The sequence below is a fragment of the Pseudomonas nabeulensis genome (assembly GCF_004682045.1).
In the GTDB taxonomy this organism is placed as follows: domain Bacteria; phylum Pseudomonadota; class Gammaproteobacteria; order Pseudomonadales; family Pseudomonadaceae; genus Aquipseudomonas; species Aquipseudomonas nabeulensis.
Genome location: NZ_QUZT01000005.1, coordinates 54998 through 112668, shown reverse-complemented (window position 1 = coordinate 112668; position 57671 = coordinate 54998). Strand labels below are relative to the sequence as shown.

At 59.5% G+C, this 57671-nt stretch carries 49 protein-coding genes and 1 pseudogene; 29 read left to right on the top strand and 21 right to left on the bottom strand.

All coding sequences use genetic code 11. From position 1 onward, the window contains the following. The first annotated feature begins 109 nt into the window (after positions 1-109). Positions 110-724, top strand: a complete 615-nt coding sequence (locus DYL61_RS04720) for a DUF5666 domain-containing protein (protein WP_135307401.1) — start codon at positions 110-112, stop codon at positions 722-724. A 136-nt stretch (positions 725-860) separates the two neighbouring features. Here the strand turns inward: DYL61_RS04720 and DYL61_RS04715 are convergent, their stop codons facing one another. From DYL61_RS04715 to gcl, 8 genes are all read right to left on the bottom strand, one after another. Next, entirely contained in the window at positions 861-1865 is a 1005-nt protein-coding gene (locus tag DYL61_RS04715; protein ID WP_105699187.1) for a sulfate ABC transporter substrate-binding protein, read from the bottom strand. Positions 1866-1970: 105 nt separating this feature from the next. After that, positions 1971-2795: an ion transporter gene (locus DYL61_RS04710; protein WP_135307400.1), complete on the bottom strand. Its 825-nt coding sequence runs from the start codon at positions 2793-2795 to the stop codon at positions 1971-1973. 31 nt (positions 2796-2826) lie between these two features. Further along, positions 2827-3702 (bottom strand): urea transporter, encoded by an 876-nt coding sequence (locus tag DYL61_RS04705; protein WP_135307399.1) that lies wholly within the window; start codon positions 3700-3702, stop codon positions 2827-2829. A gap of 139 nt (positions 3703-3841) precedes the next feature. Beyond that, entirely contained in the window at positions 3842-5257 is a 1416-nt protein-coding gene (gene pyk / locus DYL61_RS04700; RefSeq protein ID WP_135307398.1) for a pyruvate kinase, read from the bottom strand. Continuing rightward, on the bottom strand, positions 5247-6527 hold the full coding sequence (locus DYL61_RS04695; RefSeq protein ID WP_135307397.1) for a glycerate kinase type-2 family protein: 1281 nt from the start codon (positions 6525-6527) through the stop codon (positions 5247-5249). Before DYL61_RS04695 ends, pyk begins: the two co-directional genes overlap by 11 nt. 181 nt (positions 6528-6708) lie before the next feature. Continuing rightward, positions 6709-7599 carry a 2-hydroxy-3-oxopropionate reductase gene (locus tag DYL61_RS04690; RefSeq protein ID WP_135307396.1) on the bottom strand — a complete coding sequence of 297 codons (891 nt, stop codon included), beginning with the start codon at positions 7597-7599 and terminating at the stop codon, positions 6709-6711. Between the two features lie 159 nt (positions 7600-7758). After that, positions 7759-8541: a hydroxypyruvate isomerase gene (hyi, locus tag DYL61_RS04685; RefSeq protein ID WP_135307395.1), complete on the bottom strand. Its 783-nt coding sequence runs from the start codon at positions 8539-8541 to the stop codon at positions 7759-7761. A 10-nt stretch (positions 8542-8551) separates the two neighbouring features. Beyond that, entirely contained in the window at positions 8552-10327 is a 1776-nt protein-coding gene (gcl, locus tag DYL61_RS04680) for a glyoxylate carboligase (protein WP_135307394.1), read from the bottom strand. Positions 10328-10583: 256 nt separating this feature from the next. On the opposite strand from gcl, the gene DYL61_RS04675 reads away from it, so the two are divergent. Beyond that, positions 10584-11024 (top strand): GlcG/HbpS family heme-binding protein, encoded by a 441-nt coding sequence (locus tag DYL61_RS04675; RefSeq protein WP_135307393.1) that lies wholly within the window; start codon positions 10584-10586, stop codon positions 11022-11024. Positions 11025-11141: 117 nt separating this feature from the next. Here the strand turns inward: DYL61_RS04675 and DYL61_RS04670 are convergent, their stop codons facing one another. After that, positions 11142-11747 carry a TetR/AcrR family transcriptional regulator gene (locus tag DYL61_RS04670; RefSeq protein ID WP_135307392.1) on the bottom strand — a complete coding sequence of 202 codons (606 nt, stop codon included), beginning with the start codon at positions 11745-11747 and terminating at the stop codon, positions 11142-11144. A gap of 544 nt (positions 11748-12291) precedes the next feature. Between DYL61_RS04670 and DYL61_RS04665 the strand changes: the two genes are divergently transcribed. The 3 genes from DYL61_RS04665 to DYL61_RS04655 all read left to right on the top strand — a co-directional run bounded on the left by DYL61_RS04665 (position 12292) and on the right by DYL61_RS04655 (position 15468). Continuing rightward, positions 12292-13014 carry a DUF6875 domain-containing protein gene (locus DYL61_RS04665; protein WP_135307391.1) on the top strand — a complete coding sequence of 241 codons (723 nt, stop codon included), beginning with the start codon at positions 12292-12294 and terminating at the stop codon, positions 13012-13014. A 3-nt stretch (positions 13015-13017) separates the two neighbouring features. Continuing rightward, positions 13018-14367, top strand: coding sequence for an ATP-binding cassette domain-containing protein (locus DYL61_RS04660; protein ID WP_135307390.1), 1350 nt, complete (start codon positions 13018-13020; stop codon positions 14365-14367). 186 nt (positions 14368-14553) lie between these two features. Continuing rightward, complete coding sequence (locus DYL61_RS04655) at positions 14554-15468, top strand: DUF808 domain-containing protein (RefSeq protein ID WP_135307389.1); 915 nt, start codon at positions 14554-14556, stop codon at positions 15466-15468. Between the two features lie 58 nt (positions 15469-15526). Here the strand turns inward: DYL61_RS04655 and DYL61_RS04650 are convergent, their stop codons facing one another. Together DYL61_RS04650 and DYL61_RS04645 are read right to left on the bottom strand one after the other, a co-directional pair. After that, positions 15527-16315: an MlaA family lipoprotein gene (locus DYL61_RS04650; protein WP_135307388.1), complete on the bottom strand. Its 789-nt coding sequence runs from the start codon at positions 16313-16315 to the stop codon at positions 15527-15529. Further along, positions 16308-17606, bottom strand: a complete 1299-nt coding sequence (locus DYL61_RS04645) for a serine/threonine protein kinase (RefSeq protein WP_135307387.1) — start codon at positions 17604-17606, stop codon at positions 16308-16310. Before DYL61_RS04645 ends, DYL61_RS04650 begins: the two co-directional genes overlap by 8 nt. Before the next feature lie 236 nt (positions 17607-17842). Between DYL61_RS04645 and DYL61_RS04640 the strand changes: the two genes are divergently transcribed. Continuing rightward, positions 17843-18211, top strand: coding sequence for a hypothetical protein (locus tag DYL61_RS04640; protein ID WP_135307386.1), 369 nt, complete (start codon positions 17843-17845; stop codon positions 18209-18211). Between the two features lie 96 nt (positions 18212-18307). Here the strand turns inward: DYL61_RS04640 and DYL61_RS04635 are convergent, their stop codons facing one another. Beyond that, the gene (locus DYL61_RS04635) at positions 18308-19861 is read right to left on the bottom strand and encodes a glycoside hydrolase family 17 protein (protein ID WP_135307385.1); all 1554 of its coding nucleotides are present in this window, start codon (positions 19859-19861) and stop codon (positions 18308-18310) included. Positions 19862-20193: 332 nt separating this feature from the next. Here DYL61_RS04635 and DYL61_RS04630 point away from each other — a divergent pair, with 332 nt between their 5' ends. From DYL61_RS04630 to DYL61_RS04620, 3 genes are all read left to right on the top strand, one after another. Then, complete coding sequence (locus DYL61_RS04630; RefSeq protein WP_135307384.1) at positions 20194-21045, top strand: glycine betaine ABC transporter substrate-binding protein; 852 nt, start codon at positions 20194-20196, stop codon at positions 21043-21045. A gap of 257 nt (positions 21046-21302) precedes the next feature. After that, positions 21303-21614, top strand: a complete 312-nt coding sequence (locus tag DYL61_RS04625; protein WP_135307383.1) for a DUF485 domain-containing protein — start codon at positions 21303-21305, stop codon at positions 21612-21614. Beyond that, positions 21611-23269: a cation acetate symporter gene (locus tag DYL61_RS04620; RefSeq protein WP_135307382.1), complete on the top strand. Its 1659-nt coding sequence runs from the start codon at positions 21611-21613 to the stop codon at positions 23267-23269. The genes DYL61_RS04625 and DYL61_RS04620 overlap by 4 nt, the downstream gene beginning before the upstream one ends. A 279-nt stretch (positions 23270-23548) precedes the next feature. Here DYL61_RS04620 and gltA read toward each other — a convergent pair whose 3' ends face one another. Next, on the bottom strand, positions 23549-24838 hold the full coding sequence (gene gltA / locus DYL61_RS04615; protein WP_078047629.1) for a citrate synthase: 1290 nt from the start codon (positions 24836-24838) through the stop codon (positions 23549-23551). 364 nt (positions 24839-25202) lie between these two features. Between gltA and sdhC the strand changes: the two genes are divergently transcribed. The 11 genes and pseudogenes from sdhC to DYL61_RS04560 all read left to right on the top strand — a co-directional run. Beyond that, positions 25203-25577 carry a succinate dehydrogenase, cytochrome b556 subunit gene (gene sdhC / locus DYL61_RS04610; protein WP_016979564.1) on the top strand — a complete coding sequence of 125 codons (375 nt, stop codon included), beginning with the start codon at positions 25203-25205 and terminating at the stop codon, positions 25575-25577. Continuing rightward, on the top strand, positions 25571-25939 hold the full coding sequence (gene sdhD / locus DYL61_RS04605) for a succinate dehydrogenase, hydrophobic membrane anchor protein (protein ID WP_016974690.1): 369 nt from the start codon (positions 25571-25573) through the stop codon (positions 25937-25939). Before sdhC ends, sdhD begins: the two co-directional genes overlap by 7 nt. Positions 25940-25942: 3 nt before the next feature. After that, on the top strand, positions 25943-27715 hold the full coding sequence (sdhA, locus tag DYL61_RS04600; protein WP_135307381.1) for a succinate dehydrogenase flavoprotein subunit: 1773 nt from the start codon (positions 25943-25945) through the stop codon (positions 27713-27715). 11 nt (positions 27716-27726) lie between these two features. Further along, positions 27727-28431: a succinate dehydrogenase iron-sulfur subunit gene (locus tag DYL61_RS04595; protein WP_105699167.1), complete on the top strand. Its 705-nt coding sequence runs from the start codon at positions 27727-27729 to the stop codon at positions 28429-28431. A 261-nt stretch (positions 28432-28692) separates the two neighbouring features. Further along, complete coding sequence (locus DYL61_RS04590; RefSeq protein WP_135307380.1) at positions 28693-31524, top strand: 2-oxoglutarate dehydrogenase E1 component; 2832 nt, start codon at positions 28693-28695, stop codon at positions 31522-31524. Positions 31525-31568: 44 nt separating this feature from the next. After that, the gene (odhB, locus tag DYL61_RS04585) at positions 31569-32813 is read left to right on the top strand and encodes a 2-oxoglutarate dehydrogenase complex dihydrolipoyllysine-residue succinyltransferase (RefSeq protein WP_135307379.1); all 1245 of its coding nucleotides are present in this window, start codon (positions 31569-31571) and stop codon (positions 32811-32813) included. A 100-nt stretch (positions 32814-32913) separates the two neighbouring features. After that, entirely contained in the window at positions 32914-34350 is a 1437-nt protein-coding gene (lpdA, locus tag DYL61_RS04580; protein ID WP_135307378.1) for a dihydrolipoyl dehydrogenase, read from the top strand. A 204-nt stretch (positions 34351-34554) separates the two neighbouring features. Beyond that, the gene (gene sucC / locus DYL61_RS04575; protein WP_003233235.1) at positions 34555-35721 is read left to right on the top strand and encodes an ADP-forming succinate--CoA ligase subunit beta; all 1167 of its coding nucleotides are present in this window, start codon (positions 34555-34557) and stop codon (positions 35719-35721) included. Further along, complete coding sequence (gene sucD / locus DYL61_RS04570) at positions 35721-36602, top strand: succinate--CoA ligase subunit alpha (RefSeq protein ID WP_084381139.1); 882 nt, start codon at positions 35721-35723, stop codon at positions 36600-36602. Before sucC ends, sucD begins: the two co-directional genes overlap by 1 nt. 369 nt (positions 36603-36971) lie before the next feature. Next, the gene (brnQ, locus tag DYL61_RS04565) at positions 36972-38285 is read left to right on the top strand and encodes a branched-chain amino acid transport system II carrier protein (protein ID WP_135307377.1); all 1314 of its coding nucleotides are present in this window, start codon (positions 36972-36974) and stop codon (positions 38283-38285) included. 232 nt (positions 38286-38517) lie between these two features. Next, positions 38518-39171 (top strand): annotated as a pseudogene (locus tag DYL61_RS04560) (DUF599 domain-containing protein); the annotation flags it as partial. A gap of 188 nt (positions 39172-39359) precedes the next feature. Here DYL61_RS04560 and DYL61_RS04555 read toward each other — a convergent pair. After that, positions 39360-39611, bottom strand: a complete 252-nt coding sequence (locus DYL61_RS04555; RefSeq protein WP_105699191.1) for a hypothetical protein — start codon at positions 39609-39611, stop codon at positions 39360-39362. A 158-nt stretch (positions 39612-39769) separates the two neighbouring features. On the opposite strand from DYL61_RS04555, the gene DYL61_RS04550 reads away from it, so the two are divergent. From DYL61_RS04550 to DYL61_RS04535, 4 genes are all read left to right on the top strand, one after another. Then, entirely contained in the window at positions 39770-40246 is a 477-nt protein-coding gene (locus tag DYL61_RS04550; RefSeq protein ID WP_135307376.1) for a PaaI family thioesterase, read from the top strand. Beyond that, a complete protein-coding gene (locus tag DYL61_RS04545; RefSeq protein WP_135307375.1) occupies positions 40243-40695 on the top strand; it encodes a PaaI family thioesterase in 453 nt (150 codons plus the stop codon). Before DYL61_RS04550 ends, DYL61_RS04545 begins: the two co-directional genes overlap by 4 nt. An 89-nt stretch (positions 40696-40784) precedes the next feature. Further along, positions 40785-42689, top strand: coding sequence for a molecular chaperone HtpG (gene htpG / locus DYL61_RS04540; RefSeq protein ID WP_135307374.1), 1905 nt, complete (start codon positions 40785-40787; stop codon positions 42687-42689). Positions 42690-42755: 66 nt separating this feature from the next. Then, positions 42756-43478 (top strand): dienelactone hydrolase family protein, encoded by a 723-nt coding sequence (locus tag DYL61_RS04535; protein ID WP_135307373.1) that lies wholly within the window; start codon positions 42756-42758, stop codon positions 43476-43478. A 108-nt stretch (positions 43479-43586) separates the two neighbouring features. Here DYL61_RS04535 and DYL61_RS04530 read toward each other — a convergent pair whose 3' ends face one another. Beyond that, on the bottom strand, positions 43587-44453 hold the full coding sequence (locus tag DYL61_RS04530) for a pirin family protein (protein WP_135307372.1): 867 nt from the start codon (positions 44451-44453) through the stop codon (positions 43587-43589). Between the two features lie 64 nt (positions 44454-44517). Then, entirely contained in the window at positions 44518-44934 is a 417-nt protein-coding gene (locus tag DYL61_RS04525) for an OsmC family protein (protein WP_135307371.1), read from the bottom strand. A 207-nt stretch (positions 44935-45141) separates the two neighbouring features. Between DYL61_RS04525 and DYL61_RS32065 the strand changes: the two genes are divergently transcribed. Then, positions 45142-46767 (top strand): methyl-accepting chemotaxis protein, encoded by a 1626-nt coding sequence (locus tag DYL61_RS32065; protein ID WP_135307370.1) that lies wholly within the window; start codon positions 45142-45144, stop codon positions 46765-46767. Between the two features lie 181 nt (positions 46768-46948). On the opposite strand, the gene fabB is transcribed toward DYL61_RS32065, so the two are convergent. From fabB to DYL61_RS04495, 5 genes are all read right to left on the bottom strand, one after another. After that, complete coding sequence (gene fabB / locus DYL61_RS04515) at positions 46949-48169, bottom strand: beta-ketoacyl-ACP synthase I (protein ID WP_135307369.1); 1221 nt, start codon at positions 48167-48169, stop codon at positions 46949-46951. Between the two features lie 11 nt (positions 48170-48180). Further along, positions 48181-48696, bottom strand: a complete 516-nt coding sequence (fabA, locus tag DYL61_RS04510) for a 3-hydroxyacyl-[acyl-carrier-protein] dehydratase FabA (RefSeq protein ID WP_010211704.1) — start codon at positions 48694-48696, stop codon at positions 48181-48183. A gap of 249 nt (positions 48697-48945) precedes the next feature. Then, entirely contained in the window at positions 48946-50847 is a 1902-nt protein-coding gene (locus DYL61_RS04505) for an ATP-binding protein (protein ID WP_135307368.1), read from the bottom strand. Further along, positions 50844-51770 (bottom strand): ABC transporter substrate-binding protein, encoded by a 927-nt coding sequence (locus DYL61_RS04500; RefSeq protein ID WP_135307367.1) that lies wholly within the window; start codon positions 51768-51770, stop codon positions 50844-50846. Before DYL61_RS04500 ends, DYL61_RS04505 begins: the two co-directional genes overlap by 4 nt. A gap of 1 nt (position 51771) precedes the next feature. Next, positions 51772-53892: a TonB-dependent receptor plug domain-containing protein gene (locus tag DYL61_RS04495; protein WP_338053103.1), complete on the bottom strand. Its 2121-nt coding sequence runs from the start codon at positions 53890-53892 to the stop codon at positions 51772-51774. Between the two features lie 195 nt (positions 53893-54087). On the opposite strand from DYL61_RS04495, the gene DYL61_RS04490 reads away from it, so the two are divergent. The 4 genes from DYL61_RS04490 to DYL61_RS04475 all read left to right on the top strand — a co-directional run bounded on the left by DYL61_RS04490 (position 54088) and on the right by DYL61_RS04475 (position 57652). Then, positions 54088-55113 (top strand): NAD(P)H-dependent glycerol-3-phosphate dehydrogenase, encoded by a 1026-nt coding sequence (locus DYL61_RS04490; protein ID WP_105699918.1) that lies wholly within the window; start codon positions 54088-54090, stop codon positions 55111-55113. Positions 55114-55123: 10 nt separating this feature from the next. After that, on the top strand, positions 55124-55471 hold the full coding sequence (locus DYL61_RS04485; protein ID WP_135307366.1) for a DUF4389 domain-containing protein: 348 nt from the start codon (positions 55124-55126) through the stop codon (positions 55469-55471). Continuing rightward, on the top strand, positions 55468-55917 hold the full coding sequence (gene sixA, locus DYL61_RS04480; RefSeq protein WP_135307365.1) for a phosphohistidine phosphatase SixA: 450 nt from the start codon (positions 55468-55470) through the stop codon (positions 55915-55917). The genes DYL61_RS04485 and sixA overlap by 4 nt, the downstream gene beginning before the upstream one ends. A gap of 85 nt (positions 55918-56002) precedes the next feature. Next, complete coding sequence (locus DYL61_RS04475) at positions 56003-57652, top strand: AMP-binding protein (protein ID WP_135307364.1); 1650 nt, start codon at positions 56003-56005, stop codon at positions 57650-57652. Positions 57653-57671: the final 19 nt, after the last annotated feature.

Here is a 57671-nt window from a genome sequence, read left to right as displayed (position 1 = left end):
CTGGCAGTGATAACACTCATGCCGCAAATTAATGACTGAATCGTTAACTTTTGGGTCGAACCGCGATGATACATTCAGACACAACTGCCGAAACAGGAAATCCACTGTCATGAAGATCACGCTGAACAAGATGCTCCTGGCCTCTACCCTTGCCGCCGCCATGGCCATGGGCCTGGCACACGCCGCCGATGCGCCGCGGGTGGGCGTGCGTGGCGCCATCACTGCCATCGAGGGGGATGCGTTGCAGATCAAGGTCAACAGCGGTGAAGACGTCACCGTACACCTGACAAAAGACACCCAGGTCCGCGCCGTCACCCTGGCCAGGATCGACGAGATCAAGCCCGGCAGCTACATCGGCTCCGCCGCCATGCCCAATGCCGACGGCACCCTCACGGCGCTGGAAGTGCACGTGTTCCCACCGGCCATGGCGGGCACCGGTGATGGGCATCGCGCATTCGACTTGAAAGAAGGCAGCAGCATGACCAACGGCACCGTCGGCGACCTGGTGGTGAGCAACGGGCGCACCCTGACCGTGAAGTACAAGGGCGGCGAGCAGAAGATCGTCGTGCCGGAGGATGTGCCGATCGTGAACCTGGAGCCGGGGGATCGCAGCTTGCTGAAACCGGGGGTGAAGGTGGTGATGTTTGCGGCGAAGGGCGCGGATGGAACGATTACGGCGCAGGCCATTTCAGCGGGCAAAGATGGCGTAACCCCGCCGATGTAACTTCAAACAAAGAACCAAATGTGGGAGGGGGCTTGCCCCCGATAGCGATGTGTCAGTCAACACATCAGTGACTGAGCCACCGCTATCGGGGGCAAGCCCCCTCCCACATTTTTACTACATGTATCCAGTTACAGCGTTATTGGCCGGAGTAAATCTGGTCGAAAACCCCACCATCATTGAAGTGGGTCTTCTGCACGGTACGCCAGTCACCAAAGGTCTTCTCCACCGACAGGAAGTCGACTTTCGGGAAGCGGTCGGTGTACTTGGCCAATACCTTCGCATCCCGCGGACGCAGGTAGTTGTTGGCGGCAATTTCCTGGCCTTCCGGCGACCACAGGTACTTCAAGTAATCTTCGGCGGCCACGCGGGTGCCTTTCTTCTCGACCACTTTGTCGACCACCGATACTGGCGGCTCGGCTTCGGCGGACACGCTTGGGTAGATCACTTCGAACTGATCACGGCCGAATTCACGGGCGATCATTTCGGCTTCGTTTTCAAACGTCACTAGCACGTCGCCGATCTGGTTGGTCATGAACGTGGTGGTGGCGGCACGGCCACCGGTGTCCAGCACTGGCGCTTGCTTGAACAGTTTGCCGACGAAGGCTTTGGCCTTGTTTTCGTCGCCGCCGTTTTTCAGCACATAGCCCCAGGCCGACAGGTAGGTGTAGCGGCCGTTACCCGAGGTTTTCGGGTTGGGCACGATCACCTGCACGCCATCCTTGAGCAAATCCGGCCAGTCTTTCAGGGCTTTCGGGTTGCCTTTGCGCACGATGAAGACGGTGGCGGAGGTGAACGGCGCGCTGTTGTTCGGCAGGCGGGTCACCCAGTTGTCCGGCACCAGTTTGCCGTTGTCCACCAGGGCGTTGATGTCGGTGGCCATGTTCATGGTGATTACGTCAGCCGGCAGGCCGTCGATGACCGAGCGCGCTTGTTTGCTGGAACCGCCGAAGGACATCTGCAGGGTCAGCTTGTCGTTCGGGTGCTCGGCTTCCCAGTGCTTCTGGAAGGCGGCGTTGTAGTCCTTGTAGAAATCGCGCATCACGTCGTAGGAGACGTTGAGCAGTGTGACGGGGGCAGCCTGGACGGCGCCCGCCAGGGCAAGGCCGGCGGCCAGGAGAGAGGCGCTAACGAGTTTTTTCACTGCTCATTCCTTGTTGTTCGAGAAGGTTATCTATTGAGTGAGGGCAATATGCCAGCGACTATAGCTGGCGGCGCATAGACGTTTAAAGATTAAAACGCACTTTGCTTATTCCAATTTACGGAAAAGATTATTGCCACAACGCGAGCAGAACGCAGCCTGGGGTTCATGGCTGTCTTTCTTGCACACCGGGCAGTCATGCTTGAGCTGTTCACCGCGCATGGCGCTGGCCAATTCGGCGGTGAAGATCCCGGTGGGTACGGCGATGATCGAGTAACCGGTGATCATCACCAGTGACGAAATCACCTGGCCCAGCGGGGTCTTCGGCACAATATCGCCAAAGCCCACGGTGGTCAGGGTGACGATGGCCCAATAGATGCCCTTGGGAATACTGGTAAAGCCGTGCTCCGGGCCTTCGATCACATACATCAAAGTGCCGAACACCGTCACCAGAGTGCACACGCTGACCAGAAACACCACGATCTTCTGCTTGCTGCCCCGCAGCGCGGCCATCAGGTAGTTGGCCTGCTTGAGATAAGGGCTGAGCTTGAGCACGCGGAAAATCCGCAACATGCGGATGATGCGGATGATCAACAGGTACTGCGCATCGCTGTAATACAGGGCCAGGATGCCCGGGACGATGGCCAGCAAATCCACCAACCCATAAAAACTGAAGGCGTAGCGCAAGGGTTTGGGCGAGCAGTACAGGCGCAGCCCGTACTCGATCAGGAAAATAAGGGTAAAGCCCCACTCGATGTAGGCCAGTACATCGGCGTAGTCGCGGTGCACCTGATCGATGCTGTCGAGCATCACGATCACGAGGCTGGCGAGGATGATCAGTAGCAGGATCCCATCAAATCGCCGCCCGGCGGTGGTGTCACTCTGGAAAATCATGACGTAGAGCCGCTGGCGCCAGTCGTTGTTGCTGTTCATAAATCTCGCCTGAATCGAATATCGAGCCAGCCTAGGGGGATTCGAAGGGGCTGTCCATGGAGGGTTTCTGAAGCATCCGAGTGGCTGCGCGCACCAGCCAGCAGGCGAGGATAAACGGCGCGGTCAGTGCAGGCAGGTGCAGCGCTGCAAAGCCCGGTGTGAGGATGATCGCCAACAGGATACCGAGCAGTGGCAACCAGGGTTGACGGCGCAACGGGCTCAGGGCCAGCGCGGCCAGGGCGGGGTTGTAGCTGTGCAGGCCGAGGAGGGCGCTGGTGGATTCGCCCAACAGCAGCGCGATCAGCACGCCAACGCTGGCGCCGGTCAGTGCCCATAGGGCGGCGCGCTTGCTGGCCAGCCAAAGCCCAAGCGCAATCAACACCCCCGCGAGGGGCTGGTCCAGCAGCATGATTTGCGCGAGCCCGGTAAAGGGCGCGATGAGCACCGAAAGAGTGTCCGGTTCAGTCAGGGCAAACGTGCCTTCCGGAACGGTGCCCAGTAACAGCCATCCAAGCCCGACAAATGGCGCGGTATAGGCCGGCAAGTCATTGGGGCGACTTGCGTGTTTCAACCATTGCCGCGTCAACATCGCCGCCAGGCCGCCGCACGCCAGGATCAACGGCGGCAACAACGCGGACCATTGGAAATGCTGGCTGATCAGCAGGCCCAGCAACACACCGTTGTAGCTGTACAGCCCGGCCTGTCGCTCAGCCTTGGGATAGCCCCGGCGCTGGGCCGTGAGCAAGCCCGCCACGCCACCCAGCAACGCCCCGCCGAACAAAGCGGGGGCGCCGATCAAAATGGCGAGCAGGCACAGCAGGCCGCACAGCGGCTGGCGCTGGAGGAAAATCTGGCTGAAACCGTTGAGCAGGGCTTCGGCCCAGTCGGGGCAGGTTGGGTTGTGCATGCTGGTTAGTCAGTGGGACCCAGGTGTCCCCAATCGGGGGCAAGCCCCCTCCCACACTGGATTGGGTTCACATATCTACCTATGTGAACACAGTCAAAATGTGGGAGGGGGCTTGCCCCCGATGAGGCCCTAACAGACGCTAAATCAACGTCTCGATACGCAGCGAGTTGGTCGACCCCGGCTGCCCGAACGGCACCCCCGCCGTAATCACCAAGGTATCCCCGCGCTGCGCCATGCCCTGGGCCTGTGCAATCTCCAGCGCCGTCGAGCACACCTCATCCACCTGGCGCAGCCGATCATTGACCACCGAGTGCACACCCCACGCCACGCTCAAGCGCCTGGCGGCAGACAGGTTCGGGGTCAGGTTGAGGATCGGCGCCACTGGCCGTTCCCGCGCCGCACGCAGGCTGGAGGCGCCCGACTCGCTGTAGTTCACTAGCACCGCCACCGGCAGGATGCTGCTGATACGGCGGATCGCGCAGCTGATGGCGTCCGACACCGTGGCGTCGGCCTTGGGCCGGCTGACATCCAACTGGGTCTGGTAATCCGGGCCGTTTTCCACTTGGCGAATGATCTTGCTCATCATCAACACGGCTTCCAACGGATAGTCGCCGGAGGCGGTTTCGGCCGACAGCATCACCGCGTCCGCCCCTTCGGCCACGGCATTGGCCACGTCGGTGACTTCGGCGCGAGTCGGCGCAGGCGAGAAGCGCATGGACTCAAGCATCTGCGTCGCCACTACCACCGGCTTACCCAGTTGGCGACAAGTAGCGATGATGTCTTTCTGGATCTGCGGCACGCTCTCCGCTGGCACTTCCACGCCCAGGTCGCCTCTGGCCACCATGATCGCGTCGCTCAGCTCGGCGATTTCCCGCAGGCGCTGCACCGCCGAGGGTTTCTCGATCTTGGCCATCAGAAATGCGCGGTCGCCGATCAGCTCACGGGCTTCGCGGATGTCTTCCGGGCGCTGTACGAACGACAGCGCCACCCAGTCCACGCCCAGTTCCAGGCCGAAGCTCAAGTCGCGCCGATCCTTGGCGGTCAAGGGGCTCAGTTCCAACAGCGCTTGTGGGACGTTCACGCCTTTGCGGTCCGACAATTCGCCGCCATTGAGCACGGTGGTGTCGATGGCATCGGCGTGCTTGGTGATCACCCGCAGGCGCAGCTTGCCGTCGTCCAGCAGCAGGTCCATGCCGGGTTCCAGCGCCGCGATGATTTCCGGGTGGGGCAGGTTGACCCGGCGTTGGTCGCCGGGGGTTTCATCCAGGTCCAGGCGCAAGGCCTGGCCGCGCACCAGTTGCACCTTGCCCTCGGCAAAGCGCCCGACGCGCAGCTTTGGCCCTTGCAAGTCCATCAGGATGCCCAGCGGGTAATTCAGCTGGCGCTCGACCTGGCGAATCCACTGGAAGCGCTGGGCGTGGTCGGCATGGTCACCGTGGCTGAAATTGAGCCGGAAGATGTTCACCCCGGCTTCCACCAGCTCGCGGATGTCATCAATACCGTGGGTGGCCGGGCCCAGGGTGGCGAGGATCTTGACCTTCTTGTCAGGCGTCATGTGTGGGGTTCCCAAGAATCAGAATGGCGCGGAAGTCATTGACGTTGGTGCGCGTCGGCTCGGTGACGATCAACCCGTCGAGGGCGGCGAAATAGCCGTAGCCGTTGTTGTTATCCAGTTCATCGCTGGCCGACAGGCCAAGGGCTTCGGCGCGCGAATAACTGCACGGCGTCATGATCGCGCCGGCATTGTCTTCGGAGCCGTCGATGCCATCGGTGTCACCGGCCAGGGCGTACACGCCGGGCAAACCCTTGAGGCTGTCGGTGAGGCTCAGCAGGAATTCCGCGTTGCGCCCGCCACGGCCATCGCCGCGCACGGTGACGGTGGTTTCACCGCCGGAGAGGATCACGCACGGCGCCGCCAGGGGCTGGCCGTGTTGCACGATTTGGCGAGCAATGCCGGCGTGCACCTTGGCCACGTCCCGCGCTTCGCCTTCCAGGTCGCCGAGGATCAACGGGCTGAACCCGGCCTGGCGGACTTTTACCGCTACCGCTTCGAGGGATTGCTGGGGGCGGGCGATCAGTTGGAAGTGGCTGCGGGCGAGCACTGGGTCGCCGGGCTTGACGGTTTCCGAGGCCGGGTTTTGCAACCAGCTGCGCACCGCAGCGGGGGCGTCGATGTTGTAGCGTTTGAGGATCGCCAGGGCTTGCTGCGAGGTGGTCGGGTCGCCCACGGTGGGGCCGGAGGCAATCACCGTGGCCTGGTCGCCCGGCACATCGGAAATCCCATAGGTGTACACCGTGGCCGGCCATGCGGCCTTGGCCAGACGCCCACCCTTGATGGCCGAGAGGTGCTTGCGCACGCAATTCATCTCGCCAATGGTGGCGCCGGATTTGAGCAGGGCTTTGTTGATGGCCTGCTTGTCGGCCAGGGTGATGCCGTCGGCCGGCAACGCCAACAGGGCAGAGCCACCGCCGGACAACAGGAAGATCACACGGTCGTCTTCGCCGAGGTTGCTGATCAGCTCCAGCACACGCTTGGCCACGGCCAGGCCCGCGGCATCGGGCACGGGGTGCGCGGCTTCGACCACTTCGATTTTCTTGCACGGCGCGCCGTGGCCGTAGCGGGTGACCACCAGGCCGCTGACTTCACCTTGCCAGCAGTTTTCCACCACCAGCGCCATGGCGGCGGCGGCCTTGCCGGCGCCGATCACGATCACACGGCCACTGCGGTCGGCGGGCAGATAAGGTTCAAGGACTTGCCGGGGGTGGGCGGCGTCGATGGCTGTGGCAAACAGCTCGTGAAGCAGGTGTTGCGGATCGACCGACATAAGCGGGCTCCCGGGGGATTCTTGTTATTTGGGGTTACATCAAATTTCGGATTGGAGCGCGATCAAGTGTGGGAGGGGGCTTGCCCCCGATGGCGGTGCATCCATCAGCACATTTGTAGCTGACCCACTGCAATCGGGGGCAAGCCCCCTCCCACAGTTTGATCGCATTGCAAATCAGGGATTACTTGTCGCGGATGGAGAAGTTGGCCATATGCTCCAAGCCCTTGATCAGCGCCGAATGGTCCCAGTTGCCGCCACCGATGGCGGTGCACGTACTGAATACCTGCTGGGTTCCGGCGGTGTTCGGCAAGTTGATCCCCAGCTCCTTGGCACCGGCCAATGCCAGGTTCAAATCCTTCTGGTGCAGGTTGATACGGAAGCCCGGATCGAAGGTGCCCTTGATCATGCGTTCGCCATGCACTTCCAAAATCTTCGACGAGGCAAACCCACCCATCAGTGCTTCACGCACCTTGGCCGGATCGGCGCCATTCTTGGAGGCGAACAGCAGCGCTTCGGCCACCGCCTGGATATTCAGCGCCACGATGATCTGGTTGGCCACCTTGGCGGTCTGGCCGTCACCGTTGCTGCCGACCAGGGTGATGTTCTTGCCCATGGCCTGGAACAGCGGCAAGGCGCGTTCAAAGGTCTGCGGCTCACCGCCGATCATGATGCTCAGGGTGCCGGCCTTGGCGCCGACTTCACCGCCGGATACCGGCGCATCGAGGTACTGCGCGCCAGCCTGGTTGATCTTGGCGGCAAATGCCTTGGTAGCGGTGGGGGAGATCGAACTCATGTCGATCACCACCTTGTTCGGCGACAGGCCAGCGGCCACGCCGTCGGCGCGGAACAGTACGTCGTCGACCTGTGGGGTGTCCGGCACCATGACGATGATGAACTCGGCTTCCTGGGCCACTTGCTGCGGGTTGGCCAGGGCGATGGCGCCGGCGTCGATCAGCGCTTGCGGCGCCTTGCCGTGGTGTTCGGAGAGGAACAGTTGGTGACCTGCTTTCTGCAGGTTCGCGGCCATGGGTTGGCCCATGATGCCGGTGCCGATAAATCCGATTTTAGCCATGATTCAATCCTCTTGTTAGTTCACCGCAGGACCCCTGTGGGAGGGGCGGTGCGACGATTCGACTTGCCCCCGATAGCGGTGTGTCAGGCGAACGTGTATTGACTGGTTCGCCGCCATCGGGGGCAAGCCCCCTCCCACATGGGTTTGGTGGTGTGTCTGTTAGATCGCGTTGTGGGTTTTGAGCCAGCCAAGTCCAGCTTCGGTGGTGGTCAGCGGCTTGTACTCACAGCCCACCCAACCCTGGTAACCAATGCGGTCCAGATGCTCGAACAGGAACCGATAGTTGATCTCCCCCGTGCCCGGCTCATTGCGCCCCGGGTTGTCCGCCAGCTGGATATGGTTGATCTCACCCAGGTGCGCGGCCATGGTGCGGGCCAGATCACCTTCCATGATTTGCATGTGGTAGATGTCGTATTGCAGGAACAGGTTATCGCTGCCCACTTGCTCGCGAATCGACAGGGCCTGCGCGGTATTGTTCAGGTAGAAGCCGGGAATGTCGCGGGTGTTGATCATCTCCATCACCAGCTTGATCCCCGCCGCTTGCAACTTGTCGGCGGCGTACTTGAGGTTGGCGACAAAAGTCTTTTCCAGCGTCGCGTCATCCACACCGGCCGGACGAATTCCCGCCAGGCAGTTGATCTGGGTATTGCCCAGGACCTGTGCGTAGGCGATGGCCAGCTTGACCCCGGCACGGAATTCCTCGACCCGCTCCGGGTGGCATGCCAGGCCGCGCTCGCCGTTGGCCCAGTCACCGGCCGGCAGGTTGAACAGCACTTGGGTCAGGCCGTTGGCGTCGAGCTGCGCCTTGATTTCAGCCGAGCTGAATTCGTAGGGGAACAGGTACTCGACACCTTCGAAGCCCGCATCGGCGGCCGCTTTGAAACGAGCAAGAAAGTCCTGCTCGGTGAACAGCATGGACAGGTTGGCGGCAAAACGCGGCATAGGGTTCTCCTTAATCGAGCAGGGAAATGGCGGTTGGCGCGTCGTTGCCCACCAGTGCCAGGTCTTCGAATTCGTTGACGGCGTTGATCTCGGTGCCCATGGAAATATTGGTCACGCGCTCCAGGATGATCTCGACGATCACCGGCACCTTGAACTCTTCGATCAGCTCCTCGGCGCGGCGCAATGCGGGTGCAATCTGGCTCGGTTCGAACACACGCAGCGCCTTGCAACCCAGGCCTTCGGCGACGGCCACATGGTCGACGCCATAGCCGTTGAGTTCCGGTGCGTTGAGGTTGTCGAAGGACAGCTGCACGCAGTAATCCATTTCGAAACCACGCTGCGCCTGGCGAATCAGCCCCAGGTAGGAGTTGTTCACCACTACGTGGATGTACGGCAGCTTGAACTGCGCGCCCACGGCCAGTTCTTCGATCATGAACTGGAAGTCATAGTCCCCCGACAGCGCCACCACTTTACGGCTCGGGTCGGCCTTGACCACGCCGAGGGCCGCCGGAATGGTCCAGCCCAACGGGCCGGCCTGGCCGCAGTTGATCCAGTGACGAGGCTTGTATACGTGCAGGAACTGCGCACCGGCAATCTGCGACAGGCCGATGGTGCTGACGTAGCAAGTGTCTTTGCCGAACACCTGGTTCATCTCTTCGTAGACGCGTTGCGGTTTGACCGGCACGTTGTCGAAGTGGGTCTTGCGGTGCAGGGTGGCCTTGCGCTGCTGGCAGTCATTAAGCCAGGCGCTGCGGTCCTTGAGCTTGCCGGCGGCTTTCCACTCGCGGGCTACCTCGATGAACATGGTCAGTGCGGAACCGGCGTCGGACACGATGCCCAGGTCCGGCGTGAACACGCGGCCGATTTGCGTCGGCTCGATGTCGACGTGGATGAATTTGCGCCCTTCGGTGTACACCTCCACCGAACCGGTGTGGCGGTTGGCCCAGCGGTTGCCGATGCCCAGCACCACGTCCGACTTGAGCATCGTCGCGTTGCCATAACGGTGGGAGGTTTGCAGGCCGACCATGCCCACCATCTGCGGGTGATCGTCAGGGATGGTGCCCCAGCCCATCAGGGTCGGGATCACCGGGATACCGGTCAATTCGGCGAACTCCACCAGCAACTCGCTGGCATCGGCGTTGATCACGCCACCGCCGCTCACCAACAGTGGGCGCTCAGCCTGGTCGAGCAGGGCCAGGGCTTTTTCCACCTGCACGCGGGTTGCCAGTGGCTTGGCCAGGGGCAGCGGCTGGTAGGCGTCGATATCGAATTCGATCTCGGCCATCTGCACGTCGAACGGCAGGTCGATCAGCACCGGGCCTGGGCGGCCGGAGCGCATTTCATAAAAGGCTTTCTGGAACGCATAGGGCACTTGGCCGGGCTCGAGAACAGTGGTCGCCCACTTGGTCACCGGCTTGACGATGCTGGTGATGTCCACGGCCTGGAAGTCTTCCTTGTGCATGCGGGCACGCGGCGCTTGGCCGGTGATGCACAGGATCGGGATCGAGTCCGCCGAGGCGCTGTACAGGCCGGTGACCATGTCGGTGCCCGCCGGGCCAGAGGTGCCGATGCACACGCCGATATTGCCGGCCTTGGTGCGGGTGTAGCCCTCGGCCATGTGGGAGGCGCCTTCAACGTGGCGAGCAAGGACGTGATCGATGCCACCCACCTTCTGCAAGGCCGAGTACAGCGGGTTGATCGCAGCGCCTGGGATACCGAAGGCGGTGTCCACGCCTTCACGGCGCATTACCAGAACGGCGGCTTCGATTGCTCTCATTTTGCTCATGGTTTTGGTGCCTCTTGCGTTTTGTAATTGTATACAAGTGGTGTCTGATCAAAGTGTATTCACGGCGAGCTATGCAGGTCAATCCATTTTATGGGTGAGCCTTTGCGTTCGTCGGAAGGCATTTTTTCGACGTATGGAGTGTTTGTGCGAAAATATTGTATACAAAAACAAATGTCATTGTGTTCTATTTGTTTGATCGAGCATCTGATCTTTCAGACCTCCACCGCTTTCCCAATAACAAAAGAAGGACGGCACCATGAGCGCTTTAACCTTGAAAATCGCCACCCAACTGGCCAGCCAGGCCCTGAACGCAGGCCGCACCATTTCAGCCGCGCCGCTGACCATCGCAGTGCTCGACAGCGGTGGGCACCTGATCACCCTGCAACGCGAAGACGGCGCCAGCCTGCTACGCCCGCAGATCGCCATCGGCAAGGCCTGGGGCGCGATTGCGCTGGGCAAGGGTTCGCGCTTGCTGGCACTGGACGCGCAGCAACGCCCGGCGTTTATCGCGGCATTGAACAGCCTGGGGCAGGGCAGTGTGGTGCCGGCACCGGGTGGGGTGTTGATTCGGAATCAGGATGGGGTGGTGTTGGGGGCGATTGGGATCAGCGGGGATACGTCGGATATTGACGAGCAATGCGCGATCACGGCGATTGAGGGGGTGGGGCTGTTGGCGGATGCGGGGGTGGCGGCTTGATTTGATGTGACTGGAAGGGCCTCATCGGGAGCAAGCTCCCTCCCACATTTTGAACTGCGAATACATGCAAAGTGTGGGAGGGGGCTTGCCCCCGATTGGCACAGGCACCTCGGTCTATCAGTCCGGCTCACACCCCTTGAGCACCAACCGAATAATCGTCTGCGCCGCCGCTTCATAATCGGCCTCATCCAGCTTGGCCTTGCCGGTCACCGCCGAGATCTGCCAGTCAAAATCCGCATACGTCTGCGTCGCCGCCCAGATGCTGAACATCAGGTGATTGGGGTCGATGGCCGCGATCAAGCCACGATCCACCCAGCTTTGGATGCAGTTGATGTTGTGCTTGGCCTGGGCGTTCAATTGCTCGACCTGATCAGCGCTGAGGTGCGGCGCGCCGTGCATGATTTCGCTGGCGAACACCTTGGAGGCATGGGGCAGGTCGCGGGAGATGCGGACTTTCGAGCGGATGTAGTTGCTCAGCACTTCTTTGGGCTCGCCATCCGGGTTGAACGGCGTGGAGGCGGCCAGGATCGGCTCGATAATGCTTTCGAGCACCTCGCGGTAGAGGTTGTCCTTGGACTTGAAGTAGTAATAGACGTTGGGCTTGGGCAGCCCGGCCTTGGCGGCGATGTCGCTGGTTTTGGTCGCGGCGAAGCCCTTGTCGGCAAACTCCTCGCTGGCCGCCCGCAGGATTTTTTCTTTATTGCGCTCGCGAATGCTGCTCATAAACCAGTTAATTCCTTGCCAGTACTGGCGGTCGGGCATGGTAGCACCGGCGTTACGCGACGCTCAAGAAACCTCCCGCAGCTCATATACCACGAGCGTTACCCTGGCATTGGGCGCAAGTTTGGGTGGGGCGGCGGTTGACGGGTACCCAGTGCCTATAGTTGGCTCGGATATAGGCTTATAGCGAAATGCGCACTATAAAAAATGCAGGGCAAATGCACACCCTCAATGACGATGGAGATGGGCGTTGTTTGGCTCCTCAAGCCCAGTTGATTCAACGTGTCGTCTGGGAGCCATTAACTAAGGATTAGAAAAATGATTGATGACTTTTCGACTGCATACTCACAAGCGTTTTCCGATAAAAGGCACGACCCGGGGTTTGTGAATAAAAAACAGGGTTTCCTATCCCGCTTAGTGTTTCGGACGTCCATATGCAGTCAGTCGCTGGCGGGAGGGTGTGAGGGCTGGAAGTGGTAATAACGTATTAGAGTGATGACGTTTCCCTGGCGAGCCAGGGAAACCCTTTTTTATAAGGACGTGCTGCATGATCCCGCCGATTGCTGAAATGTCAAAATTTAAAGAGATCGCAAAGCCCGGTTTCGCCAATGCCGCCTTCGAACGAGTCAAACCTTATGTCAGTGAGTTTCTTACGGATAAGCACCCTTATAGAAGTGGTGCCGTTTGCCCGTTTGTTGCGGGCGCCCTGAAGAATGACGATATTTATTTTAGCTATGGTAACCATGTCACGGATACTGATTGGGATGCACACATAGCCACGTGCGTACTATTTATGAGTTCCTTGCGTAATCGTGATAATAAATTTGGTCGTGCCTTGATTATTTTGTTGCCTGAAGACTTTGATGTTGCAACGCTTCTCAGAATACATGTCAGAAATAAAATAAGGTGCGTGAAGTCGTTTCTCATGCTGGGTGCTCTGTATAAAGAAAGCAATGCGCTAAGTTTGCATTCACACGATTTTTATCCGCTCAGGACGCCTGTTCCGACGCTGGTTATACGCGAAATAACGGCCGGTGATTTAATATTTCTTGAGCCGTCCCATTACAATGTGTTGTCGAGGCTAAGATTTCTGCACGCGTTCATCAGCCGATTTGATGTTCCATCGGCCTCCAAGTTTGAACGAGCTCAGGTCGAGGTGGCGCGCTATAAAGCCAGGCAGTATAGATGCGAGATACGCAGGACAATGTCAACCTATCTGGGTGCCGTACTGGTGCTGACAGGTATTGTTTTTCTTTTATGCAGAGTTTGAATAATGATGGCGCGCAACCCCTGGTTTATTAGTGGTGCGATGCTGATAATTTTTCAGCAGGCATTGATGGCGATAGCGGTGTATCAGTTAGGCAGTGCCGGTCATGCGTTGGCGGCTAATGCCTTTATTCTGCTTCGCGATAAGATCGCTGCGTTCTTTTTGATCGCGTTGGCAGCATATCTGGTGAGTGCTTGTGTCGAACTGATCGCGGCACGCTTAAAGGCGACGCTCTGGCGTAACTACGTGCGCCAGGTGATTGATGAGGTCGGTGCAGATCAGGAACTGTCTTCATCCAAGAACCGCAAAACCCTAATGGCTTGGCTGGGTAGCGAAGCGCCCGCCACCTTGGAGCATGCAGTTGCTATCTATTATGGTTTGATCAGCGTTTCTGCAGGCATCGTGTTCACGCTATACGCTTTTCACGCGCTGCTCGGTGATGTCGCCACGTCGGTGATGGGGACGACCATTCTGATCTCATTTATTTTTGTCAGTGCTGTTAAAGGGAAAGTAGGCCGTTGGGCGAGTGAGATTCAGCAGCGGCGACTGCTTGTCGTCAATGGCATCGATACACTGTGGAGTAACAGCCTGCAGGGTACTGAGCGTATGCGCTCGGTGGCCTATGATCTCTTTCAAGCCAGAACGCTCGACTATGCGCAAGGGTATAGCGCCTATGCGCGGCTTGAGCAGGTAGTTGCCTGTGTGCCGATAGTGCTGGCAGTCATGGGCATGGTCAGTTATCTATTTTTCTTTCCTGTAGCGGAGAATGCATGGGGTGTGCTGATCGCGGTGCTGCCTCGATCCTTGCAGCTGTTCGGAAATGTCCACTCCCTGAGTGTGTATGGCAGCAAGTTTCTACTGTATCGGAAAAAAATTAGCAACTTGGCAACTTTTTCCCATCAATTGGAACGGCAGGGTTTGGAGCGTCAAATCCAGCGCCAACAGATCGTCATCAAGGATATTGCTTCTGATCAGGCTCATGATATGGATGACTTTCTCTCTCTTTTGCGTACATCGAAGATACTGTCTGGCAGGTACTTGATTGCCGGGCGTAATGGCTCAGGTAAAACATCGTTTCTGAAAAGCCTGAGGTCCCAGTTCCCGACATCTATTCTGTTATTACCTGACGTGACGCTGTTTGAAGGTGCCGACTGCCTGTCCACCGGGGAACAGCGCATGCATCAAATAAAGTGTTCATTGCAGTACGCCCCGCCGCTTTTGTTTTTAGATGAGTGGGATGCTCATTTGGACGCCTGGCACAGAGACAGGATTGACCGGTTGCTCTCTGAAAAAGCCCGCCATATGTTGATTGTTGAAGTCAGGCATAAGGGCGCAATCGAGGTGGGTGTCATTTGATGTATGTGGCACCGACATAAATGGCCTCGCGATTATTCGAAAGGGTTTTTTGTGGGTGCTGTTTCCATTGGCCGGCGCGTTGCAACGCCTGGACCGAAACATCGACCGTACCGCGTTGACGCCTTACCACTACCCATAATCCCGCCAGCCTCCTATCCTCGGTAAAACCTTTGCGAGGAGCGGGACATGGCAGGTAGCAGCTTGTTGGTATTGATCGACGATATCGCCGCAGTACTCGATGACGTTGCCCTGATGACCAAAATGGCCGCCAAGAAGACCGCCGGCGTGCTGGGTGACGACCTGGCGCTCAACGCCCAGCAGGTTTCCGGCGTGCGTGCCGAGCGGGAAATTCCCGTGGTGTGGGCGGTGGCCAAGGGCTCTTTTGTCAACAAGTTGATCCTAGTGCCGGCGGCGTTGTTGATCAGCGCGTTTGCACCCTGGGCGGTCACACCGTTGCTGATGCTGGGTGGCGCGTACCTGTGTTTTGAAGGGTTCGAGAAACTCGCGCATAAATTCCTGCACAGTAAGGCCGAGGATCAGGCCGAACATGCACAGTTGGTCGAAGCCTTCGCCGACCCGGCCACCGACCTGGTGGCGTTCGAGAAGGACAAGATCAAGGGCGCTATACGTACCGACTTCATCCTCTCCGCCGAAATCATCGCCATCACCCTTGGCACTGTGGCGGATGCGCCGCTGATGCAGCAGGTGATCGTGCTTTCCGGTATTGCCATCGTGATGACCGTGGGCGTGTACGGCTTGGTGGCCGGGATTGTGAAATTGGATGACCTGGGATTGTGGCTCACCCAGAAACCGGGTCGGGCGGCACGCAGTATCGGCGGCATCATTTTGCGGGCGGCACCTTATATGATGAAGAGCCTGTCGGTGATTGGTACGGCGGCTATGTTTCTGGTCGGTGGCGGCATCCTCACCCACGGCGTGCCGGTGGTGCATCATTGGATCGAAACAGTCAGTCAGAGCGCGGGCGGGATGGCATGGTTGGTGCCGGTGTTATTGAACGGCGTTGCCGGGATTATCGCGGGGGCAGTCGTGTTGGCATTGGTCAGCGGGGTTGGCAAAGTGTGGAAGGCCCTGAAAACGTAAAGCTGACTCCTCCATGAAAAAGGCCATTCAATCGAATGGCCTTTTTTGTGGGCGTTGTTTACTCGGCAATCTGCAATTTGCGCGATTCCGTATAGATATACCGCACCTTCTCATACTCAAACGGCGAGTTCATCTGCCCATAACGGAAGCTGGTCTGATAGCGCTTGTCCACCGCACGCAACGCCCAGACTTCCGGATGGTTGGAGCTGACCTCGGACACATTGAGGAAGTTGATCTGGGTTTCTGCGCCGTAGTCGACGATCAGGCCGGTAGTGTCACGCAGATTCGACGGGCCGAAGATCGGCAGCACCAGGTAGGCGCCGCCGGGTACGCCATAGAAGCCCAGGGTCTGGCCGAAGTCTTCGCTTTGGCGCGGCAGGCCCATGGCGGTGGCCGGGTCCCACAGGCCGGCGATGCCGATGGTGGTGTTGAGCAGCAGGCGCCCGGTGGTTTCCAGGGAACGGTGGCCCTTGAGTTGCAACAGACTGTTCAGCAGGTTGGGCACGTCGCCCAGGTTGTTGAAGAAGTTGCTCACGCCGGTGCGCAGGAAGCTTGGGGTCACGTAGGTGTAGCCGTTGACCACGGGCAGGAATACCCATTGGTCGAAGCGGTAGTTGAAGTGATAGACGCGGCGGTTCCACGCCTCCAGTGGGTCATACACGTTGAGCGCGGTCAGCGTCGAACGCTCGAACTCGCGCTGGTCCAGGCCGGGGTTGAACTTGAGCTTGGACAGCGGCTCCTTGAAGCCATCGGCGTCGATCTGGGTCGGTTCGTGGGCCTTGCTGTTGTCGGCATTGGCCACGCCCGCGCACATCAAGGCGGCGAGCAGCAGAAGATATTTAGCCACGGAAGAACTCCAGCATGGCGTCGGCGTTGACGCGGTAATTGAGGTTGCCGCAGTGGCCGCCCAGCGGGTAGACGGTCAGGCGATCGCCGAAGGTTTCGCGCAGGAAACCGAGGTCGCCTGGGCCGAGGATCACATCGTCGGCGTTGTGCATTACCGCGATTTTCGGGCTGTTGTGCAGGTAGTCCTTCAAGGCGTACAGGCTGACCTGGTCCACCAGTTGCAACAGGCTGCCGCCATCGGAACGGGCGCGCCACATCGGGATCACTTGTTCGGTGAGGTAGCAGTCGAAATCGCATTGCAGCGCGATCTTGAGGAACGGTGTGAGGCTGGTGCCTTCGGTGATCGGGTACTTGGGCGGGATGATCAGGCCACGACGGTTGATCAGGTCCGAGGTGAACGCGATATCCGCTGCCGAGAAGCGGAACGAGGTGCCGATCAGCATGGCCATCTGTTCGTTGGTCAGGTGCTGTTTGGATTGCTGGAAGTCGTAGAGCAGGGCGTCGTTGAGGTCGATGTAGCCCTTTTGCTGGAAGTAGCGCGTCAGCTTGTTCAACACCAGCTCGTAGAAGGTCGTACTGTTGTTGATGCCCTTGACCTCGGTCTGCACCAGCTTGTCGAGGTTGGTGATCGAGGTGTACAGGTTGACCGGCGGGTTCAGCAGCAGCACTTTCTTGAAGTTGAAGCTGCGACGGGTTTCGTCCAGTTTGGCCACGAAGGCCGCGTCCAGGCCACCCAGGCTGTAGCCGGTGAGGTAGAAGTCGGTCACCGGCAACGAGGCGTTCTGCGCACGTACGGCTTGCATCACGCGGTACATGTCTTCGGCGTCTTCCTGGGTGATCCCCGGGGTGGCGAAGCGCGAGGCGGCGCTGATGAAGTCGAAGCTGGTGGGCGACGACAGCTGCACCACGTGGTAGCCGGCCTGGTAATAGAGTTTTTTCAGGTATTCGTTAAGGCTGCTGTCAAACCGCGCGCCCGTGCCGGCGATCAGGAAAATCAGCGGCGCAGCCCGGTCCTGCTTGGCGATGCGGTACGTGAGCTTTTTCACCGGCCAGAAATTGTCGGGCAGGCTGAACTCGCGCTCGGGGCGCATCGTCAGGGTGTAGTCGGACTGGTTGATCTCATCGTTGCTCGGCAGTTTGGGCCGAAGGTCGGGCGGGGTGGTCGCAATGGTCGCTTCGAACGGGTTGGTCAAAGGATAGCCATAGCTGGCTTGGTCGATATCGACTGCCAGTGCTGACGCACTCAGAAAAAGGCTGCCCAGCAAGGCAGCACAGCGCAAGGAACGGAGCATGACTAAATCCCTAAGAGGAAACGTGCTTAATGAAGTTCGCAGGCTATGACCGCCGCGTCGTCGCCGAAGTGCCAGCCCTCGGCACGAAAATCGGAAAAAAACGTAGGAATCGGGGTAATAGTAGCCAGACGATACACTTTGCCACGCTTTGATGAACACTAATTGTGTGTATGCGCCTTGCCAACGGCCTCCGGGGCATTAAGCTGGGCGCCGTTTTTGCCTATTTGGGGTCGTTCATGTCTCGTCGCTTGCCACTGATTTTGCTGCTTATTGCCCTGCCGCTGTGGCTGGCCGCCAGTTATGGGGCGCGTTATGGCTTTATGGAAGATGGCAGTTGGGTAGGGATCTGCGCCGACGAGGCCGGTCGCTGGGAATGCCAGTTGCGCTCGAACCTGGGCTTGATGATTCACTTCAAGGTGTTGGGCTGGGCGGCGTTGGTCAGCTCGGTGCTGGCGTTTTTTGTACCGGGCCGAATGGGCTGGGGCTTGGCGGTGCTGGGGATGGTGTTCGGCTTGCCGGCGCTGGCGTTGTACAACACCACGTTTGCAGTGTTTGCGGTGGTGATTGCGGGGTTGCGGTTGGTCAGGAAACCGAAGGGTGCCTGATAGGGCCTCATCGGGGGCAAGCCCCCTCCCACACTGACCGGGTTCCAACTTTGGAATGCAGTCAAGGTGGGAGGGGGCTTGCCCCCGATAGCGATATCAAGCCTTACGCACCCGCAAGCAACGCCACAAAGCCCCGACCATCAACACACTGACCACCGCCCAACCCCAAGCCTGCTGGTTCAACACCCCTTCACGGTACAACTGCGGTGCAACGCCGGCGCCGATGATAAAGGCCAATAGCGCGATTTCCCGACGCGGCCCCGTCACCGGACGAGCCAGGTACACCAGTGCCGGCAACACCAGCGCGGCACTGGGGAAACTGCGATAACGCGGGTCAAACACCAACGCCAGCATCATCACCGCCCCGGCAAACCCGGCAATCGCCACCAGCCAGCCTGCACGTTGTTCCAGCCACTTGAACGCCCGCTCACGCCAGCCTTCCCGAGCACTCAAGGCCAGGGCGGCGTGCGCCAGCACCAACAGGTTCAACACCACCAGCAAGCCGGCCCACACCCATTCATCGTTGAAGCGCGCCGTCACGCGGGTCAGTTCGGCCCAAGTGCCGATGGAGCAGGCGGCAACCGCACCCAGCAACGGCAGGGCAAGCGCGGCGCGGGTACTGCGTACGCGACCACCCAGCACCAAGGTGCCCAGCAGGATCATCCCGCCAACGCCCAGCCACAGTGGCCAGTGCGGCACATTGCTCACCGGCCCGGCGAGGATGCCCTTGTCCTGGCGATCCGCATCGAACAGACCCCAGTAACCCCCCACCGCGCCTTCACTGGCACGTTTCCACGGCTGGTCAAAGGCTTCGATCAGGTTGTAGTGCCAGCCATTGGCTTCGGCCATGGCCACGAAACCGCGCATGAACTTGGCTTCGTTGACTCGGCTCGGCACCGCGGTTTCACGCTGGCGGCCTTCGCTGGGCCAGCCGGTTTCACCGATCAGGATGTCCTTGGGGGCGAACTTGTTGCCGAAGGTCTGGCGCACATCGCCGACATGCTTGAGGGCCTGGTCGATACCGGACGGATCATCCTCCCAGTACGGCAGCAGGTGAATGGTCAGGAAGTCCACCGCCGGCGCGATTTCCGGGTGTTGCAGCCAGAATTCCCACACGTCGGCGTAGGTCACCGGTTGCTGGATATGACTTTTGACTGTGTGGATCAGCGCCACCAACTGTTTGGCGGTGACTTCCTTGCGCAACAAGGCTTCGTTGCCGACGATCACCGAGGTCACCACATCCGGGTTGTCGTTGGCGGACTTGATCAACTCGTCGATTTCTTTCTGTGTCGCCACCGGGTCACTGCTGACCCAGGCGCCGGCCATCACCTTCAACCCATGCTTGCGCGCCATCTCCGGCAGCGCTTCCAGGCCGGTCATGGAGTAGGTGCGAATGCATTCAAAGCGGGTAGCCAGCAGCGCCAGGTCGGCGTCCATACGCTCTGGGCGCAGCGTGAACGGCTGGTCGAAAGGAGATTGGTCTTTATCGAAGGGGGTGTAGGACGCACATTGCATTTTATGACTGGCGCTGGCTACGTCCGGCAACACCACCGGACGGCCGAGGCCATACCAATAACCGACCAGGGCCAGCAGGCCGAGGAGCAAGGCGAAGAAATAGGGCAGGGCAGGGAAGCGGGCGGTCGCTGGCATGGTCGGCTTATCTGGGAGAGCAAAGGCGCGCATCTTACCCGGATTTGGCCTATTTCAGTGGAGCTGCATAATTTTGACATGCAAAGTTCGGGCGGGATTTTGGCGTCAACGCCTTCAAAGCGTCCTACTGGCGTTGTGATGTCGTTTCTTGCTTGGATAAGGTCGCTGACAGAGCAGGTCCAAGGCTGCGGCGGGTTGATGATCAAGGCATCAGCACTCCACTGATGCCGTAGCAGCCGGATTCAGGCGCGTGAAGGGGGCGCGGTGCACCACATAACAACAGGTTGACGTCGCTCGGCATCCGTCGGGCGCAGCACTTTCGGGGAAGTACGATGAAGATGCGACGACTCTTGGGCGCAGCTGCCACGTTGGTAGTTGCGATGAGCTCCACCCTGGCCAATGCCGACAGCAAGACCCTGAGCATCGGCTACGTCGATGGCTGGTCCGACAGCGTGGCCACTACCCACGTGGCGGCTGAGGTGATCAAGGAAAAGCTCGGTTATGACGTGAAACTGCAGGCCGTCGCCACCGGGATCATGTGGCAGGGCGTGGCCACCGGCAAGCTCGACGCCATGCTCTCCGCCTGGCTGCCCGTGACACACGGCGAATATTGGGCCAAGAACAAGGACAAGGTGATCGACTACGGCCCCAACTTCAAGGATGCGAAGATTGGCCTGATCGTGCCGGAGTACGTCAAGGCCAAGTCCATCGAAGACCTCAAGACCGACACCACCTTCAAGAACAAAATCGTCGGCATCGACGCCGGCTCAGGCGTGATGCTCAAGACCGACGAAGCCATCAAGGCCTATGGCCTGGACTACAAGCTGCAAGCCAGCTCGGGTGCGGCGATGATCGCTGAACTGACCCGTGCCGAAGACAAGCAGGAATCCATCGCGGTCACCGGTTGGGTGCCACACTGGATGTTCGCCAAGTGGAAACTGCGTTTCCTGGACGATCCAAAAGGGATTTATGGCGCTGCTGAAACCGTCAACAGCATCGGCAGCAAGGGCCTGGAGAAGAAAGCGCCGGAAGTTGCGGCCTTCCTGAAGAAATTCCAGTGGGCCTCCAAGGATGAAATCGGCGAAGTCATGCTGGCGATCCAAGAGGGCGCCAAGCCGGATGCAGCGGCCAAGGATTGGGTGGCCAAGCACCCAGAGCGCGTCGCCGAGTGGACCGCTAAGTAACATCCCCTGATATACCCTTGTGGGAGGGGGCTTGCCCCCGATGACAGTGTGTCAGCTATACATGTGCTGGCTGACACACCGCTATCGGGGGCAAGCCCCCTCCCACATTGATTTCATACCCCGTAATATTTGCGCCATCCTCACACCTCCTCGCTACACTCGATCTAAGACTAAGGTCGTCTGGAACCTCTGCGGCAGCCGCATACAGTGGATACGTTCCAAAATAATAAAAAAGCTGTGCTGCGAGGATAAAAACAATGAACGACAGCATTTACCTCTCGATTCAAAACAGCCCGCGTTTCAAGGAGCTGGTCAGGAAAAGGGAACGGTTCGCCTGGATTCTCTCGGCGATCATGCTAGGGCTTTACTCCGCTTTCATCCTGTTGATCGCCTACGGGCCACAAGTACTGGGCGCCAAGCTCAGCCCGGGTTCGTCGATTACCTGGGGCATTCCCCTGGGCGTCGGGCTGATTCTGTCTGCCTTTGTCCTGACCGGTATCTATGTGCGCCGGGCCAACGGCGAATTTGACGACCTGAACGCTGCGATTCTCAAGGAGGCTGCGCAATGATCGGTCGTCTACTGGCACTACTCGGCGCTTCGTTCTTTGCACCGGCCCTTTGGGCGGCGGATGCCTTGACCGGTGAAGTGCACAAGCAACCTCTGAACGTGTCGGCCATCGTGATGTTTGTCGCGTTTGTCGGTGCCACCCTGTGCATCACTTACTGGGCGTCCAAGCGCAACAAGTCGGCGGCCGACTACTATGCGGCCGGCGGCAAGATCACCGGTTTCCAGAACGGTTTGGCGATTGCTGGCGACTACATGTCGGCGGCGTCCTTCCTGGGGATTTCCGCGCTGGTGTACACCTCCGGTTACGACGGCCTGATCTACTCGATCGGCTTCCTGGTGGGCTGGCCGATCATTCTGTTCCTGATCGCCGAACGCCTGCGTAACCTGGGCAAGTACACCTTTGCCGACGTGGCGTCCTATCGCCTGGGGCAAACCCAGATCCGCAGCCTGTCGGCGTGCGGCTCGCTGGTGGTGGTGGCGTTCTACCTGATCGCGCAAATGGTCGGTGCGGGCAAGCTGATTCAGCTGCTGTTTGGCCTGGACTACCACGTTGCGGTGATCCTGGTGGGCATCCTGATGGTGCTGTATGTGCTGTTCGGCGGCATGCTGGCGACCACCTGGGTACAGATCATCAAGGCGGTCTTGCTGTTGTCCGGTGCCTCGTTCATGGCGCTGATGGTGATGAAGCACGTCAACTTCGACTTCAACATGCTGTTCTCCGAGGCGATCAAGGTTCACCCCAAAGGTGAAGCGATCATGAGCCCCGGCGGCCTGGTGAAAGACCCGATCTCGGCATTCTCCCTGGGTCTTGCGTTGATGTTCGGCACCGCTGGCCTGCCGCACATCCTGATGCGCTTCTTCACCGTGAGCGACGCTAAAGAAGCCCGCAAGAGCGTGTTCTACGCGACAGGTTTCATCGGCTACTTCTATATCCTGACCTTTATCATCGGTTTCGGCGCGATCCTGCTGGTCAGCACCAACCCGGCGTTCAAGGATGCGGCAGGCGCGTTGCTCGGTGGTAACAACATGGCGGCGGTGCACCTGGCCAACGCGGTGGGTGGCAGTATCTTCCTGGGCTTCATCTCGGCCGTGGCCTTCGCCACCATCCTCGCGGTGGTTGCCGGCCTGACCCTGGCCGGTGCTTCGGCGGTGTCCCATGACCTGTACGCCAGCGTGATCAAGAAAGGCAAGGCCAACGAGAAGGATGAGATTCGCGTGTCGAAGATCACCACCATCGCGTTGGGTGTATTGGCAATCGGCCTGGGTATCCTGTTCGAAAGCCAGAACATCGCGTTCATGGTGGGCCTGGCGTTCTCCATCGCTGCCAGCTGTAACTTCCCGGTGCTGCTGCTTTCCATGTACTGGAAAAACCTCACCACCCGCGGCGCCATGATCGGCGGCTGGCTGGGCTTGATCAGTGCCGTGGGCCTGATGATCCTCGGCCCGACCATATGGGTCTCGATCCTGCACCATGAAAAAGCCATCTTCCCTTACGAGTACCCGGCGCTGTTCTCGATGATCATTGCGTTCATCGGCATCTGGTTCTTCTCCATCACCGACAAGTCGGCGGCGGCAGACAAAGAGCGTGCGCTGTACTTCCCGCAGTTTGTGCGTTCGCAGACTGGCCTGGGGGCGAGTGGGGCGGTTAATCACTAAGGTTGTAGCTGGATAGGAAATGCCCCGGTCGAAAGGCCGGGGCATTTTTTTGTCTGGGGTTTGTGGGGTGGCTGGTCTATTGCTATCGGGGGCAAGTCGAAACGTCGCACCGCCCCTCCCACACTTAACCGCGTTTTAGCTGAAGGAATGCGGTCGAATGTGGGAGGGGGCTTGCCCCCGATAGCGTCAGTTCAGGCAAAACTGTTTCTCAATTCCTGCACAAATAAAAACGGCCCCCTTGTAAAAGGAGGCCGTTTTTTAGACCAAATTGTCAGATGCTTACTTGCGATCTTCCAGTTTGGTGATATCACGCGACTCGTAGCCGGTGTACAGCTGGCGCGGGCGGCCAATCTTGTACGGGCTGGAGAGCATTTCTTTCCAGTGGGAGATCCAGCCCACGGTCCGCGCCAGGGCGAAGATCACGGTGAACATGCTGGTTGGAATGCCGATCGCCTTGAGGATGATCCCCGAGTAGAAGTCGACGTTCGGGTACAGCGAGCGTTCGATGAAGTACGGGTCGGTCAGAGCGATCTCTTCCAGGCGCATGGCCAGTTCGAGTTGCGGATCGTTCTTGATGCCCAGTTCCTTCAATACTTCGTCGCAGGTCTGCTTCATCACAGTGGCGCGCGGGTCGCGGTTCTTGTAGACCCGGTGACCGAAGCCCATCAGCTTGAACGGATCGTTCTTGTCCTTGGCCTTGGCGATGAACTTGTCGATGTTCGAGACATCGCCGATTTCATCGAGCATGGTCAATACGGCTTCGTTCGCACCGCCGTGGGCAGGGCCCCACAGTGCGGCGATACCGGCGGCGATACAGGCGAACGGGTTGGCACCCGAAGAACCTGCCAGGCGTACGGTGGACGTCGAGGCGTTCTGTTCGTGGTCGGCGTGGAGGATGAAGATCCGGTCCATGGCCTTGGCCAACGTCGGGCTGATCGGTTTGATCTCGCACGGCGTGTTGAACATCATGTGCAGGAAGTTTTCCGCGTACGTCAGGTCGTTGCGCGGGTACATCATGGGTTGGCCCATGGAGTACTTGTAAACCATCGCGGCCAGGGTCGGCATCTTGGCAACCAGGCGGATCGCGGAGATTTCGCGATGCTGCGGGTTATTGATGTCGAGGGAGTCGTGATAGAAGGCCGACAGGGCGCCGACTACACCGCACATGACGGCCATCGGGTGGGCGTCGCGACGGAAGCCGTTGAAGAAGGTCTTCAACTGCTCGTGAACCATGGTGTGGTTCTTCACGGTGCTGACGAACTGGGCTTTTTGCTCGGCTGTCGGCAATTCACCGTTTAGCAGCAGGTAGCAGGTTTCCAGGTAGTCCGATTGCTCGGCCAGTTGTTCGATCGGGTAGCCGCGATGCAGCAAGATGCCATTATCACCATCGATGTAGGTGATCTTCGACTCGCAAGAGGCGGTCGACATGAAGCCTGGGTCGAATGTAAAACGGCCCGTGGCCGTCAGGCCCCGTACGTCGATAACATCGGGACCAACGGTGCCGGTTAAAATGGGCAGCTCGACGGGGGCTGCGCCCTCGATGATCAACTGCGCTTTTTTGTCAGCCATGTGGCCTCCTATTTATGCTTCAAATCATCAGACAGACCCCCCACGCAGGGCCCGCACCACTATATTGATATAAATCCAGATGTCAATTTGCCTAAAGTCTTGCAGCAGAAGGCTTTAACCGTACTTTTTCCTCGAAATTGCCTGCCATTTACGCCTTTTATCCCGCCAGCGCAATCAGCTATTAGGGTGAGGTGAGCGCGTTGTCATTAGTAACCTAACTGTCTATACTCGGCCACCGACCGCCAAGGGCTTTTGGGCTTGCTTTCATTGGGGGTCGCACTCCCTGGGTGGTGCTTACCTGACCAGTGCACTCCCCAACAACTTTGCCCTGATTGTTAGGGGCTCTTCAGTGTGAAAAAAAGCCGTGAATAGCCAACGACCTGTAAACCTAGACCTAAGGACCATCAAACTCCCCATCACCGGCGTTACGTCGTTCCTGCACCGTGTTTCCGGCATCATCCTGTTCCTGGGCTTGGGCATCATGCTTTATGCATTGAGCAAATCCCTGGGTTCCGAGGAAGGATACGCCGAGGTGAAGGCATGCTTGACCAGCCCGCTGGCCAAGTTCGTAGCATGGGGCCTCCTGTCCGCTCTGCTGTATCACCTGGTAGCCGGTGTGCGCCACTTGATCATGGATGCGGGTATTGGTGAGACGCTGGAAGGCGGCCGCCTGGGCTCGAAAATCATCATCGCCATTTCCGTGGTGCTGATCGTTCTGGCAGGAGTTTGGATATGGTAACCAGCGTTACGAACCTTTCGCGTTCGGGCCTCTATGACTGGATGGCACAACGTGTGTCTGCGGTCGTTCTCGCGGCTTATTTCATTTTCCTGATCGGATACCTCGTCGCAAATCCAGGCATCAGCTATGAGCAATGGCATGGCCTGTTTTCCCACAATGCGATGCGAATCTTCAGTCTGCTGGCCCTTGTAGCCCTGGGCGCTCACGCCTGGGTCGGCATGTGGACCATCGCGACCGACTACCTGACGCCGATGGCGCTGGGCAAGTCCGCGACCGCAGTACGTTTCCTCTTCCAGGCAGTCTGCGGCGTCGCGATGTTCGCTTACTTCGTCTGGGGTGTGCAGATTCTTTGGGGTATCTGATTCATGGCTAACATTCCAACTATTTCATTCGACGCCATCATCATTGGTGGCGGCGGTGCTGGCATGCGCGCTGCGCTGCAGCTGGCCCAGGGCGGTCACAAGACTGCCGTGATCACCAAGGTGTTCCCGACTCGTTCCCACACCGTTTCGGCCCAGGGTGGCATCACCTGCGCCATCGCTTCCGCCGACCCGAACGATGACTGGCGCTGGCACATGTACGATACCGTCAAGGGTTCCGACTATATCGGTGACCAGGACGCTATCGAATATATGTGTCAAGAAGGCCCGGCCGCGGTGTTCGAGCTGGACCACATGGGTCTGCCGTTCTCCCGTACCGAGCAAGGTCGTATCTACCAGCGTCCATTCGGCGGTCAGTCGAAGGATTACGGTAAAGGCGGGCAGGCTGCCCGTACCTGCGCCGCGTCCGACCGTACCGGTCACGCGCTGCTGCACACCCTTTACCAGGGCAACCTGAAAGCCGGTACCACGTTCCTGAACGAGTACTACGCTGTCGATCTGGTCAAGAACGCCCAAGGCGAGTTCGTGGGCGTGATCGCCATCTGCATCGAAACCGGTGAAACCACCTACATCCGCGCCAAGGCCACCGTGCTGGCCACGGGCGGTGCAGGCCGTATCTACGCGTCGACCACCAACGCCCTGATCAACACCGGTGACGGCGTCGGCATGGCATTGCGTGCTGGCGTACCGGTACAAGACATCGAAATGTGGCAGTTCCACCCAACCGGCATCGCCGGCGCCGGTGTACTGGTTACCGAAGGTTGCCGTGGTGAAGGTGGTTACCTGATCAACAAGCACGGCGAGCGTTTCATGGAGCGTTATGCTCCGAACGCCAAAGACCTGGCGGGTCGTGACGTCGTAGCCCGTTCGATGGTTAAAGAGATCATCGCCGGCAACGGCTGTGGCCCGAATGGCGACCACGTGATGCTCAAGCTCGATCACCTGGGTGAGGAAGTGCTGCACAGCCGCCTGCCAGGTATCTGCGAACTGTCCAAGACGTTTGCTCACGTTGACCCGGTATTGGCTCCAGTCCCGGTTGTTCCGACCTGCCACTATATGATGGGCGGCGTTGCCACCAACATTCATGGTCAGGCAATCACCCAGGACGCCGATGGCAAGGACCAGATCATCCACGGTCTGTTCGCCGTAGGCGAAGTGGCATGCGTATCGGTACACGGTGCCAACCGTCTGGGCGGCAACTCGCTGCTCGACCTGGTGGTATTCGGCCGTGCTGCTGGCCTGCACCTGGAAAAAGCGCTGACTGACGGCATCGAATACGATGACGCCACCGACGCCAACATCGAAGCCGCCCTGGCGCGCCTGAACGCTCTGAACGAGCGCACTGATGGCGAAGACGTGGCTACCCTGCGTCGCGAGCTGCAAAGCTGCATGCAGAACTACTTCGGTGTGTTCCGTACCGGCGAATACATGCAGAAGGGTATCGCCCAGCTGGCCGACCTGCGCAAGCGCATCGGCAACGTCAAGATCAACGATAAGAGCCAGGCGTTCAACACTGCTCGTATCGAAGCCCTTGAGCTGCAAAACCTGCTGGAAGTCGCCGAAGCGACTGCAATCGCTGCCGAGGTTCGTAAAGAATCCCGTGGTGCCCACGCCCGTGAAGACTTTGAAGATCGCGACGACGAAAACTGGTTGTGCCACACCCTGTACTTCCCGGGTGACAAGCGCGTAACCAAGCGTGCCGTGAACTTCTCGCCGAAGACGGTTCCGACGTTTGAACCGAAGATTCGGACTTACTAAGGGTGGCTGCCATGTTGAAAGTCAGTGTTTATCGCTACAACCCTGATCAGGACGCTGCGCCGTTCATGCAGGAATTCCAGGTCGATACCGGTGGTAAAGACCTGATGGTGCTGGATGTATTGGCACTGATCAAAGAGCAGGACGAAGGTTTCTCGTATCGTCGCTCTTGCCGTGAAGGTGTATGCGGTTCCGACGGCATGAACATCAACGGCAAAAACGGCCTGGCGTGCATCACGCCGCTGTCCGCCGTGGTTAAAGGCAACAAGTTGATCATTCGTCCGCTGCCAGGTCTGCCGGTTATCCGTGACCTGGTTGTCGATATGAGCATCTTCTACAAGCAATACGAAAAAGTTAAGCCGTTCCTGCAGAACGACACGCCGGCCCCGGCCATCGAGCGTCTGCAGTCCCCGGAAGAGCGCGACAAGCTCGACGGTCTGTACGAGTGCATCCTGTGCGCTTGCTGCTCGACCTCTTGCCCGTCCTTCTGGTGGAACCCGGACAAGTTCCTGGGCCCAGCTGCCCTGCTGCAAGCGTACCGCTTCCTGGCAGACAGCCGTGACACCAAGACGTCCGAGCGTCTGGCTTCGCTGGATGACCCGTTCAGCGTATTCCGCTGCCGCGGGATCATGAACTGCGTCAACGTATGTCCCAAAGGCCTGAACCCGACTAAGGCCATTGGTCACATCCGTAACATGTTGCTGCAAAGCGGCGTGTAACTGACGTTGTAGTAAAGGCAGGACCGTTGTGCCCGTAGATGCTGCGGCGCAGGCTTCAACCGGCGCCGTAGTTTAACCTGAGCAGCGACTTACAAAGCCGCGGCTCTTATTTTGAAGAAATGAGACAAGCAGGGGCATCCGGGTTGGTACCCGGACTATCAGCGTGATCCTAAGTGGCTTGTTTTGGTCGCTGCACTCGGCCTTCTGCAAGCAAACTCGGTGTCTTCGCCGGTGGTGTCCCCTAACCGAGGGTGACCAAGCATGCAAGAAAGCGTGATGCAGCGCATGTGGGAAAGCGGCTATCTTTCAGGTGGTAACGCAGCCTATGTGGAAGAGCTCTACGAGCTCTACCTGCACGACCCTAACGCTGTGCCAGAAGAATGGCGCACCAAATTTCAGACGTTGTCTTCAGACGGCAACGCTGCCACCGATGTATCGCATGCAACAATTCGCGATCAGTTCGTGCTGCTGGCAAAGAACCAGCGCCGCGCTCAACCGGTTTCCGCCGGCAGCGTGAGCAGTGAGCATGAGAAGAAGCAAGTTGAAGTACTGCGACTGATCCAGGCCTACCGGATGCGTGGCCACCAGGCGGCCCAGCTTGACCCGCTGGGGCTCTGGCAGCGTCCTGCACCGGCTGACCTGTCGATCAATCATTACGGCTTGACCAATGCCGATCTTGATACGACCTTCCGTGCCGGCGACCTGTTCATCGGCAAAGAGGAAGCGAGCCTACGCGAAATTCACGAAGCGTTGCAGCAGACATATTGCCGCACCATTGGCGCTGAGTTCACGCACATCACCGATTCCGAGCAACGCCAGTGGTTCCAGCATCGCCTGGAAGGCGTGCGTGGCCGTCCGGTTTTGTCCGCGGACGTACGCAGCCACCTGCTTGAGCGCGTGACCGCTGCCGAAGGCCTGGAGAAGTACCTGGGTACCAAATACCCGGGCACCAAGCGTTTCGGCCTGGAAGGCGGCGAAAGCCTGATCCCGATGCTCGACGAGCTGATCCAGCGTTCCGGTTCCTACGGCACCAAGGAAATCGTGATCGGCATGGCTCACCGTGGTCGCCTGAACGTGTTGGTCAACACATTCGGCAAGAACCCGCGTGAACTGTTCGACGAGTTCGAAGGCAAGAAGAAAGTTGAACTGGGTTCCGGTGACGTTAAATACCACCAGGGCTTCTCGTCCAACGTCATGACCACAGGCGGTGAAGTTCACCTGGCCATGGCCTTCAACCCATCCCACCTGGAAATCGTTTCTCCAGTGGTCGAGGGTTCGGTCCGTGCGCGCCAGGATCGTCGTAACGACACCACCGGTGAAAAAGTCCTGCCGATTTCCATCCACGGTGACGCGGCATTCGCCGGTCAAGGCGTGGTCCTGGAAACGTTCCAGATGTCGCAGACCCGCGGCTTCAAGACCGGCGGTACCGTTCACATCGTCATCAACAACCAGGTTGGCTTCACCATCAGCAACCCGCTGGATGCGCGCTCCACCGAGTACGCCACCGACGTTGCCAAGATGATCCAGGCGCCGATCCTCCATGTGAATGGCGATGATCCGGAAGCCGTGCTGTTCGTGACCCAACTGGCTGTCGACTACCGCATGCAGTTCAAGCGTGACGTGGTGATCGACCTGGTTTGCTACCGCCGTCGCGGTCACAACGAAGCGGACGAACCAAGCGGCACCCAGCCGTTGATGTACCAGCAGATCACCAAGCAGCGCACCACCCGTGAGCTGTACGCCGAAAGCCTGACCAAGGCCGGTGTGGTTGACGATGCGCGTGTTCAGGCGAAGATCGATGAATACCGCAACGCGCTGGACAATGGTCTGCACGTAGTGAAAAGCCTGGTCAAAGAGCCGAACAAAGAGTTGTTCGTTGACTGGCGTCCGTACCTGGGTCACACCTGGACCGCGCGTCACGACACCTCGTTCGACCTGAAAACCTTGCAGGAACTGTCTGCCAAGCTGCTGGAAATTCCAGAAGGCTTCGTGGTTCAGCGCCAGGTTGCGAAGATCTACGAAGACCGTCAGAAGATGCAAGCCGGCGGCCTGCCGATCAACTGGGGTTACGCTGAAACCATGGCGTACGCGACCCTGGCGTTCGAAGGTCACCCGATCCGTATGACCGGCCAGGACATCGGCCGTGGTACGTTCTCGCACCGTCACGCGGTCTTGCACAACCAGAAAGACGCTGGCACCTACGTGCCATTGAAGCACCTGTACGAAGGCCAGCCACGTTTCGACCTGTACGATTCGTTCCTGTCCGAAGAAGCCGTGCTGGCGTTCGAATACGGCTACTCGACCACCACGCCAAACGCGCTGGTGATCTGGGAAGCCCAGTTCGGCGACTTCGCCAACGGTGCCCAGGTGGTTATCGACCAGTTCATCACCAGCGGCGAGCACAAGTGGGGTCGCCTGTGCGGTCTGACCATGTTGCTGCCACACGGTTATGAAGGTCAGGGTCCGGAGCACTCCTCGGCCCGTCTGGAGCGTTACCTGCAGCTGTGCGCCGAGCACAACATCCAGGTGTGCGTGCCGACTACCCCGGCCCAGATTTACCACTTGCTGCGTCGTCAGGTGATTCGCCCGCTGCGTAAGCCGCTGGTAGTGCTGACGCCGAAATCGCTGTTGCGTCATAAATTGGCCATCTCGACCCTGGAAGATCTGGCGGATGGTTCGTTCCAGACCGTGATTCCAGAAATCGACACGCTGGACGCTGCCAAGGTGACTCGCCTGGTGCTGTGCAGCGGCAAGGTCTACTACGACCTGCTGGAAAAACGCCGTGCCGAAGGCCGCGAAGACATCGCCATCGTGCGTATCGAGCAGCTTTACCCGTTCCCGGAAGACGACCTGATGGAGGCCATCGCGCCTTACACCAACCTCACCCATGTGGTGTGGTGCCAGGAAGAGCCGATGAACCAGGGCGCGTGGTACAGCAGCCAGCATCATCTGCGTCGCAGCATGGGTAACCACAACAAGGCGCTGAACCTGGAATACGCAGGTCGCGATGCTTCTGCTGCGCCTGCCTGTGGTTATGCGTCGATGCACGCCGAGCAGCAGGAAAAACTGCTGCAAGATGCCTTCACTGTTTAACGCCTTCGCGCTGACTGAAACCGAATTTTAAGGACACACAGATAATGGCTATCGAAATCAAAGCCCCGTCATTCCCGGAATCGGTTGCCGATGGCACCGTTGCCACTTGGCACAAGAAACCAGGCGACGCTGTAAAGCGTGACGACCTGATCGTTGACATCGAGACCGACAAAGTCGTGCTGGAAGTGTTGGCCGAAGCTGACGGCGTACTGGGCGCAATCGTTGCCGAAGAAGGCGCTACCGTTCTGTCGAACCAGGTGCTGGGCTCGATCGAAGAGGGCAGCGCTGCTGCCGCTGCACCTGCCGCTGCTGCCGCTGCACCTGCCGCTGCTGCACCGGCTGCCGCTTCTGCGCCTGCTGCTGCTCCAGCTGCCGGTGGCGAAGATCCAATCGCTGCTCCAGCTGCTCGCCAGCTGGCGGAAGAGAACGGCATCAACCTGGCTTCCATCAAAGGCACCGGCAAAGACGGCCGTGTGACCAAGGAAGACGTGGTTGCGGCTGTTGAAGCCAAGAAAAACGCTCCAGCTGCCGCACCTGCCAAGGCTGCTGCCCCGGCTGCCGCTGCGCCTGTGTTCGCCGCTGGCGACCGCACCGAGAAGCGCGTACCGATGACCCGCGTGCGTGCCACCGTGGCCAAGCGTCTGGTTGAAGCACAGTCGAACATGGCGATGCTGACCACTTTCAACGAAGTCGACATGACCGAAGTCATGGCCCTGCGTTCGAAGTACAAGGATCTGTTCGAGAAGTCCCACAATGGCGTGCGCCTGGGCTTCATGTCGTTCTTCGTGAAAGCGGCCACCGAAGCGCTGAAGCGCTTCCCGGCAGTCAATGCTTCCATCGACGGCAACGACATCGTTTACCATGGCTACGCAGACATCGGCGTTGCCGTGTCCAGCGACCGTGGCCTGGTGGTTCCGGTACTGCGTAACGCCGAACTGATGAGCCTGGCTGAAATCGAAGGCGGCATCGCCACCTTCGGCAAGAAAGCCCGTGACGGCAAGCTGACCATCGACGAGATGACCGGCGGTACCTTCACCATCACCAACGGTGGTACCTTCGGTTCGATGATGTCGACCCCGATCGTCAACCCACCACAAGCTGCGATCCTGGGCATGCACAACATCATCCAGCGTCCGATGGCCATCAACGGCCAAGTCGTGATCCGCCCAATGATGTACCTGGCACTGTCTTACGATCACCGCCTGATCGATGGTAAAGAAGCCGTGACGTTCCTGGTGACCATCAAGAACCTGCTGGAAGACCCGGCTCGTCTGCTGCTGGACATCTAAAAGACGCAGCAACACGTTGCGGGCTACAAGCTGTAGGAACAAGCAGCTTGGCGTGCAACGTGTCGCTTGAAGCTTGTCGCTGAATAGAGGAACTATTTTCATGACGCAGAAATTTGACGTTGTAGTGATTGGTGCAGGTCCTGGCGGCTATGTGGCCGCTATCAAGGCCGCACAACTGGGCCTCTCGACTGCTTGCATCGAAAAGTACACCGACAAGGAAGGCAAACTGGCACTGGGCGGTACTTGCCTGAACGTTGGTTGCATTCCTTCCAAGGCGCTGCTGGACAGCTCCTGGAAATTCCACGAAGCCCAAGACGGCTTCGCGATCCACGGCATCAACCATGCTGGCGTGACCATGGACGTGCCAGCAATGGTCGGCCGTAAAGCCAACATCGTTAAAGGCCTGACTTCCGGCGTTGCCACCTTGTTCAAGGCCAACGGCGTGACTTCCCTGCAAGGCCACGGCAAGCTGCTGGCTGGCAAGAAAGTTGAAATCACCAAGCCAGACGGCTCGGTTGAAGTCATCGAAGCGGAAAACGTGATCCTGGCTCCAGGCTCGCGCCCAATCGACATCCCGCCTGCTCCAGTTGATAACAACGTGATCGTTGATTCGACCGGCGCCCTGGAATTCCAATCGGTTCCTAAGCGCCTGGGCGTGATCGGCGCTGGCGTGATCGGCCTGGAACTGGGTTCGGTATGGTCCCGTCTGGGCGCTGAAGTGACTGTGCTGGAAGCCCTGGACACGTTCCTGCTGGCTGCCGACACCGCCGTGTCCAAAGAAGCCCTGAAAACCCTGACCAAACAAGGTCTGGACATCAAGCTGGGCGCTCGCGTGACCGGTTCGAAAGTCAACGGTGAAGAAGTTGTCGTCAACTACACCGACAAGGATGGCGAAAAAACCATCACTTTCGACAAGCTGATCGTCGCCGTGGGTCGCCGTCCAGTGACCACCGACCTGCTGGCAGCTGACAGCGGCGTGAACATCGACGAGCGTGGTTTCATCCACGTTGACGATCACTGCGCCACCACCGTACCTGGCGTCTACGCCATCGGTGACGTGGTTCGCGGCATGATGCTGGCGCACAAGGCTTCCGAAGAAGGCATCATGGTTGTCGAGCGCATCAAGGGTCACAAAACCCAGATGAACTACGACCTGATCCCATCGGTTATCTACACCCACCCGGAAATTGCATGGGTCGGCAAGAACGAACAGCAGTTGAAAGCTGAAGGCGTTGAAGTTAACGTCGGCACTTTCCCGTTTGCCGCTTCTGGCCGTGCCATGGCAGCCAACGACACCGGTGGTTTTGTCAAAGTCATCGCTGATGCCAAGACTGACCGCGTATTGGGCGTCCACGTGATTGGCCCAAGCGCTGCAGAACTGGTACAGCAAGGCGCAATCGGTATGGAATTCGGCACCAGTGCCGAGGACCTGGGCATGATGGTCTTCTCCCATCCGACCCTGTCCGAAGCGTTGCACGAAGCAGCGTTGGCAGTGAATGGCGGCGCCATCCACATCGCCAACCGCAAGAAGCGCTAAGCGAGATAATAAGAAACCACGGCGGAGTTGCCCGTCGTGAGCCTTGCGAGCAAGTCTCACCGCGGAATATCCGCCGGACGCAGTCTTGCGCAGCTTTACGGGCCCTAAGCCCCGCAGGTTGCGCAAGCAGCAGTCACAGGTGGCGCGGCACTCATAATGAGCGCAGCGCCGAATGCGCAGTACCTAACGAAGACGGTAAAAAGCATGAATCTTCACGAGTATCAGGGTAAGCAGCTGTTCGCTGAATACGGCCTGCCAGTATCCAAGGGCTACGCAGTAGACACCCCGGAAGCAGCAGCAGAAGCTTGCGACAAAATCGGTGGTACCGAGTGGGTTGTCAAAGCCCAGGTCCACGCTGGTGGTCGCGGTAAAGCGGGCGGCGTTAAGCTGGTTCGCAGCAAAGAAGACGCCAAGGCCTTCGCACAGCAGTGGCTGGGCAAGCGTCTGGTGACTTACCAGACTGATGCCAATGGCCAGCCAGTCACCAAGATCCTGGTTGAATCGTGCACTGATATCGCTAAAGAGCTGTACCTGGGCGCTGTCGTTGACCGTTCGAGCCGTCGCATCGTGTTCATGGCCTCCACCGAAGGTGGCGTGGACATCGAGAAAATCGCTCACGAAACCCCAGAAAAAATTCTGAAAGCCACTATCGATCCACTGGTTGGCGCTCAGCCATTCCAGGGTCGCGAGCTGGCTTTCCAGCTGGGCCTGGAAGGCAAGCAAGTTGCCCAGTTCGCCAAGATCTTCGTCGGTCTGGCCAAACTGTTCCAGGATCACGATCTGGCCCTGCTGGAAGTGAACCCGCTGGTGATCAAGGCTGATGGCGATCTGCACTGCCTGGACGCCAAGATCAACATCGACGCCAACGCCATGTACCGTCAGCCTAAGCTGAAGACTTTCCACGATCCGTCCCAAGACGATCCGCGCGAAGCGCACGCTGCCAAGTTCGAACTGAACTACGTAGCCCTGGAAGGTAACATCGGTTGCATGGTCAACGGTGCTGGCCTGGCCATGGGTACCATGGACATCGTCAACCTGCATGGCGGCAAACCAGCCAACTTCCTCGACGTGGGCGGTGGTGCTACCAAAGAACGCGTGACCGAAGCGTTCAAGATCATCCTGTCCGACTCCAACGTCGCTGCAGTACTGGTCAACATCTTCGGCGGCATCGTTCGTTGCGACATGATTGCCGAAGGCATCATCGGTGCAGTGAAAGAAGTCGGCGTTAAAATCCCGGTTGTTGTTCGCCTTGAAGGCAACAACGCTGAACTGGGCGCTAAAGTACTGGCAGAAAGCGGTTTGAACATCATCGCGGCTACCAGCCTGACCGACGCTGCTCAACAAGTTGTCAAAGCTGCGGAGGGCAAATAATGAGCGTCCTGATCAATAAAGACACCAAAGTTATCTGCCAGGGTATTACCGGTTCGCAAGGTAGTTTCCACACCCAGCAAGCCATCGAATACGGCACCAAGATGGTTGGCGGCGTAACTCCGGGCAAAGGCGGCACCGAGCACCTGGGCCTGCCAGTGTTCAACACCGTGAAAGATGCTGTTGCTCAAACTGGCGCTACTGCCAGCGTGATCTACGTTCCAGCTCCTTTCTGCAAGGACTCGATCCTGGAAGCAGCCTTCGGCGGCATCAAGCTGATCGTTTGCATCACCGAAGGCATTCCTACCCTGGACATGCTGGACGCTAAAGTTAAGTGCGACGAGCTGGGTGTTACCCTGATCGGCCCTAACTGCCCAGGCGTGATCACTCCAGGCGAATGCAAGATCGGCATCATGCCAGGTCACATTCACTTGCCAGGTAAAGTCGGTATCGTTTCCCGTTCCGGCACCCTGACCTACGAAGCTGTCAAGCAAACTACTGACGCCGGTTTCGGTCAGTCGACTTGCGTCGGCATCGGCGGTGACCCGATCCCAGGCTCGAACTTCATCGACATCCTGAAGCTGTTCCAGGAAGACCCGAAGACCGAAGCGATCGTGATGATCGGTGAGATCGGCGGTTCGGCTGAAGAAGAAGCGGCTGCCTACATCAAGGCACACGTGACCAAGCCGGTTGTTTCCTACATCGCTGGTGTGACTGCCCCTGCTGGCAAGCGCATGGGCCATGCTGGCGCAATCATCTCTGGCGGCAAAGGCACTGCAGACGAGAAGTTCGCTGCACTGCAAGACGCAGGCGTTAAAACCGTGCGTTCGCTGGCAGACATCGGCAAGGCCCTGGCCGAGCTGACCGGTTGGGCTGTCAAGTAAGCCTCGCGCTTAGCTGACGCTTTACCAGCAAAGGCCACCTTCGGGTGGCCTTTGTGCTTTCTGGGTTTATATAAACGTTAGGTCAAATAGAGTTCAAATGTGGGAGGGGGCTTGCCCCCTCCCACATTTGCCCTCATTGCCAGATTAAGTATGAAAACGCGACATGAAGATGTCGCTTATCGGACAGTGCGCCCCGCAACAGTGCGTTTGTCAGCTAATTTCTGTACCCTGTCCGCCTCTTTATGCGTGTGCGTCCCAAAAGGAAGCCCCGCGCTAGACCGGTCGGCCCCCATAAGGGCTGGCAGTATTTCCCTCATCCACAGGGAACCCCTCTCTAAATTCCGATTCAGTAGTGTGGTATTTCCCGAAATGAAAGTGTTGAAAGGCCAGGATATCCTGGCGTTGGGCTTTATGACCTTTGCCCTGTTCGTGGGCGCCGGCAACATCATCTTCCCGCCTATCGTTGGTTTGCAGTCCGGGCCTCATGTCTGGATGGCAGCGCTGGGCTTCCTGATCACCGCAGTGGGTTTGCCGGTGGTTACCGTGATCGCCCTGGCCAAGGTCGGTGGTGGTATGGACGCATTGAGCAGCCCGATCGGCAAGATCGCCGGTGGCCTGCTCGCGGCCGCGGCGTATCTGGCGGTAGGGCCGCTGTTCGCCACCCCGCGCACTGCGACCGTATCCTTTGAAGTGGGCCTGGCGCCGCTGACCGGCGAAAGCCCGCTGGCGCTGTTCCTCTACAGCTCGGTGTATTTCCTGGTGGTGTTCTTCGTGTCCCTGTACCCAGGTCGACTGCTGGACACCGTAGGCCGTTTTCTCGCACCGTTGAAGATCATTGCGCTGGCGGTACTCGGCATTGCCGCGTTCGCCTTGCCCGCGGGTGACGTAGGTGTTGCCACGCCGGAATATGTGGCCGCACCGTTCTCCCAAGGCTTTATCAATGGTTACCTGACCATGGATACCCTGGGCGCGCTGGTATTCGGCATCGTGATCGTCAACGCGATCCGCTCCCGTGGCGTCGAGTCGCCGAAGCTGATCACTCGCTACGCGATCATCGCCGGCCTGATCGCCGGTGTGGGCCTGGCCCTGGTGTATATCAGCCTGTTCCGCCTGGGTTCGGGTAGCCACGCGGTCGCCGCCGGTGCCAGCAACGGCGCAGCGGTACTGCATGCTTACGTGCAACATACCTTCGGCTCCCTGGGCAGTGGCTTCCTCGCCGTGCTTATCTCCCTGGCATGCCTGGTAACGGCGGTGGGCCTGACCTGTGCCTGCGCCGAGTACTTCAGCCGCATTTTGCCGCTGTCCTACAAGGCACTGGTGGTGATCCTGGCGCTGTTCTCGCTGTTCGTGTCCAACCTGGGCCTGACCAAGCTGATTGCGTTCTCGATCCCGGTGCTGACCGCGATCTACCCGCCGTGCATCGTGCTGGTGGCCCTGAGCTTCTGCAAAGACTTCTGGCAGGAACAGGGCCGTATCGTCGGCCCGGTGATGCTGGTGTCGTTCATCTTCGGCAGCATCGACGCGCTCAAGGGCGCTGGCCTTGCGGGCTGGATGCCATCGCAGCTGACCAACCTGCCGTTGAGCGAGCAAGGCCTGGCCTGGCTGGTGCCGTCGGTGATGGTGCTGGTCGTGGCGGTAGTGGTAGACCGCCTGCTGGGCAAGCGCAGCGAAGCGATCGCTTAAGCGGGTTTCGCGTTATACCGAAATGCCCCGTATCAATCGATACGGGGCATTTTTTATACCTATTCAGCAACACCCTCTAAAGTTGCAACGCAGTCCAAATGTGGGAGGGGGCTTGCCCCCGATTACAGTGGGTCAGTCACAGCTGCCTTTAGCTGACACACCCTCATCGGGGGCAAGCCCCCTCCCATATTTTGATCGCGTTAACCTTCATTCACTATGTACAAGGACCTACATGTCGTTCGTCGAAGCCAACCAGATCCACCTGCTTGCCGCGCTTTGGTTCGTCCTGTGCTGGGGCGGCTACACCCGATACGCCATCTGGAAAGCCCGTGACACCGCCTGCCTGGCCAGCGTGTTGCACCTGTACCGCGAAGACTGGATGCGCCGCATGCTGCTGCGGGACAACCGCATCGCCGACGCCAGCGTGATTGGCAACCTGGAGCGCAACGCCTCGTTCTTCGCCTCGAGCACTTTGATCATCCTGGCCGGCATTCTCACGGTACTCGGCGCCTCGGAGCGGGCGGTGTCGTTGCTGGCGGATATTCCCATGGTGCAACAGGCGTCCCAGGGTATGTCGGAAATCAAACTGCTGTGCCTGGCGCTGGTGTTTGTCTACGCGTTCTTTACGTTCAGTTGGTGCATGCGCCAATACAACTTCGCGGCCGTGCTGGTGGGCTCGGCGCCGATGATCGGTGAGCGGCATGTGTCGGAGCAGGAGCGTAATGCGTTCGCTCTGCGGGCGGCGCGGGTGATTTCCATGGCCGCCAACCAGTTCAACTTTGGACTGCGTTCTTATTACTTCGGCATGACCATGTTGGCGTGGTTTGTCAGCCCCTGGTTGTTCATGTTGATGAGCAGCGGCGTGGTACTGGTGTTGTATCGCCGGTAGTTTCATTCCGACGTCCTGCAAGTGATGGTCTATACGCAGACCGACTCGCCGTTGCCTGAGCCCATCAAAGAGGCTGCTTAATCCATTCAGTGTATTAACGTCGGCACTAAAAACAGCAGACAAAAGAAAGCCCGCTATCTAAGCGGGCGTTCTTTATTACAGCGAAGCTATTTCAAGCCGCGGTCTCAAGAACCGGTGGCTGGGGTAGCAGGTGCTGCTTCTTTGGCGGCGGCTTCGTTCGATTCAGCCTGAGCTTTGGCAGCATCGGCGTTTTCTTTCGCAGCGTCGTTCACTTTATCCTGAGCCTTCGCCATGTCTTGCTGAGCTTGCTCAGAATGTGCAGCGGCGTCTTGGGCTTTGTCTTCGGATTTTTTGTCGCAGGCAGCGAGACCGAGGGCAGCGGCGAGCATCATGGAAATAGCTAAAGTCTTGCGCATGGGGTGTTTCTCCTTATTGAAGATATCTACTGGCCTTTCGAGCATGGCGGTTCGGCATTAGTTCCTTTTATTCCACAGATATATAAATCAGCGATGCGCCGGAACTTTTGCCTTACTCACCGAATGTACGGATCAACACTAATAAGAGTCTGCAACGAATGACCGAAAACCCCTTGTTAGAGCGCGCGACGCGCTTTGTCTCGGCCTTGCGCCATTGCCAGGTGCTGGGGATTGTCGCCCATGATGCGAGCGGGGAGGGCATCACCTTGATCATGCCCTATGCCGCCCATCTCGTCGGCGACCCCCATACCGGTGTCATCCACGGCGGCGCCTTGACCTCCCTGATGGACACCGCCTGCGGCATGGCCACCCTGTGCGTATTGCCGGAATTCGAAGTGTGCCCGACCCTCGACCTGCGCATCGACTACATGCACCCGGCCGAACCGCACAAACCGGTGTACGGCTTCGCCCAATGCTACCGGGTGACCACCGATGTGATCTTTACCCGAGGCTTCGCCTACCAGGATGACCCGCAACAACCCATTGCCCATGTGGTGGGCACGTTCATGCGTATGGGCAAGCGGCTCAAGGGCACGCAAGGGCTGGCCGGTACGATCAAGGGAGAACAGGCATGACCCATCGCTTCAAGACACGCCTGGAACAGGCCCATGCGCGCGGCAGCTACGACGCACTGCTGGAGTTGATCCCTTATGCCAAACTGATCGGCATTGAATGCACGCGCCTGGGGGATGAATTGCTGTTTCGCCTGCCGGCCAGCAAGGACAATATTGGTAACCCTATATTGCCGGCGCTCCATGGTGGCGTGATCGCAGGGTTTATGGAGCTGTCGGCCGCGCTGCATTTGCTGGTGTTCACCGGCGCACCGGGCCTGCCCAAGATCATCGATTTCTCCTTGGATTACCTGCGCGCCGGCCAGTTTCGCGACACCTACGCCAAGTGCCAGGTGTGGCGCCAAGGCCGACGTGTGGCCAATGTGGCGATCACCGCGTGGCAAAGCACGGCGGCTGAGCCCATAGCCACTGCGCGGGCGCATTTCAAAATCGAGGAATCAGGCCGCCCTTGAAATCCTGGTCTTAGCCCCCAACTTTGATGACAACCCGCCGCCAACCCTTACGGGGGCGGCCACTGCCATCCAATTGGAGTTTGATGACCATGAGTGTGGAAACTCAAAAGGAAACCCTGGGCTTCCAGACCGAGGTGAAGCAACTGCTGCACCTCATGATCCATTCGCTGTATTCCAACAAGGAAATCTTCCTTCGCGAATTGATCTCGAACGCCTCTGACGCTGTCGACAAATTACGTTTCGAAGCCCTGTCCAAGCCTGAGTTGCTGGAAGGTGGCGCCGAACTGAAAATCCGTGTGAGCTTCGACAAGGACGCCAAGACCGTCACCCTCGAAGACAACGGCATCGGTATGAGCCGCGAAGACGCGATTACCCATCTGGGCACCATCGCCAAATCCGGCACTGCTGATTTCATGAAGAACCTGTCGGGCGACCAGAAGAAAGATTCGCACCTGATCGGCCAGTTCGGCGTGGGCTTCTACTCGGCCTTTATCGTCGCCGACAAGGTTGAAGTCTTCAGCCGTCGTGCCGGCCTTGCCGGCAGCGAAGGCGTGCACTGGTCATCCAAAGGTGAGGGCGAATTCGAAATCGCCACCATCGACAAGGCAGACCGTGGCACCCGTATCGTGCTGCACCTCAAAGACGGTGAAGACGAATTCGCTGATGGCTGGCGCCTGCGCAACATCGTCAAGAAGTACTCCGACCACATCGCACTGCCGATCGAGTTGCCGAAAGAGCAGGCTGCTGCCGAAGGCGAAGAGACCCCGGCCCAGGAATGGGAAGTGGTCAACCGCGCCAGCGCCTTGTGGACCCGTCCTCGTACCGAAGTGAAGGACGAGGAGTACCAGGAGTTCTACAAGCACATCGCCCATGACTACGAGAACCCGCTGAGCTGGAGCCACAACAAGGTCGAAGGCAAGCTGGAATACAGCTCGCTGCTCTACGTACCGGCCCGCGCTCCGTTCGACCTGTACCAGCGTGAAGCGCCGAAAGGCCTCAAGCTGTATGTACAGCGCGTGTTCGTGATGGACCAGGCGGAATCGTTCCTGCCGCTGTACCTGCGCTTTATCAAAGGCGTGGTCGACTCCAACGACCTGTCGCTGAACGTGTCGCGGGAAATCCTGCAGAAAGACCCGATCATCGACTCCATGAAGTCGGCGCTGACCAAGCGTGTCCTCGACATGCTGGAAAAACTGGCGAAGAACGAGCCTGAGCAATACAAGGGCTTCTGGAAAAACTTCGGCCAGGTGATGAAAGAAGGCCCGGCCGAAGATTTCGCCAACAAGGAAAAAATCGCCGGCCTGCTGCGCTTTGCCTCCACTCATGGCGACGACGGCGAGCAGGTTGTGTCTCTGGCCGAGTACCTGGCACGCGCCAAGGAAGGTCAGGACAAGATCTACTACCTGACCGGTGAAACCTACGCTCAGGTCAAGAACAGCCCGCACCTGGAAGTCTTCCGCAAGAAAGGCATCGAAGTGCTGCTGCTGACCGACCGTATCGATGAGTGGCTGATGAGCTACCTCAGCGAATTCGACGGCAAGACCTTCGTCGACGTGGCCCGTGGCGACCTGGACCTGGGTAACCTGGACTCCGAAGAAGAGAAGAAAGAAGCCGAAGAAGTCGCCAAGGCCAAAGAAGGCCTGGTGGAGCGAATCAAGGCCGCCTTGGGTGAGGCTGTCAGCGAAGTGCGGGTTTCCCACCGTCTGACTGACTCCCCGGCGATCCTGGCCATTGGCGAGCAGGACCTGGGCATGCAGATGCGTCAGATCCTCGAGGCCAGCGGCCAGAAGGTTCCGGATTCCAAGCCGATCTTCGAATTCAACCCGACTCACCCTTTGATTGAAAAGCTGGATGGTGAGCAAGGCGAAGAGCGCTTCGGCGACCTGGCCCACATCCTGTTCGATCAGGCAGCGCTCGCTGCCGGTGACAGCTTGAAGGACCCGGCCGCTTATGTGAGCCGACTGAACAAGCTGTTGGTTGAACTGTCGGTTTGACACCGTTGTAGAAAAACCCGCTTCGGCGGGTTTTTTCGTTTACGTGCACCTCAGCTGGAGAAAATGATGAGCCAAGTCACTGTGCGTTCCGTGGTCTATCAGATTGATGGCCAGTCCTACGAAAGCCGCCTGGCGTTCGACGCCAGCCACAAGGGCCCGCTGCCGGGCCTGTTGATGGCGCCGAACTGGATGGGGGTGAGTGCGGGTGCCGAAGAGATTGCCAAGAGCGTCGCCAGCAAAGGCTACGTAGTGCTGATCGCCGACCTGTACGGGCAAACCGTGCGTCCGTCGAATGGCGATGAAGCCGGCGCGGCGATGATGCCGTTGAAGAATGACAACCCGAAGCTACTCAAGCTGATGCAAGCCGCCTTCGAGCAACTGCAAGGCCAGGCCGAAGTGGATACCACCAAGCTGGCCACCTTCGGTTTCTGCTTTGGTGGTTTCTGCTCGCTGGAACTGGCGCGCACCGGCGCACCGTTGAAGGCCGCCGTGTCGTTCCACGGCACGATCGATACTCAGAATCCGGAAGGTGCCAAGCACGTCAAGGGTTCAGTGCTGGTGTTGCACGGGGCTTCCGACCCATTGGTGCCGAAAGCGCAATTGCCGGCGTTTGAAGACGAGATGAATGCGGCCGGTGTGGACTGGCAGTTGCACAGCTTTGGCGGTGCGGTGCATTCCTTTACCGACCCCCATGCCAATGTGCCGGGCAAGATGATGTATGACGCGAAGACGGCCAAGCGGGCGTTCAAGTCGATGCATGATTTGTTGGATGAAGTGTTTCAGGGCTGATTCTTTAGCGCCTGTACTGGCCTCATCGGGGGCAAGCCCCCTCCCACATTCGACCGCATTCTCATGTTGGAACTCGGTCAACTGTGGGAGGGGGCTTGCCCCCGATAGCTATCTCACCGGCAACTCAATCCTTTCAGATTCCCCCGGCACCGTCGGCCAATCCCCAGCCGCCCAGCGCTGCCGAGCCTGTTCGATCATCGCCGGATCACTCGCCACAAAATTCCAATTGATCCGTCGCGGCCCATCCAACGGCGCGCCGCCAAACACCACCAGATGGCAATCCGTCTCGGCAAACAGCGCCATCTCCCGCCCTTCCGGCAACACCACCAGGCTATGCGCTTCCAAGGGCTCACCGTCGAGCTGCGCTTCACCTTCCAGCACATACACCGCGCGTTCCTCATGCTCATCGGGGATCAGCAACGTCGTGGCGGTCTGCATCTGCACATCGGCGTACAGTGTGGGCGACAGTACCGGCACAGGCGATTTGAGGCAGAAACCCTCACCGGCAATCAAACGAATCTGCACCCCCAGGTTGTCACTGGCCGGCAGGCTCGCCGCCGGGTGATGGCTGTAGTGGCCGGGACCGGTTTCGTGGTCCTTGGGCGAGGCCAGCCACACCTGCAGGCCGTGCAGGCTGAATCCTGCGGCCTTGACGGCATCGGGCGTGCGCTCGACATGGGCAATCGCGCTGCCGGCCGTCATCCAGCTGACATCGCCGGCCTGAACCACTTGATCCGAGCCCAGGCTGTCCTTGTGCTGCAAGGTGCCTTCGAACAAGTAGGTGAGGGTGGAGAGCCCGATGTGCGGATGCTGACGGATATTCATACCGCTGCCCGGCGCATAGCGGGTTGACAGCATATGGTCGAAAAACACGAAAGGCCCAACGCTGCGGCATTCACGCGAGGGCAGCGGGCGCAGGATCGGCTGGCCTTCGACATCTTCGGGGCGAGGGCGGATCACGGTGAGGGTGGTCATGGTGCATCCCTGTCTGAGCGGGTTGGATGCTGTTGAGCATAACCCGCTCGACGGGAACTTGGCGTTATTGGCTGAAGGCGCCTTCCGACAGCTTGGTCTCGATGCTGACCTCAGCCGTGGTCATCAGCTTGTGCACCGGGCAGCGATCGGCGACGCGGTGCAGCTCATCGCGTTGCTCGTCGGTGAGTACGCCCTTGAGGGTCAGCTTTACGTTGAGCTTGTATTTACCTTTTTGCTCTTCGGTGCTGTCGTGGCTGACTTCCACGGTGACGCCGGTGAGCGGGATGTCTTTCTTCTGGGCGTAGAGCTTGACGGTCAGCGCCTTGCAAGAGGCCAGCGCCGAGTCGAAATAGTCATGGGGAGACGGCGCCGAGTCATCGCCGCCCAGGCTCTTGGGCAGGTCGGTGAACAGTTCGTGGTTATTGATATTCACGCTGTGGCGAAAGTTGTCGTGGTTCAGGGTATTGACGGTAACAGGCATGGCAAACCTCACGAGGGGGCAGGAAGAAGGTCATGCAGTTATAGAGCATGCGGGCACTGGAGTGTTCCGTGTTTTCTACAATCACCTGCCGCGCGATTGTGCTAGGGGTTTATATCGCGTTTTCGTCTTACACAAAAAAGCTACTGCGCCGATACCTTTCAAGAGCCAGCTGCAAGTGGATGCAGCGCATTTGGAAGGAGCCAAGGAATGAGTCTCAGACGTTTGAACATCGCCCCGCGCGCCGGGTTGGGTTTTGGCTTGCTGGCGTTGATGGTGTTCGCCTTGGGCGGTTTTGCCCTGTTGCAGATGGCCAATATGCGCCAGCAATCGGACCAGGTGGAGAACAATTGGCTGCCCAGCGTGATGGCGGTGGGGGAGATGAGCCAGGACCTGTTGCGGGTACGTGCGCTGACGTTACGACTGTTGCTCAACCGTGATCCCCAGGCGCTGGCGCAGAATGAGCAGAAGCTCGGCGAGCTTAAAAACGGCCTGCATCAAGCCCAGGGCCTGTATGAAGCGTTGATTGTGCTGCCGGAGGAACGCGCGCTGTTCGATCGTTTCAAGGCTCAAGAGCTGCAATACCTGCAACGCCAGGAGCAGGTCATGGGGTTTTCCAAGGCCAACCAACTGGACGATGCCATCAGGGTGGTCAACGGCGAGATGAACCAGATTGCCGATGAAATGGCCGTCACCTTGCACGATTTGGTCAACCTCAACAAAACCAATGCCAACCAGGCGGCGAGTCTGGCGCAGAGTGTCTTCAGCCAGTCGCGCAGTTGGGTAGTGGGCATGATCGTGCTGACGGCGCTGATCACCATCGCCCTGGCGGTGTGGCTGACCCGCAGCATTGTGCTGCCCCTGGCGCAATCGCTGAAAGTCGCCCAGGGCGTGGCCAGCGGCGATTTGACGGGCGAGATCAGCGTCAGCGGCAACGATGAACCGGCACGCTTGCAGCAGGCCCTCAAGAGCATGCAGGAGAACCTGCGCGATACCATCCGCCAGATTGCTGAATCTTCCAACCAGTTGGCCTCCGCCTCCGAAGAACTCAGTTGCGTGACCGAGGACGCGACACGCGGCCTGTATCAACAGAATCAGGAAATCGAACAGGCGGCTACTGCGGTCAACCAGATGACGGCGGCGGTGGAAGAAGTGGCGAGTAATGCCGTGGCCACGTCCCAGGCGTCCCGTGAATCTGATCGCATTGCCCAGCAAGGGCGTGAGCAGGTGCAGCAGACGGTGGTGTCAATTGCGGCGCTGGCGTCGGATGTGACGGCCAATGCCAATCAGGTCGAGGACCTGGCGCAGAAGGTGTATGGCATCAGCAAGGTGCTGGATGTGATTCGCTCGATTGCCGAACAGACCAATTTGCTCGCGTTGAACGCAGCGATTGAAGCAGCGCGGGCCGGGGAGGCCGGGCGGGGCTTTGCGGTGGTGGCCGATGAAGTACGGGCGCTGGCCCATCGTACCCAGCAGTCGACCCGAGAAATCGAGTCGATGATCAGCGGGATTCAGCAAGGCACCGACCAGGCGGTCAGTTCGATGCAGCAAAGCAACACACGGGCGCATGCCACGCTGGAGATCGCCCAGTCGGCGGGCACGGCGCTGGAGGCGATAGCGTCGGCGTTTACCCTGATCAATGAGCGCAACCTGGTGATCGCCAGTGCTTCGGAGCAGCAGGCGGCGGTGGCGCGGGAGGTGGACCGCAATTTGATGAATATTCGCGATCTGGCGCACCAGACGTCGACGGGGGCGAACCAGACCAGTGTGGCGAGCCAGGAGCTGTCGCGGTTGGCGGTGGGGCTTAATAGCATGGTGGCGCGGTTTTCGGTGTAGAACAGTAGGGCCTCATCGGGGGCAAGCCCCCTCCCACATTTGACCGAGTACATCCTTTGGAATGCGGTCCAGTGTGGGAGGGGGCTTGCCCCCGATGAGGCCCTACAGACCACACAAAATCATCACCCACAAAAAAGCCCCGAACCAGTCGGGGCTTTTTCAGGTGATCAACCTACAGGGCTTACTTGCCCTGCCAGCGTTTCAGCACCAGGGTGGCGTTGGTGCCACCGAAGCCGAAGCTGTTGCTCATCACGGTGTCGATTTTTGCGTTTTCTTCGGTCTTGGTCAGGATTGGCATGTCAGCCACAACCGGATCAATTTCATTGATATTGGCCGAGCCGGCGATGAAGTTGCCTTCCATCATCAGCAAGCAGTAGATCGCTTCGTGAACGCCAGCGGCGCCCAGGGAGTGACCCGACAGGCTCTTGGTGGAGCTGATTTTCGGGGCCTTGTCGCCGAATACCGCACGCACACCTTCCATTTCCTTGGCATCGCCGACCGGAGTCGAGGTGCCGTGGGTGTTCAGGTAGTCGATTGGGGTATCCACGGTGGACATTGCCATCTGCATGCAGCGGATGGCGCCTTCACCGCTTGGCGCAACCATGTCGTAGCCGTCGGAAGTCGCGCCGTAGCCAACGATTTCCGCGTAGATCTTGGCGCCACGGGCCAGGGCGTGTTCCAGCTCCTCGACCACCACCATGCCGCCACCGCCGGCGATGACGAAACCGTCACGCTTGGCATCGTAGGCGCGGGAGGCCTTTTCCGGGGTTTCGTTGTACTGGGTGGACAGTGCGCCCATGGCGTCGAACAGGAACGACTGGCTCCAATGCTCTTCTTCACCGCCGCCGGCGAACACGATGTCCTGCTTGCCCAACTGGATCTGCTCAACCGCAGTACCGATGCAGTGTGCACTGGTGGCGCAGGCGGAGGAGATCGAGTAGTTCACGCCCTTGATGGCAAATGGCGTGGCCAGGCAGGCCGAAACGGTGCTGCCCATGGTCCGCGTTACACGGTACGGGCCAACACGCTTCACGCCTTTTTCGCGCAGGATGTCCAGCGCTTCCATCTGGTTCAGGGTCGATGCGCCGCCGGAGCCGGCGATCAGGCCGGTGCGTACGTTCGAAACCTGGTCTTCGCTCAGGCCGGAATCGGCGATGGCGTCTTTCATGGCCAGGTAGGCGTAGGCGGCAGCGTGGCCGACGAAGCGATAGATCTTGCGATCGATCAGTTCTTCGAGAGGCAGGTCGATGGAGCCGGAAACCTGGCTACGCAGACCCATTTCGGCATATTCCGGGTTGAAGCGGATGCCAGGGCGACTTGCACGCAGGTTAGCGGTGACGGTCTCTTTGTCATTGCCCAGGCAAGAAACAATGCCCAGACCAGTGATAACGACGCGGCGCATGCGGATAACCCTTAAAAGTTGTCAGTGGAAGTGAATACGCCGACCCGAAGGCCTTCGGCAGTATAGATCTCGCGACCGTCGACGCTCACCGAACCATCGGCGATGGCCAGGTTCAGCTTGCCCTTGAGGACGCGCTTGATCTGAATGTTGTAGGTGACTTTCTTGGCGGTCGGCAGGACCTGGCCAAAGAATTTCACTTCGCCCGAACCCAGGGCGCGACCGCGGCCTGGCAGGCCTTGCCAGCCGAGGAAGAAGCCGACCAGTTGCCACATGGCGTCGAGGCCCAGGCAGCCCGGCATGACAGGGTCGCCTTCGAAATGGCAGGCAAAGAACCACAGGTCCGGGGTGATATCCAGCTCGGCGACCAATTCACCTTTGCCGTACTTGCCGCCCTCTTCGCTGATATGGGTGATGCGATCCACCATCAGCATGTTCGGGGCGGGCAATTGCGCGTTACCTGGGCCGAACAGCTCACCGCGACTGCAGCGCAGCAGGTCTTCCCGGGTAAAGGCGTTTTGTTTGGTCATGCGAGCTCCTCAATAATCCCATGCGGCAGGGTAGGGTAAATCTTCCCGAACCGAATGAAGCGTTCATGCCTCATGTCGGCAGCCTACACATAGACTATTGCGTTGTAGTGAAAGTCACAGCGGTAAGGTACTGAATGTACACTTGTTCACTGAAATTTTAAACCGGGCCTGTTTATCGGCCCGTTTGGGTGCCTAAGACTGCCGCACTTTCGTCTTTCACGCCAGTCGCAGTTGGCTGATGGCGAGGCGCTATTGCACCCAACGCTGCAGTATTTGCTGCAAATCAGTACGTTTGAACGGCTTGGCCAGGTAATCGTTCATTCCCGCTGCAAGGCAGGCTTCGCGGTCGCCCTGCAAAGCATTGGCGGTCAGGGCGATGATGGGCAGCTCGGCACAGCCCGGTAGTTGGCGAATCTGCCGGGTGGCTTCATAGCCGTCGATCAGCGGCAAGCGGCAATCCATCAGGATTGCAGTGAAAATCAGGCTCTCGGCGCTGCGTATCGCTTCGGCGCCATCGGTGGCCAGGCTGACTTCGAAGCCCAGGCTGCGCAGCATGGCTTCGACCACGGTGCGATTGACCGGATTGTCTTCCACCAGCAACACATGGCGGCCGTCCCCGGCGCTGGTTTTGCCTTCGCCGTCAGCCGCAATGGCGGGCAAGTGGTGTTGATCAATCGCCAGGGGAATTTCCAGGGTGAACACCGAGCCGCGGCCTTCCTCGCTCTGGGCGCGCAGCGTGCCGCCCATGCGTTCGGCGAGGGTGCGGGCGATAGGCAAGCCGAGGCCGGTGCCGCCGTAACGTCTTGAAATGGAACTGTCAGCCTGCTGGAACGCATCGAACATCAGCTCCAGGCGTTCGGCGGAAATACCGATGCCGCTGTCGCGCACGGTGCAGGTGAACCACACCAGTTCATGGTCGAGGGTCTGCCACTGTGGCTCGACCACAACACTGCCGTGTTCGGTGAATTTGAGCGCATTGCCGATCAGGTTCACCAGAATTTGCCGGATACGGGTGGGGTCACCTTGCACTCGCAGTGTGTCCAGGCCCGCCGGAATCGGCAGTTTCAGCGCTAGGCCGCGCTGCTGGGCGCTGTGCTGGAAGGCCTGGGCGCAGCTGTTGATCAAGTCCGCGAGGTTGAATGGAATGTGCTCCAGTTCCAGAGCGGCGCGTTCGATGCGCGAGAAGTCGAGGATATCGTTGATGACCTTGAGCAAATGCTCGGTGGACTCGGAGGCCAGCGCCGCGTATTCGGTCTGCTCCTCGGTCATTTCGGTGGTTTCCAACAACTGCAGCATGCCCAGCACACCGTTCATCGGGGTGCGCAGTTCGTGGCTCATCATCGCCAGGAAGTCCGACTTGGCGTTATTGGCGCGCTCGGCTTCTTCGCGGGTCTGGATCAACTGGGCCATGGCTTGCTGTTGTTCGCGACTGGCCTGGTTGAGCCCTTCGGCCAGGTTGTTGATGTGCCGTGACAGGTCGCCCAGCTCCGAGTCGTCCACAATCGGCAGCGGCGTCTTGTAGTCGCCTTGCTGGATGGCCTTCACCGCATTGCCCATGGCGCTGATCGGCTGCGACAGGCTGGCGGCCAGGCGGCGGGCCAATAAGAAGGTGAACAGCAGGGCGAACAACGCGAGGATGCCGGCCTTGAACAGGATTTCCTGCTGGCGCTGGCTGAATGCATCGTTGGACATGCCGACGATCACGCGGCCCAGGTAATCCGCGCGGGGGGCCTTGGGTTCGTTGAGGTTGTCCTGGAAAAAGTCATTGCCCAGTTGGATATGTTGCAGGCGGATCGGCGCCTGGAACACTTTCACCGACAGCGAGCGGTCGTGCTTTTCCGAGGGCTGCTCGACGTACACCAGGATGTTCTCGCTGCTGTCCTGGATCTCCAAAAAGCGTACATGCGGGGTGGCCAGCGTGGCCCGCAGCAGGCTTTCAAGTACGTCGTTATTACCGGAGATCACCCCGTATTCGGTGGCGGGGGCCAGTTGGTTGGCGATCAGTTGGCCGGTGTGATCCAGTTCCTGGCGCAAATCCTGGATCCGCACGAAGGTGAAGAAGCTGATCAACAGCAACGTCAGCAACAGCGCCGGGCCCAGGGTGATGAGCTGGGTGCGGGTGTTGATATCCCAACGTCGACGCAAGGTCATGGGCGTTTTTCTCCTTCGGCCAATCGGGCGGCGACGTCTGCTTCGTCGACCTGTTCGATGCCCAGTGACCGTGCGACTTGCGGGTTGCCCACCACTTTGAAGTGATCCGGGTAGAGCGAGCGCGGCCAGGTGGCCGGCGGGCGGTCGAGCAAGCGATCAAGCACGGCCAGCCAGTCGGTCTGGTCGCTGTAGGTGCTGGCCAGGCTACCGGCCCGTACAAAACCGGCATTGGGCCCCACCAGCGGCAATTGCTGGGCGTAGCTGCTCAGCAGCAGGTTCTTCGCGGTTTTCGGGTTGTACAGTTGTGGGTCGTCGAGGCCGAGCAGCACGTCACTGTTCCGGAACAGGGTTTGCAGCGCGCGGCTGTCATTGATGCTGTCCCAGCGCTGGGGCACGATCTCCAGGCCCATGGGCGCGGCGTACTGGCGCAGTTCGGGCAGCAGGAATTCACTGTCTGCGCCGTAGAGCACCCCGATGCGTTGCGCCTGGGGCAGGACAGTGGCGATCAGGCGCAGTTGGCGATCCAGCGGCGGGTCGCTCCATAGCAGGCTGATGCGTGGGTGTTGCAGGGCGCCGGTGTGCTGATGGGCCTGCAGTCGGCTGATGCGCAGCACTAACGTCGGCGGGCCCTGGGTCGCTTGCAGGCGCCAGTCGAGGCTGGGCAGGTCGAGCAGTATCAGGCGTGTGTTGGCCGGCAGGCGGTTTGGTGCCGGCAGGTCATCGAGAGGGGTAAACGTGATCCGGTCTTCGGGACGTTGTGCGGCCAGGGCCTGGGTGAAGGCTTGCACGCCGGGACTGTCTTCGGCGGCGGTCAGCAGGATGTCGGCGCTCCAGGCCGGTGTCGCCAGCAGCAGGCACACGAGCAGTAGCCCGCGTCGCCAGAGCTTATAGAAGATGCAAGTCATCCGTGACGGGTCGCCCATGTCAGAACTCTAACTCGGCGCTGAAGTAGAGCACGTGGCGATGGTCGTAGCGGTTATCGGCCCAGGTGGTGGGCTGGTTATCGAGGCGCTGTTGCAACATGCCGGCCAGCTCCACGTTGGCTTTGCCCAGGGCAATGCGCTTGGCCACCCGCAGGTCGACCCGTTCGAAGCGATATTGGTTGAGTGCGTCGTCGCCGTAGTAGAACAGCGCACTGGACCAGCCTTGCCCCCATTCACGCAGCCAGCCGGCCGAGCCGCTGTTGCGCGCGGTTTGGGCTTTGTCCAACGGGTTGCTGGTGGTGGCGTCGACGTAAGCATAGGTCAGCCGCAGGCGGTCGGCGTTGCTGACGCGCCAGTCGAACTGGGATTCGGCACCGGTAAACCGCGAGCTGTTGGCGTTGCTGGCGATGTATTGGTTATTGCGCAGGGGCGAGCTGATCATGTCGGTGATTTCGTCATAGAACAGTTTCACGTCCATGTTCAGCCCGATGTCGGCAAAGAAACCGTTGTAACCCAATTCCCGCGAGCGCATCAGCTCTTTATCGAGGTTGCCCGGGCCCCGTGTCTTTACGAAGTATTGCCCGGTGGTCTGGCCGTAAGCCGGCGAGCTGAGATTGGTGACGCGATAGCTCCAGTTGACGTTGTTCTCGAACATGTCCGGCGAGCGGATCGCTTCGGAATACACCGCACGCAGGCCGTGGCGTGGATTGATCAAATAGTTGACTGCTACCCGTGGCGTCAGCGAGCTGCCGCTCAGGTGGGTGTCCTCGAACATGGCGCCGCCTTGCAGCAGCCAGTGTTCGCTGGCGCGCCATTCCAATTGGCCGAACAGGCGCCAGGTGGTGTCGTCCAGGGTGCCGTTGAAGTACGTGTCGGAGTCGGCGCGGTCGTAACGGTAGTTCACACCGCTGACCAGGCGCAGGCTGTCGGACAGGCTGAGGGTGTCCTGGATCTCCAGGTCGTAGCGGCTTTCGCGGGTGCTTTGGTCGATATCGCCGCACACACTCTGGTTGGCACCGTTGCGCCATTGATCCAGCACCTGATTGGCCAAGGCTTGCTCGGCCGGGCTGCCCGGCGGCGCAGAGCCTTGGCTGTAGGTGTCCATATGCCGGGCCAGGCGTTCGGCGTAGTTGGGGTTCATCTGCCACAACTGCGTCAGCTCCGGGCTGAACGAGACCTTGGCGTCGCAGGCTTTCCAGATTTGTCGGCGATCCCACTGCTGGGCCGAACCCTGGATATACAGGCTGTGATCGGGGTTGAAATCGAAGTTCCAGCGCAGGGACGCGGCATAGTCCTTGGCGTCGACGTCGGAATTGTTGCCACCTTCGGTAATCCCGGCGAATACCGGCATGTAGGTATACGGTCGCTGGTTGGTGCCTTCTTTAGCGTCCAGTTGCCAGTCGATGCTCTGCTGCGCGTTCAGGGTTTGGCTCACCGCCAGGCTGAAGCGGTTGAGGCGACGGCTGTCACGGCGGTCGGCACCGCTGGCGTCGCTGTCGAAGCCGTCGTCCTGCTGGCCGGACAGCGACAGGCGCAGATCACCGGTTTCCCAGCCCACGCCCTGGCTGGCATAGAAGTCGTTGATGCCGCGTTCGCCGCGCACCACCTTCACTCGCGTGCCGTGGCTGTTGGCCGGCGAGCGCGTGAGGATGTTGACCACCGCCATCAACGCATTGGCGCCGTAGCTGACGGTGTTGGGACCACGGAATACCTCAATGCGCTCGATGTCTTCCATGGCCACCGGGATGTCGCTCCAGTCCACCGTGGCCAGGCCGGCGCGGTACACCGAGCGACCGTCGATCAGCACTTGCATGCGCCGTGCATCGCTGGCGCTGGTGCCGTGGTAGTTCACTGCGGCCTGGTTGCCGGTGGTGTAGCCGACCATCATCCCCGGCACCAGGCGCAGCAGCTCGCTGATGTCCCGCGCACCGCTGGCCTTGATCAGTTCGCTGTCGATCACGGTCATGCTGCCGGGCACGGCGGCGGCCGATTGCTTGAGACGTGTGGCCGTCAGCACCTGGGGCAACGGCTGGTTATCCAGGAACAGATCGTCAGCCAGCGCCGGTACGCTGCACATCAACATCAACCACAGGGATGAACGGGTAGGAGGGCCCAAATACACGGCACGGCCTTGATAATTGCGGATAGCCGCCCATGTTAACTGAGGCGGGGCCTTTTGCCAGTCGTCGAACTTGCATTTACTTCACACAAACCTGGCATTTTCCGACAGGCACGGGAATTGACACGGGGGCTGGCCGCAAGCGGGTCGCCCCGTATAATGCCGCCATCGCCACTGGTATGGATTAACGGATTGCATATGACTGAACAGCGCCCTATTGCGGTCCTGGGAGGCGGAAGTTTTGGTACCGCCGTGGCTAACCTGCTGGCCGAAAACGGCCATCCAGTGCGCCAGTGGATGCGCGATCCCGAGCAAGCCGAAGCCATTCGGGTGCACCGGGAAAACCCGCGTTACCTCAAAGGCATCAAGGTTCATCCGGCGGTCGAACCGGTGACGGACCTGCTGGCCACGCTCACCGCCTGCGACCTGTGCTTCGTCGCGCTGCCTTCCAGCGCGCTGCGTTCGGTGCTGGCGCCCCACGCCGAGTTGCTCGCGGGCAAGCTGTTGGTCAGCCTGACCAAGGGCATCGAGGCACAGACGTTCAAGCTGATGAGCGAAATCCTTGAAGAGATCGCCCCGCAGGCACGCATTGGCGTGTTGTCCGGGCCGAACCTGGCGCGGGAAATCGCCGAACATGCATTGACCGCCACCGTGGTCGCCAGTGAGCACGAAGCGCTCTGCGAACGGGTGCAGGCGGTGTTGCATGGCCGTACGTTCCGCGTGTATGCCAGCAGCGACCGTTTTGGCGTGGAGCTGGGCGGTGCATTGAAAAACGTCTACGCAATCATCGCCGGCATGGCGGTGGCGCTGGACATGGGCGAAAACACCAAGAGCATGCTGATCACCCGCGCCCTGGCCGAAATGACCCGGTTTGCGGTGAATCAGGGCGCTAATCCGATGACCTTTCTCGGATTGGCGGGCGTGGGCGACTTGATCGTCACCTGTTCGTCGCCGAAAAGCCGCAACTATCAGGTCGGCTTCGCCCTGGGCCAAGGTTTGAGCCTGGAAGAAGCCGTCACACGCCTGGGCGAAGTGGCCGAAGGGGTCAACACCCTCAAGGTGCTCAAGGCCAAGGCTCAGGAAGTCGGCGTGTATATGCCGTTGGTGGCGGGGCTGCATGCGATTCTGTTTGAAGGGCGCACCTTGAACCAGGTCATCGAGCAACTGATGCGCGCCGAGCCGAAAACCGATGTCGACTTTATTTCCACCAGTGGTTTCAACTGAGGAACGCGTCATGAACGATCCAAAAGCAGCCCCCAAGTACGAATCCATTGTGCTGCGCATCTTGTGGATGCTGGTGTTTGCCCTGGTGTGGCAGGTGGCGCAGTTCATCCTCGGCGCCTTGGTGATCGTCCAGCTGATCTACCGCCTGGTCTACAGCGCGCCGAACCTGGGCCTGATGAACGTTGGCGACAGCCTCAGCCAATTCCTGGCACAGATTGGCCGCTTTGGCAGCTTCCACACCGAACAAAAGCCCTGGCCGTTTGCCGATTGGCCAACCCCCCGTGCCCCCGAGGGCGAAGCCGCCCACAGCGTGCCGCCGGCGCCGCACCCGGCACGTGATGAAGAGCCCAAACTGTGAAGCTGTGGATACTGCGCCACGGTGAGGCCGAAGGGCATGCCCGCACGGATGCCGAGCGCAATCTCACCGAACATGGCCGTGGCGAAGTGTTGCGCAGTGCTGCGCACCTGATCGGCCAACCCATCAGCGCGATCATTGCCAGCCCGTATGTGCGGGCGCAGCAAACGGCGCAGTTGGTGCGTGATGCGCTGGGTTTCGCGCCGGAAATCCGTACGGTGCCTTGGTTGACGCCCGAGGGTAATCCGCAGCAAGTGCTGCAACAACTCGACACCGATGACAATGTGCTGCTGGTCAGCCATCAGCCCCTGGTGGGCAGCCTGATCAGCTTTTTGCAGCATGGCCATCTGCGCCAGCCGCAACCGATGCATACCGCCAGCCTGGCGGAACTGGAAGGGGATTTTCCGCTGGCGGGGCTGATGAGCCTGGTCAGTGTGAAGAATCCGTAGGCTTTATCGCGGCTTTGTGTGTGCTATATAGTCAACCAAGCAAGTGCTTGGTTGGCTATCATCGGACCACAAAGGAGCGCGTCCCATGCCCGTCGCTTTTCGTTTGCCGTTGCAGGTCTTCTACGAACGTGAAGCGCGACATCCGCGCCAAACCTTTCTGGTGCAGCCCGTGGGCGGGGGCGAGGTGCAACGCCTCACCTGGGCCGAGGCGGGCCACCAGGCTCGTTGTGCTGCGCACTGGCTGCGCGCACGGGAGTTGCCCCAGGGCTCGCACATTGCGCTGATTTCCAAGAATTGCGCCCACTGGATCATCGTCGACCTGGCGATCTGGATGGCCGGGCATGTCTCGGTGCCGCTGTACCCCAACCTGACCGCCGACTCCGTCGCCCATGTGCTGACCCACTCCGAGGCGGCGCTGGTGTTTATCGGCAAGCTCGACGACTGGCCCGCCATGGCGCCCGGCGTGCCGGCGGGCGTGCCGACCATCAGCCTGCCGTTGTGCCCGGCGGGCGCGTTCGATTTCAACTGGGCCGACCTGCTGGCCTGTTCGCCGATCCAGGATGACCCTGCGCCCGCCGCGTCGGACCTCGCCACCATCATCTACACGTCCGGCACCACCGGCCTGCCCAAAGGCGTGATGCACAGCTTTGGCGCCTTGGGCTTTGCCGCCAGCCACGGCAGCGAATTATTTGGCCTGGGGGAGGGCGACCGATTGCTGTCGTACCTGCCGTTGTGTCACGTGGCGGAGCGGATGTTTGTGGAAATGGCGGCGATCTATACCGGGCAGACGGTCTTTTTCGCTGAAAGCCTGGATACATTTCTTACCGACTTGCGCAGGGCCAGGCCGACGGCTTTGTTTGGCGTGCCGCGTATCTGGACCAAATTCCAGATGGGCGTTTACGCGAAGATCCCGGAAAAACGGTTGGATACGCTGCTGCGTTTGCCGTTTATTGGCAAACGAGTGGGCCATAAAGTGCTGGCCGGGCTGGGGCTGGATGCATTGCGCGTGGCGCTGTCCGGTGCGGCGCCGGTGCCCGAGGCCTTGCTGCGTTGGTATCAGCGCCTGGGCCTGGATGTGCTGGAGGTGTACGGCATGACCGAGAGTTGCGGCTATTCCCATGTGTGTCGCCCCGGCCAGCAGACCCTCGGCTGGATCGGCTTGCCGTGCCCCGGCGTTGAAGTGCGCATTGACCCGGCAGGCGAAGTGCAGGTGCGCAGCGGTGCGACCATGCTCGGTTACTTCAAGGACCCGCAGAAAACCGCCGAAACGCTGACTGCCGACGGCTTCCTGCGCACCGGTGACAAGGGCGAGCAGGACGCGGCAGGCCGTCTGCGCCTGACCGGACGCCTCAAGGAAATCTTCAAGACCAGCAAAGGTAAATATGTGGCCCCGGCGCCGATTGAAAATCGCCTGGCCGAACATGCCCGCATCGAGCAGGTCTGCGTGGTGGGCGATGGGCTACCCGCGCCGATCGGCCTGTGTGTGTTATCGGCCGTTGGCGAGGACCGGCAAGGCCTTCGCGCCAGCCTTGAACGCTGGCTGGAACAGGTCAACCAGGCGCTGGACAAGCATGAGCGCCTGCGCCAACTGGTGGTGGTCAAGGACAGCTGGGCGGTGGAAAACGGCTTTCTGACCCCGACCTTGAAGATCAAGCGCAACGTGATCGAATCGACTTACGGCGCACATTTTCAGACTTGGAGCGAGCGTTCCGAATCGGTTCTGTGGCAGGATTAGGCTCATCATAAAACCAAAA

Bases quoted from the DNA above. Each gene is read 5' to 3' on its own strand.
- brnQ (WP_135307377.1), top strand. From the start codon at position 36,972: ATGAAAGTGTTGAAAGGCCAGGATATCCTGGCGTTGGGCTTTATGACC.
- lpdA (WP_135307378.1), top strand. From the start codon at position 32,914: ATGACGCAGAAATTTGACGTTGTAGTGATTGGTGCAGGTCCTGGCGGC.
- DYL61_RS04535 (WP_135307373.1), top strand. From the start codon at position 42,756: ATGAGCCAAGTCACTGTGCGTTCCGTGGTCTATCAGATTGATGGCCAG.
- DYL61_RS04530 (WP_135307372.1), bottom strand. From the start codon at position 44,453: ATGACCACCCTCACCGTGATCCGCCCTCGCCCCGAAGATGTCGAAGGC.
- DYL61_RS04505 (WP_135307368.1), bottom strand. From the start codon at position 50,847: ATGACCTTGCGTCGACGTTGGGATATCAACACCCGCACCCAGCTCATC.
- DYL61_RS04660 (WP_135307390.1), top strand. From the start codon at position 13,018: ATGATGGCGCGCAACCCCTGGTTTATTAGTGGTGCGATGCTGATAATT.
- gltA (WP_078047629.1), bottom strand. From the start codon at position 24,838: ATGGCTGACAAAAAAGCGCAGTTGATCATCGAGGGCGCAGCCCCCGTC.
- htpG (WP_135307374.1), top strand. From the start codon at position 40,785: ATGAGTGTGGAAACTCAAAAGGAAACCCTGGGCTTCCAGACCGAGGTG.
- DYL61_RS04710 (WP_135307400.1), bottom strand. From the start codon at position 2,795: ATGAACAGCAACAACGACTGGCGCCAGCGGCTCTACGTCATGATTTTC.
- DYL61_RS04625 (WP_135307383.1), top strand. From the start codon at position 21,303: ATGAACGACAGCATTTACCTCTCGATTCAAAACAGCCCGCGTTTCAAG.
- DYL61_RS04550 (WP_135307376.1), top strand. From the start codon at position 39,770: ATGACCGAAAACCCCTTGTTAGAGCGCGCGACGCGCTTTGTCTCGGCC.
- DYL61_RS04695 (WP_135307397.1), bottom strand. From the start codon at position 6,527: ATGTCGGTCGATCCGCAACACCTGCTTCACGAGCTGTTTGCCACAGCC.
- DYL61_RS04485 (WP_135307366.1), top strand. From the start codon at position 55,124: ATGAACGATCCAAAAGCAGCCCCCAAGTACGAATCCATTGTGCTGCGC.
- sdhA (WP_135307381.1), top strand. From the start codon at position 25,943: ATGGCTAACATTCCAACTATTTCATTCGACGCCATCATCATTGGTGGC.
- pyk (WP_135307398.1), bottom strand. From the start codon at position 5,257: ATGACGCCTGACAAGAAGGTCAAGATCCTCGCCACCCTGGGCCCGGCC.
- DYL61_RS04630 (WP_135307384.1), top strand. From the start codon at position 20,194: ATGAAGATGCGACGACTCTTGGGCGCAGCTGCCACGTTGGTAGTTGCG.
- DYL61_RS04640 (WP_135307386.1), top strand. From the start codon at position 17,843: ATGTCTCGTCGCTTGCCACTGATTTTGCTGCTTATTGCCCTGCCGCTG.
- DYL61_RS04595 (WP_105699167.1), top strand. From the start codon at position 27,727: ATGTTGAAAGTCAGTGTTTATCGCTACAACCCTGATCAGGACGCTGCG.
- fabA (WP_010211704.1), bottom strand. From the start codon at position 48,696: ATGACCAAACAAAACGCCTTTACCCGGGAAGACCTGCTGCGCTGCAGT.
- DYL61_RS04620 (WP_135307382.1), top strand. From the start codon at position 21,611: ATGATCGGTCGTCTACTGGCACTACTCGGCGCTTCGTTCTTTGCACCG.
- sdhD (WP_016974690.1), top strand. From the start codon at position 25,571: ATGGTAACCAGCGTTACGAACCTTTCGCGTTCGGGCCTCTATGACTGG.
- sucC (WP_003233235.1), top strand. From the start codon at position 34,555: ATGAATCTTCACGAGTATCAGGGTAAGCAGCTGTTCGCTGAATACGGC.
- DYL61_RS04655 (WP_135307389.1), top strand. From the start codon at position 14,554: ATGGCAGGTAGCAGCTTGTTGGTATTGATCGACGATATCGCCGCAGTA.
- hyi (WP_135307395.1), bottom strand. From the start codon at position 8,541: ATGCCGCGTTTTGCCGCCAACCTGTCCATGCTGTTCACCGAGCAGGAC.
- DYL61_RS04705 (WP_135307399.1), bottom strand. From the start codon at position 3,702: ATGCACAACCCAACCTGCCCCGACTGGGCCGAAGCCCTGCTCAACGGT.
- DYL61_RS04675 (WP_135307393.1), top strand. From the start codon at position 10,584: ATGAGCGCTTTAACCTTGAAAATCGCCACCCAACTGGCCAGCCAGGCC.
- DYL61_RS04525 (WP_135307371.1), bottom strand. From the start codon at position 44,934: ATGCCTGTTACCGTCAATACCCTGAACCACGACAACTTTCGCCACAGC.
- DYL61_RS04545 (WP_135307375.1), top strand. From the start codon at position 40,243: ATGACCCATCGCTTCAAGACACGCCTGGAACAGGCCCATGCGCGCGGC.
- DYL61_RS04555 (WP_105699191.1), bottom strand. From the start codon at position 39,611: ATGCGCAAGACTTTAGCTATTTCCATGATGCTCGCCGCTGCCCTCGGT.
- DYL61_RS04590 (WP_135307380.1), top strand. From the start codon at position 28,693: ATGCAAGAAAGCGTGATGCAGCGCATGTGGGAAAGCGGCTATCTTTCA.
- DYL61_RS04475 (WP_135307364.1), top strand. From the start codon at position 56,003: ATGCCCGTCGCTTTTCGTTTGCCGTTGCAGGTCTTCTACGAACGTGAA.
- DYL61_RS04665 (WP_135307391.1), top strand. From the start codon at position 12,292: ATGATCCCGCCGATTGCTGAAATGTCAAAATTTAAAGAGATCGCAAAG.
- fabB (WP_135307369.1), bottom strand. From the start codon at position 48,169: ATGCGCCGCGTCGTTATCACTGGTCTGGGCATTGTTTCTTGCCTGGGC.
- odhB (WP_135307379.1), top strand. From the start codon at position 31,569: ATGGCTATCGAAATCAAAGCCCCGTCATTCCCGGAATCGGTTGCCGAT.
- DYL61_RS32065 (WP_135307370.1), top strand. From the start codon at position 45,142: ATGAGTCTCAGACGTTTGAACATCGCCCCGCGCGCCGGGTTGGGTTTT.
- DYL61_RS04720 (WP_135307401.1), top strand. From the start codon at position 110: ATGAAGATCACGCTGAACAAGATGCTCCTGGCCTCTACCCTTGCCGCC.
- sucD (WP_084381139.1), top strand. From the start codon at position 35,721: ATGAGCGTCCTGATCAATAAAGACACCAAAGTTATCTGCCAGGGTATT.
- DYL61_RS04490 (WP_105699918.1), top strand. From the start codon at position 54,088: ATGACTGAACAGCGCCCTATTGCGGTCCTGGGAGGCGGAAGTTTTGGT.
- DYL61_RS04645 (WP_135307387.1), bottom strand. From the start codon at position 17,606: ATGCTCCGTTCCTTGCGCTGTGCTGCCTTGCTGGGCAGCCTTTTTCTG.
- DYL61_RS04500 (WP_135307367.1), bottom strand. From the start codon at position 51,770: ATGGGCGACCCGTCACGGATGACTTGCATCTTCTATAAGCTCTGGCGA.
- DYL61_RS04635 (WP_135307385.1), bottom strand. From the start codon at position 19,861: ATGCCAGCGACCGCCCGCTTCCCTGCCCTGCCCTATTTCTTCGCCTTG.
- gcl (WP_135307394.1), bottom strand. From the start codon at position 10,327: ATGAGCAAAATGAGAGCAATCGAAGCCGCCGTTCTGGTAATGCGCCGT.
- DYL61_RS04690 (WP_135307396.1), bottom strand. From the start codon at position 7,599: ATGGCTAAAATCGGATTTATCGGCACCGGCATCATGGGCCAACCCATG.
- DYL61_RS04670 (WP_135307392.1), bottom strand. From the start codon at position 11,747: ATGAGCAGCATTCGCGAGCGCAATAAAGAAAAAATCCTGCGGGCGGCC.